Annotated in this window: 48 protein-coding genes and 1 tRNA gene (2 of these 49 running past the window's edge); 11 read left to right on the top strand and 38 right to left on the bottom strand. The window is 70.0% G+C overall.

The features are described 5' to 3' along the window. On the bottom strand, positions 1 to 304 hold the beginning of the coding sequence (locus tag OG718_RS33485) for an immune inhibitor A domain-containing protein (protein ID WP_143632639.1). The gene continues 2,063 nt to the left of window position 1, outside the view; the window shows 304 of its 2,367 coding nt (coding positions 1-304); the start codon lies at positions 302 to 304; the stop codon falls past the left edge of the window. A gap of 472 nt (positions 305 to 776) precedes the next feature. On the opposite strand from OG718_RS33485, the gene OG718_RS33480 reads away from it, so the two are divergent. Continuing rightward, positions 777 to 1,073, top strand: coding sequence for a hypothetical protein (locus tag OG718_RS33480; protein WP_328845918.1), 297 nt, complete (start codon positions 777 to 779; stop codon positions 1,071 to 1,073). Positions 1,074 to 1,175: 102 nt separating this feature from the next. On the opposite strand, the gene OG718_RS33475 is transcribed toward OG718_RS33480, so the two are convergent. Together OG718_RS33475 and OG718_RS33470 are read right to left on the bottom strand one after the other, a co-directional pair. Beyond that, entirely contained in the window at positions 1,176 to 1,886 is a 711-nt protein-coding gene (locus tag OG718_RS33475; RefSeq protein ID WP_143632643.1) for an RDD family protein, read from the bottom strand. A gap of 61 nt (positions 1,887 to 1,947) precedes the next feature. Beyond that, a complete protein-coding gene (locus OG718_RS33470; protein WP_328845917.1) occupies positions 1,948 to 3,564 on the bottom strand; it encodes an RDD family protein in 1,617 nt (538 codons plus the stop codon). A gap of 322 nt (positions 3,565 to 3,886) precedes the next feature. Between OG718_RS33470 and OG718_RS33465 the strand changes: the two genes are divergently transcribed. Continuing rightward, complete coding sequence (locus tag OG718_RS33465) at positions 3,887 to 4,360, top strand: SsgA family sporulation/cell division regulator (RefSeq protein WP_143632646.1); 474 nt, start codon at positions 3,887 to 3,889, stop codon at positions 4,358 to 4,360. Positions 4,361 to 4,392: 32 nt separating this feature from the next. On the opposite strand, the gene OG718_RS33460 is transcribed toward OG718_RS33465, so the two are convergent. After that, positions 4,393 to 5,808: an FAD-binding oxidoreductase gene (locus OG718_RS33460; protein ID WP_143632993.1), complete on the bottom strand. Its 1,416-nt coding sequence runs from the start codon at positions 5,806 to 5,808 to the stop codon at positions 4,393 to 4,395. A 115-nt stretch (positions 5,809 to 5,923) separates the two neighbouring features. On the opposite strand from OG718_RS33460, the gene OG718_RS33455 reads away from it, so the two are divergent. Continuing rightward, positions 5,924 to 7,360, top strand: coding sequence for a tetratricopeptide repeat protein (locus OG718_RS33455; protein WP_328845916.1), 1,437 nt, complete (start codon positions 5,924 to 5,926; stop codon positions 7,358 to 7,360). 39 nt (positions 7,361 to 7,399) lie between these two features. Here the strand turns inward: OG718_RS33455 and hppD are convergent, their stop codons facing one another. Then, positions 7,400 to 8,545 carry a 4-hydroxyphenylpyruvate dioxygenase gene (hppD, locus tag OG718_RS33450; protein ID WP_143632648.1) on the bottom strand — a complete coding sequence of 382 codons (1,146 nt, stop codon included), beginning with the start codon at positions 8,543 to 8,545 and terminating at the stop codon, positions 7,400 to 7,402. A 122-nt stretch (positions 8,546 to 8,667) separates the two neighbouring features. Here hppD and OG718_RS33445 point away from each other — a divergent pair, with 122 nt between their 5' ends. From OG718_RS33445 to OG718_RS33425, 5 genes are read left to right on the top strand one after another with little or no spacing between them, the layout of a single operon-like run. Then, positions 8,668 to 9,141 carry an Lrp/AsnC family transcriptional regulator gene (locus OG718_RS33445; protein WP_143632997.1) on the top strand — a complete coding sequence of 158 codons (474 nt, stop codon included), beginning with the start codon at positions 8,668 to 8,670 and terminating at the stop codon, positions 9,139 to 9,141. A gap of 39 nt (positions 9,142 to 9,180) precedes the next feature. Further along, the gene (locus OG718_RS33440; protein WP_143632650.1) at positions 9,181 to 9,828 is read left to right on the top strand and encodes an ABC transporter permease; all 648 of its coding nucleotides are present in this window, start codon (positions 9,181 to 9,183) and stop codon (positions 9,826 to 9,828) included. A gap of 28 nt (positions 9,829 to 9,856) precedes the next feature. After that, on the top strand, positions 9,857 to 11,128 hold the full coding sequence (locus OG718_RS33435; RefSeq protein WP_143632999.1) for a betaine/proline/choline family ABC transporter ATP-binding protein: 1,272 nt from the start codon (positions 9,857 to 9,859) through the stop codon (positions 11,126 to 11,128). Next, the gene (locus OG718_RS33430; protein WP_328845915.1) at positions 11,125 to 11,976 is read left to right on the top strand and encodes an ABC transporter permease; all 852 of its coding nucleotides are present in this window, start codon (positions 11,125 to 11,127) and stop codon (positions 11,974 to 11,976) included. The genes OG718_RS33435 and OG718_RS33430 overlap by 4 nt, the downstream gene beginning before the upstream one ends. After that, positions 11,973 to 12,941: a glycine betaine ABC transporter substrate-binding protein gene (locus OG718_RS33425; protein ID WP_328845914.1), complete on the top strand. Its 969-nt coding sequence runs from the start codon at positions 11,973 to 11,975 to the stop codon at positions 12,939 to 12,941. The genes OG718_RS33430 and OG718_RS33425 overlap by 4 nt, the downstream gene beginning before the upstream one ends. Positions 12,942 to 13,006: 65 nt before the next feature. Here the strand turns inward: OG718_RS33425 and OG718_RS33420 are convergent, their stop codons facing one another. From OG718_RS33420 to OG718_RS33405, 4 genes are all read right to left on the bottom strand, one after another. Further along, entirely contained in the window at positions 13,007 to 13,798 is a 792-nt protein-coding gene (locus tag OG718_RS33420; RefSeq protein ID WP_328845913.1) for a YlbL family protein, read from the bottom strand. 390 nt (positions 13,799 to 14,188) lie between these two features. After that, positions 14,189 to 14,830: an IclR family transcriptional regulator gene (locus OG718_RS33415; protein ID WP_143632657.1), complete on the bottom strand. Its 642-nt coding sequence runs from the start codon at positions 14,828 to 14,830 to the stop codon at positions 14,189 to 14,191. A gap of 407 nt (positions 14,831 to 15,237) precedes the next feature. Next, the gene (locus OG718_RS33410) at positions 15,238 to 17,037 is read right to left on the bottom strand and encodes a DEAD/DEAH box helicase (protein ID WP_143632659.1); all 1,800 of its coding nucleotides are present in this window, start codon (positions 17,035 to 17,037) and stop codon (positions 15,238 to 15,240) included. A gap of 244 nt (positions 17,038 to 17,281) precedes the next feature. Further along, positions 17,282 to 18,787, bottom strand: a complete 1,506-nt coding sequence (locus tag OG718_RS33405) for an MFS transporter (protein ID WP_328845912.1) — start codon at positions 18,785 to 18,787, stop codon at positions 17,282 to 17,284. Between the two features lie 254 nt (positions 18,788 to 19,041). Here OG718_RS33405 and OG718_RS33400 point away from each other — a divergent pair. Continuing rightward, positions 19,042 to 19,113: transfer RNA gene (locus OG718_RS33400), tRNA-Cys, on the top strand. 131 nt (positions 19,114 to 19,244) lie between these two features. On the opposite strand, the gene OG718_RS33395 is transcribed toward OG718_RS33400, so the two are convergent. The 11 genes from OG718_RS33395 to OG718_RS33345 all read right to left on the bottom strand — a co-directional run bounded on the left by OG718_RS33395 (position 19,245) and on the right by OG718_RS33345 (position 31,969). Then, complete coding sequence (locus OG718_RS33395) at positions 19,245 to 20,417, bottom strand: SUKH-4 family immunity protein (protein WP_328847879.1); 1,173 nt, start codon at positions 20,415 to 20,417, stop codon at positions 19,245 to 19,247. Between the two features lie 249 nt (positions 20,418 to 20,666). Continuing rightward, positions 20,667 to 20,789, bottom strand: coding sequence for a hypothetical protein (locus tag OG718_RS33390; RefSeq protein ID WP_328845911.1), 123 nt, complete (start codon positions 20,787 to 20,789; stop codon positions 20,667 to 20,669). Further along, positions 20,786 to 23,095: a xanthine dehydrogenase family protein molybdopterin-binding subunit gene (locus tag OG718_RS33385; protein WP_328845910.1), complete on the bottom strand. Its 2,310-nt coding sequence runs from the start codon at positions 23,093 to 23,095 to the stop codon at positions 20,786 to 20,788. Before OG718_RS33385 ends, OG718_RS33390 begins: the two co-directional genes overlap by 4 nt. Next, the gene (locus OG718_RS33380) at positions 23,092 to 24,648 is read right to left on the bottom strand and encodes a 2Fe-2S iron-sulfur cluster-binding protein (protein WP_143632665.1); all 1,557 of its coding nucleotides are present in this window, start codon (positions 24,646 to 24,648) and stop codon (positions 23,092 to 23,094) included. The genes OG718_RS33385 and OG718_RS33380 overlap by 4 nt, the downstream gene beginning before the upstream one ends. After that, on the bottom strand, positions 24,645 to 25,538 hold the full coding sequence (locus OG718_RS33375; RefSeq protein ID WP_143632667.1) for an FAD binding domain-containing protein: 894 nt from the start codon (positions 25,536 to 25,538) through the stop codon (positions 24,645 to 24,647). The genes OG718_RS33380 and OG718_RS33375 overlap by 4 nt, the downstream gene beginning before the upstream one ends. A 277-nt stretch (positions 25,539 to 25,815) precedes the next feature. Then, positions 25,816 to 27,471, bottom strand: a complete 1,656-nt coding sequence (locus tag OG718_RS33370; RefSeq protein ID WP_328845909.1) for a beta-N-acetylhexosaminidase — start codon at positions 27,469 to 27,471, stop codon at positions 25,816 to 25,818. 3 nt (positions 27,472 to 27,474) lie between these two features. Further along, positions 27,475 to 28,341: a carbohydrate ABC transporter permease gene (locus OG718_RS33365; RefSeq protein WP_143632671.1), complete on the bottom strand. Its 867-nt coding sequence runs from the start codon at positions 28,339 to 28,341 to the stop codon at positions 27,475 to 27,477. Between the two features lie 14 nt (positions 28,342 to 28,355). Then, the gene (locus OG718_RS33360) at positions 28,356 to 29,453 is read right to left on the bottom strand and encodes a carbohydrate ABC transporter permease (protein WP_260694857.1); all 1,098 of its coding nucleotides are present in this window, start codon (positions 29,451 to 29,453) and stop codon (positions 28,356 to 28,358) included. A gap of 5 nt (positions 29,454 to 29,458) precedes the next feature. Continuing rightward, complete coding sequence (locus OG718_RS33355; RefSeq protein WP_143633003.1) at positions 29,459 to 30,745, bottom strand: extracellular solute-binding protein; 1,287 nt, start codon at positions 30,743 to 30,745, stop codon at positions 29,459 to 29,461. Positions 30,746 to 31,067: 322 nt separating this feature from the next. Further along, positions 31,068 to 31,367, bottom strand: coding sequence for a DUF3039 domain-containing protein (locus tag OG718_RS33350; protein ID WP_143632673.1), 300 nt, complete (start codon positions 31,365 to 31,367; stop codon positions 31,068 to 31,070). A gap of 29 nt (positions 31,368 to 31,396) precedes the next feature. Then, a complete protein-coding gene (locus OG718_RS33345) occupies positions 31,397 to 31,969 on the bottom strand; it encodes a YqgE/AlgH family protein (protein ID WP_143632675.1) in 573 nt (190 codons plus the stop codon). A 251-nt stretch (positions 31,970 to 32,220) separates the two neighbouring features. On the opposite strand from OG718_RS33345, the gene murA reads away from it, so the two are divergent. Continuing rightward, the gene (gene murA / locus OG718_RS33340) at positions 32,221 to 33,567 is read left to right on the top strand and encodes a UDP-N-acetylglucosamine 1-carboxyvinyltransferase (RefSeq protein ID WP_143632677.1); all 1,347 of its coding nucleotides are present in this window, start codon (positions 32,221 to 32,223) and stop codon (positions 33,565 to 33,567) included. 153 nt (positions 33,568 to 33,720) lie between these two features. Here the strand turns inward: murA and OG718_RS33335 are convergent, their stop codons facing one another. From OG718_RS33335 to OG718_RS33310, 6 genes are all read right to left on the bottom strand, one after another. Further along, the gene (locus OG718_RS33335) at positions 33,721 to 34,002 is read right to left on the bottom strand and encodes an HU family DNA-binding protein (protein ID WP_007382399.1); all 282 of its coding nucleotides are present in this window, start codon (positions 34,000 to 34,002) and stop codon (positions 33,721 to 33,723) included. Between the two features lie 499 nt (positions 34,003 to 34,501). After that, positions 34,502 to 35,917 carry an NAD-dependent malic enzyme gene (locus OG718_RS33330; RefSeq protein ID WP_143632679.1) on the bottom strand — a complete coding sequence of 472 codons (1,416 nt, stop codon included), beginning with the start codon at positions 35,915 to 35,917 and terminating at the stop codon, positions 34,502 to 34,504. Between the two features lie 394 nt (positions 35,918 to 36,311). After that, positions 36,312 to 38,756, bottom strand: a complete 2,445-nt coding sequence (locus OG718_RS33325; protein WP_143632681.1) for a HelD family protein — start codon at positions 38,754 to 38,756, stop codon at positions 36,312 to 36,314. Between the two features lie 82 nt (positions 38,757 to 38,838). Further along, the gene (locus OG718_RS33320; RefSeq protein ID WP_143632683.1) at positions 38,839 to 39,609 is read right to left on the bottom strand and encodes a zf-HC2 domain-containing protein; all 771 of its coding nucleotides are present in this window, start codon (positions 39,607 to 39,609) and stop codon (positions 38,839 to 38,841) included. Between the two features lie 38 nt (positions 39,610 to 39,647). Next, positions 39,648 to 40,169, bottom strand: coding sequence for a sigma-70 family RNA polymerase sigma factor (locus tag OG718_RS33315; protein WP_010039908.1), 522 nt, complete (start codon positions 40,167 to 40,169; stop codon positions 39,648 to 39,650). 196 nt (positions 40,170 to 40,365) lie between these two features. Beyond that, positions 40,366 to 40,965 carry a CGNR zinc finger domain-containing protein gene (locus tag OG718_RS33310; RefSeq protein WP_143632685.1) on the bottom strand — a complete coding sequence of 200 codons (600 nt, stop codon included), beginning with the start codon at positions 40,963 to 40,965 and terminating at the stop codon, positions 40,366 to 40,368. 244 nt (positions 40,966 to 41,209) lie between these two features. Here OG718_RS33310 and OG718_RS33305 point away from each other — a divergent pair, with 244 nt between their 5' ends. Continuing rightward, positions 41,210 to 41,791, top strand: a complete 582-nt coding sequence (locus tag OG718_RS33305) for an anthrone oxygenase family protein (RefSeq protein WP_143632686.1) — start codon at positions 41,210 to 41,212, stop codon at positions 41,789 to 41,791. Here the strand turns inward: OG718_RS33305 and OG718_RS33300 are convergent. From OG718_RS33300 to OG718_RS33245, 12 genes are all read right to left on the bottom strand, one after another. Continuing rightward, entirely contained in the window at positions 41,740 to 42,966 is a 1,227-nt protein-coding gene (locus tag OG718_RS33300; RefSeq protein WP_143632688.1) for a uroporphyrinogen-III synthase, read from the bottom strand. The genes OG718_RS33305 and OG718_RS33300 overlap by 52 nt on opposite strands. A gap of 218 nt (positions 42,967 to 43,184) precedes the next feature. Beyond that, the gene (locus tag OG718_RS33295; RefSeq protein WP_306939656.1) at positions 43,185 to 44,567 is read right to left on the bottom strand and encodes a nitrate/nitrite transporter; all 1,383 of its coding nucleotides are present in this window, start codon (positions 44,565 to 44,567) and stop codon (positions 43,185 to 43,187) included. Positions 44,568 to 45,292: 725 nt separating this feature from the next. Further along, on the bottom strand, positions 45,293 to 45,985 hold the full coding sequence (locus OG718_RS33290) for a hypothetical protein (RefSeq protein WP_328845908.1): 693 nt from the start codon (positions 45,983 to 45,985) through the stop codon (positions 45,293 to 45,295). Positions 45,986 to 46,021: 36 nt separating this feature from the next. Further along, positions 46,022 to 46,633, bottom strand: a complete 612-nt coding sequence (locus OG718_RS33285) for a hypothetical protein (RefSeq protein WP_328845907.1) — start codon at positions 46,631 to 46,633, stop codon at positions 46,022 to 46,024. A 91-nt stretch (positions 46,634 to 46,724) separates the two neighbouring features. After that, positions 46,725 to 48,071: a hypothetical protein gene (locus OG718_RS33280; protein WP_328845906.1), complete on the bottom strand. Its 1,347-nt coding sequence runs from the start codon at positions 48,069 to 48,071 to the stop codon at positions 46,725 to 46,727. After that, entirely contained in the window at positions 48,068 to 48,385 is a 318-nt protein-coding gene (locus OG718_RS33275; protein ID WP_306939644.1) for a hypothetical protein, read from the bottom strand. Before OG718_RS33275 ends, OG718_RS33280 begins: the two co-directional genes overlap by 4 nt. A 387-nt stretch (positions 48,386 to 48,772) precedes the next feature. Continuing rightward, the gene (locus OG718_RS33270) at positions 48,773 to 49,120 is read right to left on the bottom strand and encodes a hypothetical protein (RefSeq protein ID WP_143632700.1); all 348 of its coding nucleotides are present in this window, start codon (positions 49,118 to 49,120) and stop codon (positions 48,773 to 48,775) included. 18 nt (positions 49,121 to 49,138) lie between these two features. After that, entirely contained in the window at positions 49,139 to 53,752 is a 4,614-nt protein-coding gene (locus tag OG718_RS33265) for a DUF6531 domain-containing protein (protein WP_328845905.1), read from the bottom strand. Positions 53,753 to 53,911: 159 nt separating this feature from the next. Next, entirely contained in the window at positions 53,912 to 54,961 is a 1,050-nt protein-coding gene (locus OG718_RS33260) for a hypothetical protein (RefSeq protein WP_143632703.1), read from the bottom strand. Beyond that, a complete protein-coding gene (locus OG718_RS33255; RefSeq protein ID WP_143632705.1) occupies positions 54,949 to 55,608 on the bottom strand; it encodes a hypothetical protein in 660 nt (219 codons plus the stop codon). Before OG718_RS33255 ends, OG718_RS33260 begins: the two co-directional genes overlap by 13 nt. A gap of 281 nt (positions 55,609 to 55,889) precedes the next feature. Then, positions 55,890 to 57,248: an acyltransferase family protein gene (locus OG718_RS33250; protein WP_328845904.1), complete on the bottom strand. Its 1,359-nt coding sequence runs from the start codon at positions 57,246 to 57,248 to the stop codon at positions 55,890 to 55,892. Positions 57,249 to 57,388: 140 nt separating this feature from the next. Continuing rightward, positions 57,389 to 57,671, bottom strand: partial view of a glycosyltransferase gene (locus OG718_RS33245; RefSeq protein WP_143632707.1) — the 3' end only. It continues 1,913 nt past the right edge of the window; the window shows 283 of its 2,196 coding nt (coding positions 1,914-2,196); its start codon lies beyond the right edge, outside the window; it ends in the stop codon at positions 57,389 to 57,391.

Genomic DNA, 57,671 nt, shown 5'->3' with positions numbered 1-57,671 from the left:
CGACCTGCGAGCCGCCGCGGTTCCTGACGGTGGCGTCGCCGGATATGACCTGCTTGAGCGCCTCTTCGCGCTGGGCCTCCTGACGTTCGGTCAGCGGGCCCTTCAGGTCGTGCTCGCGATCGGTGTGGTTCTCGGCGCGTGCCGGGTCCTGCCGGTTCGCGGCCGGATCCTGACGGCCCGCCGCCGCGGCCGGCTGATCGCCGGCAGCGGCCTGCGCCACCGCGAAGGTCGAGAACGTGGCAGCGGCCGCTGCGAGCGACACACCCACCGCGGCTGCTCTGAACGTCCATGGTCTGCTGGTCACTTGATGCAGTCCTCCCCCGCGCCCGGGCGCGCGGAATGGAGGGGTGTCCAGGTCATGGAGTCCGCGCGCGCTCTATGCGCGTCACAAGTGACGACATTCGATCGGAGTTGCAGGAGAAAAGACAGATCTTGACTTGAACAGGTCAAGTGAGCTATGCACCGGCGGTCGTGCGCCGCGCAAGGACATCCGTCCGCTCACGGAAGAACGGTGTACGAATCAACAGGCGCGTTCGAACGTCCACTTGATGGACGTCATGACTCCGTGCGCCCCCTGTGCACCGGCACCGTGGGTTAGGTCACGCTTACTGCTCGTTCCGCTCGGGCAGACAGCCGATTAGAGTCGGTTGGCGGCTCGCCGGATTTCCGGTGGTTTGCCAACCGGACACCGTTGTCGAACCCCAGATTCTTATCCGCACCCTCCCCCATCGCGAGAGGCACGGGGGGAGACCCCCACCCCGAGGATCGGAATAGCCATGCCTCGTCCGACCGCCGCACAGCTCGCCTACGGTTCCTGCACCGTGATCTTCTCCACTCTCGCCATGCTGCTGCTGTCACAGACGAGTTCGGGCCTGGGAGTCGTGGTGATCGCACTCTCCGCCCTCGTGCTCGGCCTCCTCGTGGCCATGACGGTTCCCGTACCGAAGCCCGCCCTGCCGACGGCGTCCGTTGCCCGGCCCGCGTCCGTCACCCTCTCGGAACACCGGGTTCCGGTGCGGCGCGAGACCGTCGCGGCCGCCAGGGCGTCCGAGCCGGTCCGCGAGCGCGCCTGAGCCCGCCCCCAACCGCAACGCGAACCGGCGGGCCCGTTGACCACGGACCCGCCGGTCGTTTGCGCCGCCTGGGGACTCGGCCCATGCCGACTCCCGTGGAACTCAGCCCGTGCTGACCACCACCGTCTTGGCCGCCTTGTCGTGCAGGCCCTGCTTGTAGGGCTTGTCGAAGAAGCTCCAACCACCCGCGATCGCGGTCCAGATGCACGCGCAGCAGAACGCGAACGGCAGCCACAGGACCAGCGCACGGACCAGCGAGGTCTGCACGGAGGGCGTGGAGCCGTTGTCGAGGTTCGCCACCCGCAGGTGCAGCCACTTCTTGCCGAGGGTCTGCCCCGCCCTCGCGGTCATGACGGTGTCGTAGCCGACGTAGAGCACCGCGGCGATCAGCGACTGGCCGAACGACCTGCCGTAGTCGATCCTGTCCGTGTCCACGTCGTACTCGTTGACGTTGAAGGCCCACGTCACCAGCCACACCACGATGACGACGAGGATCATGTCGATGATCCGCGCGAGCGTGCGCTTGCCGCTGTCGGCGAGCGGAGGCATCCCGGCCAGCGGGTCGTTGCCGTACGGGCCGCCGCCGTAGGGGTCACCACCACCGCTGCCGTACGGGTCACCGCCGCCGTAGGGCGGTGGCGGCGGAGTGGCGCCGTACGGGGAACCGGTGCCCGGCGGGGGCTCGTTGCCGTACGAGGGGTCGAACGGCGGGCCCTCGCCGGGTGGCGGCGGCTGCTGTCCGGACGAGCCCTCGTCCGGCGGCTTCTTCTTGAACGGATCGTCATCCGGCGGGGGCGGCGGCTCGGTCGTCATATCCCGAGTCGACCGCGAACCCCCCGACTGCGCAATGGGGGGCGGCCGTCCGGGGGACCGGTCAGCCCGCGACGAACGTGTGGGCCGCCTTGTCGTGCCAGCACTGGCGCCACGGGCGGTCGAACGCGCCCCACAGGACACCCAGGACACCGATGGCGAGAAGGCCGGGAACGCTGTAGACGAGCCAGCGGCGCAGCGCCAGACCGAACGACGGCGGGTCGCCGCCCTCGATGTCCCGCACCTGGAGGCCGCACAGCTTCTTGCCGAGGGTGCGGCCCCACTTGGCGGTGGGCAACGCCTCGTAGAGGACACCGAAGAGGAGCAGTACGGCGAGGATGATGCCGAGGTAGACCGCGGTGGTGCCGTCAAGGAGCCAGACCGTGACGGTCTCGCCCGACAGCTTGGCCGCGTCGATCTTCTCGTTGACGTGGTCGAGGGCCCTGGTGCCCAGCGGAACGGCGGCCGCGCCGGTGACGGCGGCCAGCACGATCGTGTCCACGAGTCTGGCCGCCAGGCGCTTGCCGAGCCCCGCCGGGCGGGCGTTCGCCTGCGAGCGGGCCGCCGCCTGGAACGGGTCCTCCCGCACCGGCTTCCACGGCACGACGGGCTGGTCGCCCTCCGGCCCGGCCAGGCGGTGCACCTGCTGGGCCCAGGAGGGCTGCCCGCCACCGGCACCCGCGGCCATGGGGGCGCCGGAGCCGGACTGCGGAGGGGTATCGGGGGTGGACCGCTGAGGGGTCGACTGCTGAGGGGTGGCGGGGGCGGCCGGGGAGGCGGCTGCGGGGCCCTGGGGGGCGGCTGTTTGGGCCTGAGCCGCGGCTGCCTGGGCCGCCGGGGACTGGGCGGCGGAGGGCTGGGCCCCGCGCTGCTGTCCCCCGCGCGGTGACACGGCCCTGAAGGCCATTGTGCCCTCGGAGGCGAGGGGTTCACGGGAGCCGGGGACACCGCCCGAACGATCGCCGCCCGAGACATGCGCGCGCCCGGCGCCCATGGCTCCCGCCGTGCCCGCTCCCCCGGCCGGCCCGTCGGCCCTGTCCGTGCCCCCGGCGCCCCCGGGTCCTGCGGAGCCCGCCGCGTTGCCGGCTCCGGTCGGCCGCACCGGTCCGGTGGGCCTGCGGAACACCACCGTGCCGCCGGAGCCCGGCGGCTTGAGGGCCCCTGAGCCTCCGTCGGACCCGGCATCGGAATCGGCCCGGGACTCGGACTCGGACGAGTGGAACGTGGCCATACCGTCCGTGTGGTCCGACCTGCCGTCGGGCTGGGACGGCAGGGAGGAGCCGGCGGACTCGGCCGGCTCCTCGGTGGGCACCCGCGGATCGGGCTTGCCCCAGCGGATCCGGCGGTCCGGATCGCCGCCGAAGCCGGTCTGTCGTGAGCGGTCGGCGCCCCACGCGGTCGCGGGTTCGGGCCGGCTGCCGTGCTGGGCGTCGGCGGGCGACGGGCTCGCGGCCGGCGGGTCCTCGTCGAAGAAGTGCGGGCCCGTCTCCTCCGTGGAGGCGGGCACGGACCGTTCGTCCGCGGGCGACGAGATCGGCTCGCCTCCGGACGGCGCCGGCCGGCTGGTGCCCGGCACCCACGCGGCACCGTTCCAGTACCGGACATATCCGGGAATGGAGGGGTCCGGGTAATACCCTTCGCGGGGCCTGTCGTCGCCGGGGGCCGGGGTTGGGGCGCTCATGTCCGTCGTCCCGTATCTGCTCGGGGGTCGTGTTGAGCGTCCACATCTATCAGACGGGCGCAAGCACCACTGCCGCTCCTGGCGTACCTACCCCCTTCGAGCAAGGTTCCGCCACGTTTTCCGGCCGCTTCCGGTCGGGTGCCGACCGTCTGCCGGCCGTGTGCTGACCGTCTCTGTCGGCCGTGTGCTGCTTGTGTCTGCCGGTCGTGTGCCGGTGCCTTCGGAAAAAGTTCCGCGAACCCGCGTAATGCTGCGCGGCCCGCGCCCTCTCCACTCGTACGGGCCCGCCCACAGGGCCACTGGACGAGAGGAAACGCACGACATGAACACCGTGGTGGAGCGCGAGCTCGAACTGAAACTGGTCCTGTCCCCCGAGCGAAGCATCCCGGTCCCGGCCCGGCTGAGCTACCGCACCGACGATCCGTACGCCGTCCACATGGCCTTCCACATCGGCTCGGACCACCCCGTGAACTGGACGTTCGCGCGCGAGCTGCTCGTAGAGGGGGTGTTCCGGCCGTGCGGGCACGGGGATGTGCGGGTGTGGCCGACGAAGGTCGCCGGACGGAGCGTCGTCCTGATGGCGCTGAGTTCACCCGACGGGGACGCCCTCCTCGAAGCGCCCGCCGCGCAGGTGTCGGCCTGGCTGGAGCGCACCCTGCGGGCGGTGCCGCCGGGTACCGAGGCCGAACAGCTCGGTATCGACGACGGCCTCGCCGAGCTGCTCGCGCCCACCCCGGCCGACGATCTCTGGCTGCGCGACCCCTGGCCCTCGGACGAGTCCAAGGACGGGGAGTGAGACGGAGGGGCGCGAGAAGCGGAGGAGGTGGCTCAGAAGAGCTTGCCGGGGTTGAGGATGCCGAGCGGGTCGAACGCCGTCTTGATCGCCCGCTGCATCTCCACGCCCACCGGGCCGATCTCGCGCGCCAGCCACTCCTTCTTGAGGACACCCACACCGTGCTCGCCGGTGATCGTGCCGCCGAGCTCCAGGCCGAGGGCCATGATCTCGTCGAAGGACTCGCGGGCGCGGCGGGACTCGTCGGGGTCGCCCGCGTCGAAGCAGACGGTCGGGTGGGTGTTGCCGTCTCCGGCGTGTGCGACGACGCCGATGGTCAGCTGGTACTTCTCGGCGATCCGGTCGACCCCTTCGAGCATCTCGGCGAGCTTCGAGCGCGGTACGCACACGTCGTCGATCATCGTCGTGCCCTTGACCGCTTCGAGGCCGGTGAGGGACAACCGGCGGGCCTGGAGCAGCAGTTCGGACTCGGCCGCGTCGTCCGCCGGTACGACCTGTGTGGCGCCGGCCGCCTCGCAGAGCGCGCCCACGGCCGTCAGGTCGGCGGCCGGGTCGAGGGTGTCGAAGGCGGCGAGGAGCAGGGCCTCGGTGGACTCCGGCAGGCCCATGTTCGCCATGTCGTTGACGGCCTTCACCGTCGTACGGTCCATCAGTTCGAGGAGGGACGGCACATGGCCGCCCTCCATGATCCGGCAGACCGCGTCGCAGGCTGCCGCGGCGGAGGCGAACTCGGCGGCCAGCACCAGCTGTTGGGGCGGCTGCGGCTTCAGGGCGAGGGTGGCCCGTACGACGATGCCGAGCGAGCCCTCCGAGCCGACGAGGAGGCGGGTCAGGTCGTATCCGGCGACGCCCTTCGCCGTACGGCGGCCGGTGGACATCAGGCGGCCGTCGGCGAGAACCACGTCCAGGCCGAGGACGTACTCGGCCGTCACCCCGTACTTCACACAGCACAGGCCGCCGGACGCCGTGCCGATGTTGCCGCCGATCGTGCACATCTCCCAGCTGGAGGGGTCCGGCGGGTAGTAGAGGCCGTGTTCGTTGACGGCGCGGGAGAGCGTGGCGTTGATGACGCCCGGCTCCACCACCGCGATCCGGTCGACCGGGCTGATCTCCAGGATCCGGTCCATCTTGACGAGGGACAGCACGATGCAGCCCTCGGAGGCGTTGGCGGCGCCCGACAGGCCCGTACGGGCGCCCTGCGGGACGACCGGGACGCGCAGTTCGGTCGCGACGCGCATGACGTGCTGGACCTGCTCGACGGTGCGCGGCAGCACCACGACGGCGGGGGTGCCGGCCTCGCAGAAGCTGGCCATGTCGTTGGCGTACGAGCTGGTGACGTCCGGGTCGGTGAGGACCGCCTCGTCCGGCAGGCCCACGAGGAGACGTTCGGCGAGGCTGCCCGGTGCCACGGTGTCTTCATCGGGACGGGCTTCGATACGGCTCATGATCACAGCGTCGCACTCGGGGCCATCGGTGTGAACCCCGCCCGCGAGGGGCTTTCCGCGCCGGGGTGGTGGCCGGGTGTGCTCTTCGTATTGGCGCACAGTGAGCGGCATGGAGAGCGGCATGGGAAAAGAGCTGGCCTCGGGTTCGGCGGACGGTCCGGCGGGTGGCCCGGCGGGCCGTCCCTCGGGTGGTCCGGGTTCGGCCAAGGGGTGGGCGCTCGTCGGTGCCGTGGCGGGGTGTGCCGTGCTGGGCGGTGTGCTGATGGTGGCGCCCCCCGAGCGGGACGGGCCGCCGCCCGCACCCGGTCCGGTGGCTCGGGCCGAGACCGCCGTCGGGGCCGGGGCGCCCGCCTCACTGCCCGATCTGGTCGCCCTGATCGGGGACCGCGAGGCGCATCTGCGGGCCCATCCGGGTGATGTGCGGTCGTGGGCGGTGCTCGGCGCGGCGTATGCGGAGCGGGGCGAGCGGACCGGCGAGGCGCGGTTCTACCCGAAGGCCGAGAAGGCGCTGCGTACGTCGTTGCGGGCGAAGCCGAAGAAGAACGTGGAGGCGCTCGACGGTCTCGCCGCGCTCGCCAACGCCCGGCACGACTTCCGGGCGGCGCGGAAGTGGGGCGAGGCCTCGGTGGCCGCCTCGCCGAAGCGGTGGACGGCCTATCCGGCGTTGATCGACGCGTACCGGGGGCTCGGGGAGTTCAAGGCCGCGGACAAGGCGCTGGCCAGGCTCGTCCGGCTGCCGAAGGGAGCCGCGGCGCCGAGGGCACGGGTGCTGACGCGGGCCGCTCTCGTGTACCGGGACCAGGGGCTCCGCGAGGACGCCGCCGCCGCGCTCTGGGACGCGGTGGCGCTCGCCTCCGCTCCGGCCGAGCGGGCGGACTGTCTCGTCGGGGCCGGGGAGCTGGCCTGGGAGCGCGGGGAGCCCGCCGAGTCGCTGCGCGCCTTCGAGGCCGCGGTGCGGGCCGATCCCGACGGGCACGCCGCGCTCGCGGGGCAGGGCAGGGCGCTGGCCGCCCTTGGCCGGACCTCGGAGGCCGTACGCGCGTACCGGGCCGCGTCGGAGAAGCGGGCGCTGCCCCGGTACGCGTGGGAGCTGGGCGAGTTGTACGAGTCCCTGGGGCTGGGCGACGAGGCGCGGGCCCAGTACGACGTGGTGCGGGAGCGGGTGCGCGAGGGCGCCGCCGGTGGGGTGAACACCGATCTCGTGGCGGGTCTCTTCGAGGCGGACCACGGTGACCCGAAGGCCGCTGTGCGGCTGCTGCGGGACGAGTGGGAGCGGCATCCCTCCGCGGCGGTCGCGGATGCGCTGGGGTGGGCGCTGCATCGCGCGGGGCAGCACGAGGACGCGCTCGTCTTCGCCACGAAGGCCACCGACAAGGAGCACGTGGGTGCGGTCCGCAGCGCGCCCTACGCGTACCACCGGGGCATGATCGAGCGGCAGTCGAAGCTGGAGGGACCCGCGCGCCGCCATCTTGAGGAGGCGCTGCGGATCAGTCCGTACTTCTCGCCGCTGGGCGTTCCGGCGGCGAAGGAGGCGCTGGGGGCACTGGGCCCGGTGTGACAGCGCCCAGTGCCCCAACGGCCTTGCAGGCTGCGGTGCTTACAGGTTGCCGCGCTTCTCCTGCTCCCGTTCGATCGCCTGGAAGAGGGCCTTGAAGTTGCCCTTGCCGAAGCCCATCGAACCGTGGCGTTCGATGATCTCGAAGAAGACCGTCGGGCGGTCCTGGACCGGCTTGGTGAAGATCTGCAGCAGGTAGCCGTCCTCGTCGCGGTCGGCCAGGATCTTCAGTTCGCGCAGGGTGTCGACGGGTACGCGGGTGTCGCCGACCCACTCGCCGAGGGTGTCGTAGTAGGAGTCCGGGGTGTCGAGGAACCGCACGCCGGCCGCGCGCATGGTCCGTACGGTCTCCACGATGTCGTTCGTGTTGAGGGCGATGTGCTGGACGCCGGCGCCGCCGTAGAACTCCAGGTACTCGTCGATCTGGGACTTCTTCTTGGCGATGGCGGGCTCGTTGATCGGGAACTTGACCTTGAGCGTGCCGTCGGCGACGACCTTCGACATCAGGGCGCTGTACTCGGTCGCGATGTCGTCGCCCACGAACTCCTTCATGTTCGTGAAGCCCATGACCTTGTTGTAGAAGGCGACCCACTCGTTCATGCGGCCGAGTTCGACGTTGCCGACGCAGTGGTCGATGGCCTGGAAGGTGCGGTGGGCGGGCGGCTGGACGATCGGGTCCGCGGCCGTGAACCCGGGGAGGTAGGGGCCGTCGTAGCCCGTGCGCTCGACCAGGGTGTGGCGGGTCTTGCCGTACGTGGCGATGGCGGCGAGTACGACGGTGCCGTGCTCGTCCTTCAGCTCGTAGGGCTCGGTGACCGGGCGGGCGCCGTGCTCGACGGCGTAGGCGTACGCGGCGCGGGCGTCCGGGACCTCGATGGCGAGGTCGACCACGCCGTCACCGTGCTCCGCCACGTGCTCGGCCAGGAAGTGGCCCCAGGGGGTGGCGGCCTTGATGACGGAGGTGAGGACGAAGCGGGCTGAGCCGTTCTCCAGGACGTAGCTCGCGGTCTCGCGGCTGCCGTTCTCCGGTCCGGAGTAGGCGACCAGCTTCATGCCGAAGGCGGTGGAGTAGTAGTGCGCCGCCTGCTTGGCGTTGCCCACGGCGAAGACGACCGCGTCCATTCCCTTGACCGGGAAGGGGTCTGCCTGCCGCGCGGTGTCCGGGGTGGTGTGGGTGGTCTGAGTCATGGCCGCAGGCTCTCTCCGTTCTGCAAGGTGCGCAATAGTTTGCGAATCCACTGGGCAATATGTTCAGTGAAAAGCCTGCATGTCCGGGCTTTGTGTACAGGATGACCACCGCGGAGGCGTTCATGGCGATCGATCATCTGGACGGGCGGCTGCTGGTGCTGCTCGCGCGGGAGCCGCGCATCGGTGTGCTGGAGATGTCCCGGCGGCTCGGGGTCGCGCGCGGGACCGTGCAGGCGCGGCTCGACCGGCTTCAGTCCAATGGAGTCATCCGGGGGTTCGGGCCGCAGGTCGATCCCGCGGCCCTCGGATATCCCGTCACCGCCTTCGCGACGCTGCAGATCCGGCAGGGGCAAGGGGCGGACGTACGGGCGCACTTGACGACCGTGCCCGAGGTGCTGGAGCTGCACACGACGACGGGCGGCGGGGACATGCTGTGCCGGCTCGTGGCGCGGTCCAACGCCGATCTTCAGCGGGTGATCGACCGGGTTGTCGGTTTTGATGGCATCGTCCGGGCCTCCACGGCGATCGTCATGGAGAACCCCGTGCCGCTGCGGATCATCCCGCTGGTGGAGCAGGCCGCGGAGGACGACGACTGAGGCGACAGTGACGGCTGAGGCGACAGGGGTGAAAAGCGGGTGAGCTTCTGGGAGTACCTGGGCAGTCGCCATCAACAGCTTCTCGCCGACGCCTACCAGCACGCCAGCGCCGTCTTCCAGTGCATGGTCGTCGCCACGGTGATCGGTGTGGTGGTCGGTGTCGTCACCTATCGGAGCGAGTGGGCCGGGAATCTGGCCACGACCACGACGGCGACCCTGCTGACCATTCCCTCGCTCGCCATGATCGGTCTGCTCATCCCGATCGTGGGGCTGGGGGTTCCGCCCACGGTGATCGCGCTGACCCTGTACGGGCTGCTGCCGATCGTGCGCAACTCGATCGTGGGGCTGCGCGGAGTCGATCCCTCGCTCGTCGACGCGGCCACCGGCATCGGGATGTCGCGGCTCGCCCGGCTCCTGCGGGTCGAACTGCCGCTCGCCTGGCCGCCGATCCTGACCGGGATCCGGGTCTCCACACAGATGCTGATGGGGATCGCCGCCATCGCCGCCTATGCCTCGGGGCCGGGTCTCGGCAATGAGATCTTCCGCGGTATCGCCTCCCTGGGCAGCAAGAACGCGCTCAACCAGGTGCTCGCGGGCACGCTCGGGATCATCGTCCTGGCCCTGCTGTTCGACGCCGCGTACGTCCTCATCGGGCGGCTGACCATTCCCAGGGGGATCCGTGCCTGAGCCGACCACCAGCGCCGCCGCTGCTGCGGTGCCCGCCGCGACCACCGGCGCGAACGCCACCACCGGCGCCACAATCGAGCTCGAGAACCTCACCAAGCAGTACCCGGGGAGCTCCGACCCCGCCGTCGACAGCGTCAACATGGAGATCAACGCCGGTGAGCTCGTCGTCTTCGTGGGGCCTTCGGGGTGCGGGAAGTCCACCACCCTGAAGATGATCAACCGGCTGATCGAGCCCACGGGCGGGCGCATCAGGATCGGTGGCGAGGACGTCACCCACATGGATCCCGTGAAGCTGCGCCGCAAGATCGGGTACGCGATCCAGGCCTCCGGGCTCTTCCCGCACATGACGGTCGCCCAGAACATCGCCCTCGTACCGAGGATGGTGGGGTGGCCGAAGGCACGGATCAGCGCCCGGGTCGAGGAGATGCTGGACCTGGTCGGTCTCGACCCGGGCGAGTTCCACGGGCGCTATCCGCGGCAGCTGTCCGGCGGGCAGCAGCAACGGGTGGGCGTGGCACGGGCGTTGGCCGCCGATCCGCCCGTGCTGTTGATGGACGAGCCCTTCGGGGCCGTGGACCCCATCACCCGCGACCACCTCCAGGACGAGCTGATCCGGCTGCAGCACGAGCTGCACAAGACCATCGTCTTCGTCACCCACGACTTCGACGAGGCGATCAAGCTGGGCGACCGGATCGCCGTGCTGCGGGAGCGGTCGCACATCGCCCAGTTCGACACCCCGGAGGCGATCCTCACCAACCCCGCCGACGACTTCGTGTCCGGGTTCGTGGGCGCGGGGGCCGCGTTGAAGCGGCTCAACCTGTCTCGCGTACGGGACGTGGAGATCACCGGCTATCCGACGGTGACCGTCGACGATCCGCTCCAGGAGATCTTCAACAAGCTCCGGTCGAGCGGCACGAACGAGATCCTGCTGCTCGACCGGCGCGGGCGGCCCTACAAGTGGCTGCGGCGCGGGGACCTGATGCGGGCCAAGGGCTCGCTGGCCCGGGCGGGCACGCTGGTGCACGACACGGTGACCCGGGACGCGACGCTGCGGGACGCGCTGGAGGCCGTGCTCATCGACAATGCGGGGCGGGTCGTGGTGACGGGGCGGCGCGGGGAGTACACGGGCGTCGTGGACATGGAGACGCTGATGAACTCCGTGCACGAACTGCTGGAGGCCGACCGGCTCGACGCGATGGAGCACCAGCACGAACTGGAGGAGACGCGCGCCGAGCAGACCCACCACGAGCAGGAAGGCGTCATCGGTACCGCCGGTGCCGGCGGGGAGGCGAAGGCGTGAGGGCCCCGGAGACCGACCACGACACCGAGGCGGACCCCAACGGCGAGGGCGCCGGGCCGGACTCCGGGTTCGAGGAGACGAAGGCTCCCCCGCCCGGCAAGTCCCGTGCCTCCCGGGTGACCTGGCAGAAGCTGACCCTGCTGCCGGCCGTGCTCACCGTCGTGCTGCTCACCACCTGGCTCTGGTTCCGGCAGGCGGACCTGGACCCGCTCTCGGAGAACGCGCTGTCGGGCGGCCAGGTGTGGAAGGCACTGCGGCAGAGCATCGAACTGACCGTGATCTCCACGTTCTTCGTGCTGATCATCGCGATTCCGCTGGGCATCCTGCTGACGCGCAGGGCATTCCGGCAGGCGACCCCGGTCGCCATGTCCGTCGCCAACATGGGGCAGGCGACCCCTGCCATCGGCCTGCTGGCGCTGCTCGTGATCTGGCTGGGCATCGGGCAGAAGGCGGCCCTGATCGGCATCATCGCGTACGCCGTCCTGCCGGTCCTGTCGAACACGATCGCCGGGCTCAAGGCGAACGATCCGACGCTGCTGGAGGCCGCCCGGGGTATCGGAATGTCGCCCGCGGGAGTGCTGGCCCGCGTCGAACTGCCCCTCGCCGTACCGCTGATCCTCGCCGGTGTCCGAACCGCGCTCGTCCTGAACGTGGGCACGTCGACCCTCGCCACCTTCGGCGGGGGCGGCGGTCTCGGCGTACTGATCACTACCGGGATCACCAACCAGCGGATGCCGGTGCTGGTGCTCGGCTCGATCCTGACCGTGGCCCTCGCGCTGCTGGTGGACTGGCTGGCCTCGCTGGCCGAACTGCTGCTCAGCCCGCGCGGGTTGGAGGCGGGGACATGAGACGGCGTACGGGGCTGGTGGCCGCCGGGGCGATGCTGGCGGCCTCGGCCGGGTGCGGACTGACCAGCGGCTCGCCCATGGTCGACGACGTGGAGCCCGGCTCGATCGGGCAGGGACAGCCGCTCAAGGGCACCGACCTCACCGTGACGTCCAAGGAGTTCACCGAGCAGCTGATCCTCGGCGCGATCATGGGCATCGCCTTCCAGGCGGCCGGCGCGGACGTACTGGACCGCACGGGCATCCAGGGCTCCATCGGCGCCCGCGAGGCCGTCAAGAGCGGGGACGCGGACGGCATGTACGAGTACACGGGCACCGCCTGGATCACGTACCAGGGCAACAGCGGGCCCATCACCGATCCGCGCAAGCAGTGGGAGGCCGTGCGCGAGGCCGACCTGAAGAACGGGCTGACCTGGCTGCCGCCGTCGGCGCTGAACAACACCTACGCCCTCGCCATGAACCAGGCCAACTTCAAGAAGTACGGCACGAAGACCCTCTCCGACGTGGCAGCGCTGTCGAAGTCCGATCCGAAGGCGGTCACGCTCTGCGTGGAGAGCGAGTTCGCCAACCGGGCCGACGGGCTGCCGGGCATGGAGAAGGCGTACGGCATCAAGCTGCCCGCCGGGAACATCACGCAGATGGACACGGGGATCATCTACACCCAGGCGGCGAAGGGGAGTTGCACGTACGGGGAGGTCTTCACCACCGACGGGCGCATCAAGTCGATGAACCTGGTCGTGATGGCGGACGACAAGAAGTTCTTCCCCAACTACAACGTGGCTCCGGAGATCAACTCCAAGGCGCTGAAGAAGTATCCGGCGATCGCGGAGGTGCTCGACCCGATCACCAAGCGCCTGGACAACGACGTGGCACAGGAGTTGAACGCGCGGGTGGACGTGGACGGGGAGGACCCGCACTCGGTCGCGCTGGACTGGATGAAGGACGAGGGGTTCGTGAAGGAGGGCTGAGCGGAGGCTGGACGCTGCCTCAGGGGGCGGTCCGGTTCCGCTAGCAGCTCGGTACCGAGTTTCCGCTAGCAGCTCGGTACCGAGCCCTGGTCCTTCTCCAGGGCCACCAGGGCACTGACCGCGCCCTTCAGAGTGGTCACCGGGATGAGGCGGAGCCCCTTCGGGAGGTCCGTCTTCGCGTCCGAGCACTCCGCCTTCGGGACCAGGAAGACCGTGGCGCCGTCGCGGCGGGCGGCCTGCGTCTTGAGGGCGACGCCGCCGACCGGGCCGACCTTCCCGTCGGCGTCGATCGTCCCCGTGCCCGCGATGACCCGGCCGCCCGTGAGGTCGCCGCCGCTGCCGTCGCCGTCCAGCTTGTCGACGATGCCGAGGGAGAAGAGGAGCCCGGCGCTGGGGCCGCCGACATCGGCGAGCCTCAGGGTGACCTTGATGTCGCCGGAGTTCTCACCGAGGTGGTTCAGGGCGGCCTCGGTGGCGGTGTCCTGGGACTTCTTCATCTCCTCGGCGTTGTGCTCCTCGATCTCCTTCACACTGTCGCCGCTCGGGTACACGGAGTCGCGCGGCATGATCGCCTGGTCCGTACGGAACCAGCCGTCGAGCACGTCACCCAGGCTCACGTCCTGGTCGGGGCCCGTCGCCTCGATGGTCGTCATCCGCAGCTCGCCGCGCGTCTTGTGGGTGTCCGCGCCGGTGATCGTGATGACCGGGTCGCCCTTGTTCTCGCCGAGGACGTTCGCCGTCATCCCGGGCTGGGCCACCGAGAAGGGCAACGGCGCGAACACCGCCGTGGCGAGCAGGGCCACGACGGGAAGGGCGCAGACGGCGACGGCCCGGGGGCGCGTGAGGCGAGAGAGCACGGGATCAATCTAACGCGAGGGCGAATTCCGGCCGGGGCCCACCCACGGGATCACCACAGGGGCTGGACTGCGGGGAGCCGCGCGCCGTCAGGGGCGCCGGGGCCGCGCGCCGTCAGGGGCGCCGGGGCCGCGCGCCGTCAGGGCGCCGGGGCCGCGCGCCGTCAGGGCGCCGGGGCCGCGCGCCGTCAGGGCGCCGGGGCCGCGCGCTTTTCAGGGACGCGGGGAGCCGCGCGGTTTCAGGGGCGCGGGGAACTGCGCATCTTCAGGGGCGCGGGGAACTGCGCGACCAGCCCCCACCACCCCGCGGACGACGTACAACCTCCCCCACGGCACCCCCAGCCCCCAGCCCTCAGCCATCAGTCCGCACCTTCCGAGCCCTCCGGACCAAGATCACCGCAAGGCCTCAGCCACTTCCTTGGCCGCGTCAACGACACGCGGCCCCACCCGCTCAGGCACAGCATCGGCAAGCATGACCACCCCCACGCTCCCCTCCACCCCGGTCACCCCGAGCAGCGGCGCGGCCGCCCCACTGGCGCCCGCCTCCAGCTCCCCGTGAGTGAGGGTGTAGCCCGGCTCCTCCGCGGAAGCGGCCCGCGCGGAGAGGATCGCCTTGCCGGCGGCCCCCCGGTCGAGCGGATGACGGAACCCGGCGCGATAGGCAACGTGGTAGTCGGTCCACGTCGGCTCGACCACGGCGACGGCGAGCGCCTCCGCACCGTCGACCAGCGTGAGATGGGCGGTCGCCCCTATGTCCTCGGCGAGCGAGCGCAACGCGGGCAGCGCGGCCTCGCGGACCAGCGGATGCACCTGCCGCCCGAGCCGCAGCACACCGAGCCCGACGCGGGCACGGCCGCCCAGGTCACGGCGTACGAGGGCGTGCTGTTCCAGCGTGGCGAGCAAGCGGTACACAACGGTCCGGTTGACTCCGAGTTTGTTGGACAGCTCGGTGACGGTCAGACCGTGGTCGGTGTCGGCGAGCAGTTTGAGGACACGGAGTCCCCGGTCGAGCGTCTGGGAGGTTTCCGCGGTCACGACGCCCACTCCTTAGTGGTGAGAGTCGACGGCCCCCTACGCGGCGGATACGTCACCGGTCCCATCGGCGACGCGCGTCAGAGGCCGCCGGTCGGCAGCGTCCCGGGATCTCCCGGGCGGGCACCGGCTGCGCTCCGCGGCGGCGCTGCCACGGGGCGTGTGCGTAGCGGGACAGTAGCGAGCTGGTTCGCTCAGCGGAAGTCTCCGTCCAGAATCCGGGCGTTCGCAGGTACGGACCGGGTTCGGTTACCCGGAGTTAGGTTCACTTTCGACCTGATATATCCGGCGCACACCACTCGGCGTGCACGACCCTTGCACAGAGCGCGCACACGCGTGAGCGCCGGTGTCATGACGACACCGGCGCTCACGTGGACGTACCGGGGCGGGTGGGGCGGGCGGGAGCGTGGTCACCGCATACGGGTGGCCCACTCCTGCACCTTGGCGATCCGCTGACGCAGCTGCCCGGCCGTCGCCTCCGCGCTCGGCGGCCCGCCGCACACCCGGCGCAGCTCGGTGTGGATCACACCGTGCGGCTTGCCGCTCTGGTGGACGTACGCGCCGACCATCGTGTTGAGCTGCTTCCTGAGCTCCAGCATCTCCTTGTGGGAGACCACGGGCCGCCGCTCGGCGGGGAGTTCGAGAAGATCTGCCTCGTCGTCCGGCTTCTTGCGGCTGTGCGCGATCTGCCGGGCCTGCCGCTTCTGGAGCAGCAGCTGGACCTGGTCGGGTTCGAGGAGCCCCGGAATACCGAGGTAGTCCTGCTCCTCGGCGCTGCCCGGGTGGGCCTGCATACCGAACTCGGCGCCGTCGTAGAGCACCCGGTCGAAGGTGGCCTCGGACTCGAGGGCCTCGAAGGAGAACTGCTCCTGCTCCCCGGTGTCCTCGTCTTCCTCCCGGTTCGCCTCCTCCATCTCCTTCTCGGATTCGGCGTACGGGTCCTCCTCGCCCTCCTTCTTGGGCTTGTCGAGGGCGTGGTCGCGCTCGACCTCCATCTCGTTGGCGAAGGTGAGGAGGTCGGGGACCGTCGGCAGGAAGACGGAGGCGGTCTCGCCGCGCCGCCTGGACCGTACGAAACGGCCGACGGCCTGGGCGAAGAAGAGCGGCGTGGAGATGGTGGTCGCGTACACGCCCACCGCCAGCCGGGGCACGTCGACGCCCTCGGACACCATGCGGACGGCGACCATCCAGCGGTCGTCGCTGTGGCTGAACTCGTCGATGCGGTTGGACGCGCCCGTGTCGTCGGAGAGGACGAGGGTGGCCTTGCTGCCGGTGATGTCACGGATGAGCTTGGCGTAGGCGCGGGCGGATTCCTGGTCGGAGGCGATGACGAGGGCGCCGGCGTCCGGGATGCCCTTCCTGACCTCCGTGAGCCGCTGGTCGGCGGCGCGCAGCACGCTCGGCATCCACTCGCCGCGCGGGTCGAGGGCGGTGCGCCAGGCCTGCGAGACGGCGTCCTTGGTCATCGGCTCGCCGAGCCGGGCGGCGATCTCGTCCCCCGCCTTCGTACGCCACCGCATGTTGCCGCTGTAGGAGAGGAAGATGACGGGCCGCACGACGCCGTCGCCCAGCGCGCTGCCGTATCCGTAGGTGTAGTCGGCGGCGGACCGCCGGATCCCGTCGTTCCCCTCCTCGTACGTGACGAAGGGGATGGGGTTGGTGTCGGACCGGAAGGGCGTACCGGTGAGCGCGAGCCGGCGGGTGGCGGGCTCGAAGGCCTCGAGGCAGGCCTCACCCCAGGACTTGCTGTCACCGGCGTGGTGGATCTCGTCGAGGATCACCAGGGTCTTGCGCTGCTCGACGCGGTTGCGGTGCAGCATGTGCCGCACGCCGACACCGGCGTACGTGACCGCGACGCCCTGGTACTCCTTGCTGAGCGGCCCCGCGCTGTACTCGGGATCCAGCTTGATCCCTATCCGTGCGGCCGCCTCCGCCCACTGCTTCTTCAGATGCTCGGTCGGCGCGACCACGGTCACCTGCTGCACCACATGGTGGTGCAGCAGCCACGAGGCGAGCGTCAGCGCGAAGGTCGTCTTGCCGGCCCCGGGTGTGGCGACGGCGAGAAAGTCACGCGGCTGCTCCTGGATGTACTTCTCCATCGCACCTTGCTGCCAGGCACGCAGCTTGCTGGCGGTGCCCCAAGGGGCGCGCCCGGGAAACGCGGGTGACAGGTGGTGCGAGGAGATGGCACTGGCGGCGGTGGTAGTCACGGTCTCCGTGGGGTGGTTGGGCGGCTCGGCTTATGGCTGGCATCGGCTGCGTATGACAACCGGGCCACCCTACCGGCGCCCCGACCGCGTCAACGCGCGGACGACGCGGGGTCACCCTTGGATGGGACTCACGTCACAGAGAACAGCGTCGGGTGGATCCGGCTTGTTCTCGTCGGCGGGGGGCGAGACTCGCCGGGTCCGGCAACTCCGCGGCGCCCCGGCCGATTGCGCGACGCCCCCGCGATCAGCGGGAGTCGATCCGCAGCCGCGTGGTCACCCAGGCCCCCACCAATGCGACCCCGGCCATCGGCAGGAACACCGCCGCGAAGGCGGCCGGATGGCCGCCGGAGGCGTTTGTGGCGGCATGGGTGACCGTGCCGCCACCCAGGGCCGCGAAGGCCGCGCCGCCCGCGGCGAGGAGGAGGACGTTCGAGAGGCCGTCGGATATCTGGAGGGCGGCGGAATTGCTGCCGGCCTCCTCGGGGGCGGAGAGGTGGAGCAGCAGGACGCTGGTGGAGGAGATCACCAGGCCCATGCCGAAGCAGCCGAAGGCCCAGGCCACCGCCACCGTCCACACCGGCACCCCGTCGATCAGCACGCTCGGCGCTGCGGCGATGGCGGCCGCGGTCAGGACCATGCCCAGCATCATCAGCCGGTCCCGGTACGGTTCCACGCGCGCCCTGGACTGCACGAAGGAACCCAGCGCCCAGGTGCCCCCGCCCGCCGCCAGTGAGAATCCGGCCAGCGTCGGCGACAGCCCCCGCTCGGTGACCAGCATCAGCGGCACGAAGGACTCGGCCGCGATGAAGGACCCGGCGGCGATCCCGCGCAGCAGCACGACGGACGGCAGCCCGCGCGCCGCCAGGTAGGTCCCTCTGGGCAGCAGCCCGAGCACCGCCGGGATCAGCAGGGCGACCCCCGCCACGGCCGGGACCACCGACAGCCACCTCAGGTCCTGCGCCCCGTACTGCAGCAGCCCGGCGCCCAGCGAGATGCCCAGCGCCAGCCGGATGCGCCGCCGGTCGAAGCGCGCGGCCACGGTGCCCCCGGCCGGGCCGGACGCCCGCCGCCGTATCTGCGGCAGCGCGAACGCCAGCGGCAGGACGACGAGGACCGGTATCCCGACGAACACCCAGCGCCAGCCGAGGTGTTCGGTCACCGCGCCGGAGGCGAGCGGCCCGACCACGGACGGGATCACCCAGCTCGCCGCGAACGCCGCCATGATCGACGGCCGCAACCGCTCCGGATAGGCCCGCCCCACGACCACGTACAGCGCGACGATCACCAGGCCGCCGCCGAGCCCCTGCACGGCCCGCCCGAGGATGAACAGCCACATCACCCCGGCCGTCCCCGACAGCAGCAGCCCCGCCGCGAACGCCCCGATCCCCGCCGTCAGCGACCCCAGCGGGCCCGTACGGTCCGACCACTGCCCGGCCAGCACCATTCCGAACAGGCTCGTCGTGAAGTACCCGGAGAACGCGAACGCGTACAGCGAGACCCCGCCCAGCTCCCGCGCCGCCACCGGCATGGCCGTTCCCACCGCGGTCGCCTCGAAGGCGATCAGCAGCACGACGGACACGATCCCGATACTGAGCGCCCGGTGAGCCCGCCCGAGGACGCCCTCGCCCTCGCCGGCTTCGGTCGCCGGGATGTGTACGGCCGGTGCCGCGGGGACGGCCGTGCCGGGCGGGACAGCCAGGTCGGCCGGTGTCTCAGCGACGCCCGTGTCGCTCGGTTCCAGGGTGGTCATGCCCGCCAGCGTAAGGGGCACCACTGACATTGACCCCTGTCGAGAGACGGGACCTGCCCCGGGACCTTGGTCGTACGACCACCCTCGCCCGCCCCTCCCTCAGCCCCCTCCCCGCCCCCTTTCATGAACGCCGTGTGGCAGTCCCGTTGCAGCCCCGCCCGGTCCCTTGAGCCCCCTGCCGACAGCGCCGTACGGTCGACACAACGAGTCCGGAACACCGGGTGACCGAACGCCGGAACACCGGACTCAAGCTTGGCCGTGTGCCCGAGTGGCTTAGGGACTCGCCTGCAAAGCGAGGCACGTGGGTTCAATTCCCGCCACGGCCTCTGTTCGGTGTCGGGGTCGGCCGCTGTCAGGCGGTCGGCCCCGACGCGTGTGCGGCGGCCGTACTCAATCGGCCCGGGCTCCCGTACGCCGCCGGCTCAGGCGGGGCCGTGCCTCCGTGCACGGAAGGGGCTCACAGCACCCCGCCCGCCTCGTCCTGGAACAGTTCCGTCCAGTAGTGCCAGTCCGCCTGGGAGGCGGAGCCCGTGGGGTCGACCATCGACAGGGTCTGCGTCATCGTCGTGGCGAGCTGGTCGTAGGCCTCCGTGGTCAGTTCGTGGGACAGGGTCCCGTCGATGGCCTTCTCGCGGTGGAGCAGCCAGAGGGTGAAGGCCAGTGTGGAGACGTCCGTGTTGAGGGCGTACAGGGTGGCCTCGGGCTCGCTCCAGTTGAGGACCGCGCCCGTCGAGCCGTCCACGACCAGGCTGTTGTCCTCGATGAGGTGACCGAGGCGTATCAAGTGGTCCGATCCGTCGGGGAGTTCGGCGGCGGTGTACTCGCCCGGGCGCTCGTCCTCGTAGTACTCGGAGAGGGTCGGCAGCGGCACGTCCGTGTCCAGCTGGAAGAGGAAGCCGTCCTCCGGCAGGCCCGTGTCGCGCAGGAAGCGGCGGGTCGGCTCGTGCGCCAGGGCCGCCGGGAAGTCGACGTCCTCGAAGCGCACGACCCGGCCCTGGCCGAACTCCTGGTCCAGCAGCCGGTCGGGCAGGTCCAGGGTCAGCGTCTCGTCGGCGGGCGGGCCCGCGACGAGGGCCAGCGGGCGGATCAGCGCCGCCATCCGCCAGAACGGCGGGACCTCGCCGCCGGTGCCCTCCTCGAACACCGCGAGCAGCTGGCGTGACATCGCGGCCACGGCCTTCGGCCCGAACCGGCCCTCGTAGGAGGCGAACCGGCCGCGTCTGGCCGCCATCTCCTCCGTCGCCGCCACGAACTCCGTCAGCGCCTGGAGCGAGGGTGCGAGCGGGCGACGGTCCATCAGGTCGGGGCGGTCGTGGAAGAAGTACGTGGTGGAGACCTCGCCCGTCGCTCCGTCGAGCAGGACCGACTCCGTCTCGGCGTCGGCGGGGCCACGCAGCGCGCCTATCACCAGCTGGTCCCGCAGGTCCTCCGCGAGCAGGTCCGGGTCCCCGGTCGAGTCCGCCACCGTGCGGGGGCCGTCCGCGCGCAGCGCCTCGAAGGTCAACAGGCCGCCGTCGCCCGGCAGTCCGGGGCCCGCCAGCCAGCGCCGCGTCGCCGCGTGCGTGACGTACCGGTCCAGTTCGTCCTCGGTCAGGGTGATCGTCTTGATGCCGGCGTCCGTCGTGCCCATCGTTCCCCCGCGCATGGTTGTTCACAGTCCCCCGGCAGGACCGGACCGGGCGGCACGCTCGGGAGAACCACGGAAACCCATGAATGGAGCCCGTGGGCAGAGCCACGGAAAACCCATGAAACACCCGTGGAAGATGCCCCGCCGCCCAGCGGTCCTCCCCACTGCCCAGAACATTACGCGGCACCACTGACAACGCCCCGGCACCGCCGTGACCAGCGGATTCCCGGCAGCGCTCGGCCGGATCCGGCCTCAGCCGAAGTACACGCCGCCCGCGACGACCACCACCGCCGCCAGCACGAACAGCAGCACCCACAGCATCAGCTTCCCGACGCCGGGGCCCGGTTCGTAGCGCGGCGGATCGGGAGGGGTCACTGCGTCGCCGTCACCACGGCGGCCTGTGGCCTTATCGGCAGCCGGTTCACCGGGCGCCCCGTGGCCGCCCGTACCGCGGAGGCGACCGCGGCCGGGGACGTGACCACCGGCACCGCGCTGACGGCCTTCGCGCCGAACGGCGCGACCACGTCACGCTCCTCGACGAGCTTGACGATGCGGATGTCGGGGGTGTCGAGGGCGGTCGGCAGCGAGTACCCCGTGAGGTCGGGGTGGCGCACCAGCCCGCGCGCGGTGCGCAGGTTCTCGGTGAGGGCGACGCCGATGCCCTGGGTGACACCGGCCTCGATCCGGGAGGCGAGCTGCGCAGGGTTCAGCACTCGCCCGACGTCCTGGGCGAGCGCCATCTCCACGACCCGCACCGAGCCCAGCTCGATGTCGACGTCGACGACCGCGCGGACCGCGCAGAAGGCGAGCCCCACGAAGGCGTCGCCCTGGCCGGTGCCGTCGAGCGGTTCGGTGGGGTGCGGGCGGCACTGCGCGGTGGCCCACAGCTCCTTGCCGTCCATGGCCTCTGTGACGGTGGTCGACAGCACACCGTCGTACGAGGTGATCTTGCCGTCGGTGATCTGGAGGAGCTCGGTGGACATCCCGAACTTGTGGGCCAGGGGCTGCAGCAGCTGCGTACGGACCATCTTGGCGGCCCGTTCGACCGCGCCGCCGGACACCCAGGTGTGACGGCCGCGGCAGCTGGGCCCCGCGGGGGGCTGATCGGTGTCCACGGAGGCGACGTGCACCTCTTCGATGCCGAGCGTCTCCTGGACGATCTGCCGGGCCAGCGTGGTGAAGCCCTGGCCGGTCTCCACGGCCGCGCAGAGCACGGTGGCGATGCCGTCGTGGACCTTCACGGTGGCGGTCGAGACCTCGTCCGCGCCCTCGGCGCCGAGCATGTGGACCATGCCCAGGGCGTAGCCGACGCCACGCCGTACGGCACCGGGTTCGCCGGCGCCCTCGGGTCCGCCGGGCAGCAGCCACTCCTCCTCGGGCGTGTCCTTCGGGAGGGCGGGCAGCGGGAAGTCCTGCACGGCCTGCAGCAGTTCGGCGACCGGGGCGGGGCATGTCACGGTCTGGCCGGTGGGGAGCACGTCCCCCGTGGCCATCGCGTTCTGCAAGCGCAGTTCGGCCGGGTCGACGCCCAGTTTCTTCGCGAGCTTGTCCATCTGGGCCTCGTAGGCGGCGCACACCTGCATGGCGCCCTCGCCGCGTACGTGCCCGGAGGGCGGGTTGTTGGTGCGGACGGCCCAGCCCTCGATGAAGGCGTTCGGAACGACGTAGGGGCCGCAGGCGAAGGAGACGGCGGCGGCGAGGGCCTCGGACGACGTGTCGGCGTACGCGCCCGCGTCGAGCAGGATCTGCGCCTCGACCTTGACCAGCTTGCCCTCGGCGTCGGCGTGGTGCCGGTAGCGCAGGAGCGTCGGGTGCCGGTGGGCGTGCCCCAGGAAGGACTCTTCGCGCGTCGCGGTGAGTTTGACCGGACATCCGGTCTTCATGGCAAGCAGTCCGAGGGCGAGCTGGAAGCTCTGGTCCTCGCGGTCGGCGGTGGCGCCGGGCACTCCGGTGACCACGACCTTCACGCGCTCGGGTTCCAGGCCGTAGCAGGCGGCGGCCGTGTCGCGGTCGGCGTGCGGGTCGGTGGACGCCACGTAGAGCTCGACCCCGCCGTCGGGGCGGGGCACGGCGAGGCCGGCCTCCGCGCCGATCGGGGCCGGGTCCTGGCGGCCGATGCGGTACAGGCCCTCGACGACGATCTCGCCGGCCGCGTCCGGGTCGCCGTGGCGCAGCGGGATGTGGCGGATCAGGTTGCCGTCGGGGTGCAGGGGTTCGGCCTCGAACGCCTGCTCCGGGTCGGTCACCGGGTCGAGTGCCTCGTACTCGACGATGATGGCGGCCGCGGCCATGCGGGCGGTGTCGGGGTGGTCGGCGGCGACGGCCGCGATGGGCTCCCCGTGGTGGCGTACGACCTCGGAGGCGAACACCGGGCGGTCGGCTCTGCCGCGGCCGTGCAGCGCGCTGCCGGGCACGTCCTCGTGAGTGATGACGGCCCGTACACCGGGCATCTCGCGCGCGTGGGTGGTGTCGATGGACAGGATGCGCGCGTGCGGGTGCGGCGATCTGAGGACGGCCGCCCACAGGAGGCCCTCGGCCCACAGGTCGGCCGCGTACGGGAAGGTGCCCTCGGTCTTGGCGCGGGCCTCCGCGGTCGGCAGGGACACGCCGAGGCCGTGGGGCAGCGGCTCCGGGGCAGTGCCGGGCTCCGCGGTGGTCGCGGTGGCGGTGTCGTTGCTCACGCCTGGCCTCCGTCCTGGCCGTACGGCTGCTCGTGCGGCTGTGGGGACTCGAACGCGGACGGGTTGACGCCGCCGGCGCCGGGGCCCGCCTGGTGCGGGATTCGGGCGTCTGCGGAGTCCGCGGCGCTGTCCGCGGCCGCGTGGGCCTCTCGCTCGGTGACGACCTCGCGTACGGCGTTCAGGACGCCGCGGTAGCCGGAGCAGCGGCACAGGTTGCCGCACAGGGCCTGGCGCGTCTCCAGCTCGGTCGGCGCCGGGTTGCCCTCCAGGAGGTCGTGCACGGTCATCGCCATGCCCGGGACGCAGAATCCGCACTGCACGGCGCCGCACTTGGCGAGCGCCCGCTGGACGTCGGAGGGCTGCCCGTCGGCGGCGAGGCCCTCGACGGTGCGCACCTCGCTCCCGGCGGCGGTCACGGCGGGCACCAGGCAGGACGCCACGAGCCGGCCGTCCACCTGCACGTTGCAGGCCCCGCACTCGCCCTGCGAGCAGCCGTCCTTGGCGCCGGCGAGGCCGAGCCGCTCACGCAGTACGTAGAGCAGCGATTCGCCGATCCAGGCGTCCGTCACGGGCCGTTCGACGCCGTTCACCCGCAGGACGTACGAGGCCAGGGGGTGGTCGTTGTGCGCGGGCGTACCCGGAGTGTCGTCGGCCTCGGGCCCCTCGGCGGCGTCGGCAGGAGACTCGGCGGGCTCCTCCGGAGAGTGCGCCCCGGGCTCGGAGGCCGGTTCGTCGGCCCGTTCCGGGGGGCCGTGACCGGCCGGTGCCTCACCCGGCTCCTCGCGCATAGTGCCTTCGCGCATCGATTCTTCGCGGTCCACGGAGACGGCGATCTCATCGGCGTGCTCTCCGGAGACGTCGATGATCTCGGCGGCCTCGATCTCCGCGGCGGTGGGCCCGGCGGTGCCGTGCTCGGCGTGGGCCACGGCCTCCTCGGCGGGCGACTGCTGTTCGGGACCCGGCTGCTGGGCCCAGGGCTCGTTGGCCCAGGGCGCCGCCGCTCCGCCCGGCAGGGTGGCCGGAGGGGTCCCGCCCCACTGCTCGACCAGGGCCGACGTCGTGAACTCGCCGGACTCGTCGGGCAGATCACCGTCGGCGACGGGAATGGACCACTGTCCGGTCACGTCCTGGCCGGGCGCGCCCGGGTCTCCCTGACCGCCCTGGCCGCCCTGTGCGGGCTCGTCGAAGGTCCACTGGCCTGTGGCCCCCGGGTTGTACGCGAAGGCGTCCTGGGCGCCCTGCCGGTGCTCCTCGGGCAGGGCGTTGGGGTCGGGCCACTGCACGGACTGCGGCTGCCCGCCCTCGGGCTGCGGGGCCCAGGAGCCGGGCGCGGCCGGGTCGGTCCCGTCGTCCGCGGCGGGCGTGGGCGTTATCGGCGGCGGTACGTAGCCGTGGCCGGGCGCGGCGAGCGGCGAGTCCGCCAGGAGGGCGTCGATGCCCCCTTCGGGGAGCTTCACGAAGGCGGTGGCGCCGTCGTCGTAGTCGCCCTGGGGCAGCGGATCCCAGCGGCTGCCCGACCGGGGCCCGCTCTCTCCGTGCTGGTCGTCGGTCACGAAAGTGCCCTCCCCAGTGCTCGTCGGGCCAGCGCGGCGACGGTGCGCCGCAGGTGCAGTACGGCGGGTGGCAGTTGCTGGGCGGAGCCGTCCTCGGCGGGCGCGGGGTCCGGGATGCAGGCCGCGGCGACGTACTCCCCGAAGGCGTTCAGCGCCTCGGGCACGATCGCGCGGTTGTTGTCCCAGTCGATCAGCGAGGCGACCCACTGCTCGGCGTCCAGGGGGCGCAGCGGCATCGGCGCTATGGCGCCCACGGCGCACCGCACTCCGCGCCGGGCGGGGTCGAGGACGAGCGCGACGGACGCGATCGCGCGCCCGGGCCCGGTCCGTCCGGTGGCCTTCAGGAAGACCTGCGGGGCGTGCAGGAGCGGCACGCGCACGTACCCGATGAGTTCGCCGCCGCGGAGCATCTCCATGCCCGCGAGCAGGTGGGAGACGGGGATCTCACGGCGGGCGCCGCCCGGGCCCGCGATGATGAGCGTCGCCTCCAGTGCGGCGAGCACGGGAAGCGCGTCGCCCGTGGGGGACGCCGAGGCGATGTTGCCGCCGAGGGTGCCCGCGTTGCGGATCTGCGGCGGTCCCGCGGCCCTCGCGGCGGCCGCGAGGGCGGGGATGAGGGCGGCGAAGTCGGGGCGTCCCATGCGGGCGTGCGTGAGGCCCGCGCCGAGGAGCGCGTGGCCGTCCTGGTACTGCCAGCCGCGGATCTCGCTGATCCGGCCGAGGCCGACGAGCGCGGCGGGCCGCAGCTGCCCGGAGTTGACGGAGGCCATGAGGTCGGTGCCGCCGGCCACGGGAACGGCCGCGGGCATGGCTGCGAGAGCCGCCACGGCCTCGTCCAGCGAGGCGGGCAGCGTCACGGCCTGCGCCGCCTGCGGTGCGTGCGTGGTCAAACCGGCTGCCCCTTCCCGCTGCCCCACCTGGTCCCACCTGTGTTGCCGTACGGTACGTGCTGACAGGGCGGACGTGGCAACTCTGGCACATCTTCCCCGCCCCTCGGCGCGGGGGTCCGCTAGGAGGCATTCCTACCGCCACCAGCGGATGGTCCGTTTTCGCACCACATCGCCCGTCAGCGCGAATTGGCATCCTTCGATGGCCCTTGGGGGCCTTTCTCCTTGAGGGTCACCGTCCCAGGGCAACCGCTTCGGACGACACCCCTTGGGAGGCACCTCACACGTTCGGGGGCGCTCCCTCGATCGGGCGTCCGAGCACTCCTGGACGCTGCTGCCACGGCAACGGCCCGGTGGGCGGCCGGTAGGAGACTCCGAGGGCGTCAAGTCGCCCGTAGTGGGCGGTCATCCGCCGCTCGAAGTCGGCGAAGTCGCGCTCCGCGGGGTCCGGCAGGGCGCTCCAGGCGACCTCGGCGAAGGCCGCGAGCCGGGGGAACGCCTGGTAGTCCACGCGTGTGCGGTCCTCCATCACCTCGGTCCACAGGTTGGCCTGGGTGCCCAGGACGTGCCGCGCCTGATCGGAGGTCAACTCCGGTGGAACGGGCTCGAAGCGGTAGACGTCCTCAAGGGTGCGTACGAAGCCGATCGGCACCGGCTCGTCGGGGCCGGCGTGCTGACGGTGGTCCAAGTAGACCTGCTGCTCGGGGCACATGACGACGTCGTGGCCCGCCCGCGCCGCCGTGATGCCGCCGCGGTAGCCGCGCCACGAGGACACGGCGGCGCCCGGGGCGAGGCCGCCCTCCAGGATCTCGTCCCAGCCGATCAGCCTGCGCCCGCGCGCGGTCAGCCAGTTGTCGAAGTGCCGGATGAACCACGACTGGAGTTCGTCCACGTCCGCGAGCCCGAGGTCCACGATCCGCGCCTTCGCGGTCGGTGACGCCTCCCACTGGTCCTTGGCGCACTCGTCGCCGCCGACGTGGATGAACTCCGAGAAGCCGACCGCGTCCGCGGGGAACAGGTCGAGGACTTCCTCGAAGACGCCCTCGTAGAAGCGAAGGACGTTGTCAGTGGGGGCGAGTACGTTTTTGGAGACGCCCCAGGTGTCCCAGACGGAGAGGGAGGTCGTGTCGATGACGTCGGTGTTGCCGAGTTCCGGATATGCGGCGATGGCGGCCTGCGAGTGCCCCGGGATGTCGATTTCGGGGACGACGGCGATATGCCGCTCGGTGGCGTACGCGACGATCTCGCGGATGTCGTCCTGGGTGTAGAAGCCCCCGTGCGGCTTGTCCTCCCAGAGGGGCGAGGCGCGATGGCCGAATTTGGTGCGCGCCCGCCACGATCCGGTCTCCGTGAGCTTCGGGTACCGCTTGATCTCGATACGCCAGCCCTGGTCGTCGGTGAGGTGGAAGTGGAAGACGTTCAGCTTGTGTGCCGCCATCAGGTCGAGATAGCGCAGGACACCGTCCTTGGGCATGAAGTGCCGTGAGACGTCGAGCATGAGGCCGCGCCAGGCGAATCGCGGGGCGTCCTGGATCTCGGTTTCCGGCAAGGCCCAGCCGGTGCGCCTCAGAGGGGCGCGCCGGAAGGCGTCGGGGCCCAGCAGCTGCCGTAGCGTCTGGGCGCCCCAGAACACCCCGGCCGGGCCGCCCCCGGTGACGAGGGCCCGCCGGTCACGGACCGTGATCCGGTAGCCCTCGGGCGGCAGTTGCGGGTCGAGGCGCAGTTCGACGGAGTTCTCCGCCGCGTGCCCGGACGGCCCGGGTTCGCCTTCACGCAGGGGAAGCCCCGTGGCGGCAACGAGCACCGCGCGCAGCCAGCGTGCCGTGCCGTCGGTCCCCGGCCCCGCCACGAGGGTCGTCTCCTCGTCGAGGGGGAAAACGCCCTCGCCCCAGGCAGACGTGGAACGCGGCCCGGGAATCAGTTCCGTGGTGGTCATGTCTCAGTCCTTCACCGCGCCGCCCAGTCCGGAGACCAGCCGCCGCTGTACGAGTACGAAGAAGATCAGTACCGGAATGGTCATCACCGTGGACGCGGCCATCACACCGCCCCAGTCGGGGTCGTCGGGCTTGTAGAAGACAAGGAGGGCCATCGGCAGCGTGGACTGCGAAGTGTCGCTGATGATGAAGGACTTGGCGAAGAGGAAGTCGTTCCACGCGGAGATGAACGAGAACACGCTGGTGGCGACGAGCCCGGGAAAGACCAGCGGGAAAAGGATCTGCCACAGGAACCGCGTCCTGCTCGCCCCGTCGATGTACGCGGCCTCCTCCAGCGCCTCCGGGACGGCCTTCACAAAGCCGCGCAGCATCCAGATCGCGAAGGGCAGCGAGAAGGCGATGTGCGGCAGGATCAGCGCGCCCAGCGTGTTGAGCTGCCCGAAGTCCCGCATCTGGAAGAAGAGGGGGATCGTCAGGGCCTCGACGGGCACCATCTGCGCGATCAGGAACATGATCAGCAGAGTGGTGCGGAACCGGAAGCGGAATCGTGTCACGGCGGTCGCCGCGAGAAACGCGATGAGCGCCGAGACGGCCACCACCGTGACCGCCACGACGAGGCTGTTGAGGAAGTACCGGCCGAATTCCTGCTGCCCGAAGACCCGTCGGAAGGAATCGAGCGTCGGGTCCAGCGTCCAGGGCCGCGGCTCGGTCGACTCGATCTCCCCGGCGGGCTTGAAGGCGCTGAGCGCCATCCAGTAGAGGGGGAATGCGACGACCGCCGCGATCAGCAGTGCGGACGCCTCGGCGGCCAGCCGCCACGGCCGCTGTACGGAACGGCGTGCGAAATCACGTACAAAGCCTTGGGTTTTCACGGGACTTGCGGAACTCACAGCTCCTCCCCCTGCCTTCTGATCAGCCTCAGATATACGAGCGTGACGGCGAGCAGAATCAGCAGCATCACCACTCCGATCGCCGAGCCGAGGCTGTACTGGGAGGACGCGAAGGCCTTCTGATAGGCGTACACGTTCAGCACGAGGTTCTGGCCGGCGATACCGCCGCCGCCCGTCATGACGTAGATCTGCGTGAAGACCTTGAAGTCCCAGATGACCGACTGGATGGTGACGACCACGAGGATCGGCCGGAGCATCGGGGCGAGCACCGAGCGCCAGATCCGCCACTGGGAGGCGCCGTCCAGGGACGCGGCCTCCAGGACCTCGGCCGGTACGGCGCGAATGCCGGCGTACACCGTGACCATCACGAACGGGAAGGAGCACCAGACCACTTCGAGCAGGACGAGGGCGAAGGCGCTGTACCGGCCGTACGTCCACGAGTGGTCGCCGAGCCCGAGGATCCGGTTGACCGGACCGAAGTCGGGGTCGAAGAGGAGCAGCCACACCGTCGACCCGGTCACCGCGGGTGTCGCCCAGGCGCCGAGCGCGGCCAGCATCAGCGCGAGCCGCGGCACGGCACGGACACGTGTCAGGAGGACGGCGAGCGCGCAGCCCACCGCGAGCGTCGACACCACGCACGCGCCGGCGAACAGCACGGTGGCCAGCAGGACCTGCCAGAACTGCGGGTCCCCGAAGAGCGTCGCGTAGTTCCCGAACCCCTGGAAGGTGGCGGGCTCCCCGCCGCTGACCTGTGCCTGCGTGTACTCCAGGAACGAGATCAGCCCGAGCTGGTAGACGGGGTAGACGAGCAGCCCGCCGATGACGACGAGCGCGGGGGCGAGGTAGAGCCAGGGCGTCCATCCGCCCCGCGCGAGCGGGGACTTGCGGCCCCCGCCGCCACGGCGGCCCGGGCGGGCCGCCGTGCGGACGGGTGCGGGCGACGCACCCTTGGCCGGACCGGACCCCGCGCCCCGCCGGGGCGCGGGCGGGGCTGCCGCCCCAGGCCCCGCCCCGTCCGGCCCGCCCTCGCGCGAGGGCTGCTGCGCGGACGGGCCCGGCGGCGGCGCGGCCCCCGGCAGCGGACGGTTCGTCATCCGGCTCACCCCGCGGAGCTGAACGCGGCGTTCATCTTCTTCGCCGCGTCCTTCGAGGCCGCGTCCACGCTCTTACGCCCGCTGACGACCTCCTGGAACATCGTCGGCAGGACGAGGGACGCGTCGATCTCGGACCAGGCGGGCGAGGCCGGGACGAACTTGGCGCCCGCGCCGAGGGTCTTCACGAAGGGCGCGACGAACGGCTCGCGCTTCGCGACGTCCTGGCGTACGTCCGTGAACGTCGGCAGGAAGCCCATCGCGTCGAAGAGTTCGTCCTGCGACTTCTTCGAGGCGAGCTGCTCCATCAGGTCGACGGCGAGCGTGCGGTGCGAAGTGCTCTTCAGTACGCCGAGGTTGTTGCCGCCCGCGAACGCGGGAGCGATCTCACCGGACTTCACACCGGGCAGCGGCACGACCGCGTACTTGCCCTTGACCTTCCCGGCCTCGATCGCCGCGTGACTGAAGTCGCCGCCGATCGCCATCCCCGCCTTGCCGGAGGCGAAGGCCGTCACCGTGTCGTTACCGCCCATGCCCGCGCACTTGGCGGCCGGACAGTTGTCGTCGCCGAACAGCGAGGTGTACGCCTTGATGCCCTTCTGGGCGGCCGCGCCGTCGATGGTCGAGGCGTACGAGCCGCCCTTGCCCTCGGCGATCTCGCCGCCGTTGGACCAGATGAACGGCATCGCGCCGTACGTGTAGGCGCCGCCGACCGCGAGCCCGTACAGGTCCGGCTTCGCCTGCCGGATCGCCTTGGCGGTGCTGATCAACTCGGCCTGGGTCTTGGGTACTTCGAGGCCGAGCTCCTCGAACACGTCCGTGCGGTAGTAGAGGGCGCGGACGCCGACGAAGTACGGGGCGCCGTAGATCTTGCCGTCGACCGTGACGGACTGCTTGGCGGTCGGGTCGGTGTCCTTGGACTCGCTCCAGTCCGTGAACTCCTTGGTGACGTCGGCGAGTCCGCCGTCCTTGACGTAGCCGGCCGTGTCGGTGTTCCCGTACTCGATGAGGTCGGGCGCGCTCTTGGGGTCGTTGAAGGCGGCCTTGATCTTCTCGGCGCGGGTCTCGACGGGGATGTACTGGACGTCGACCTTCGTGCCCTTGTGGGCCTTCTCGAAGGCGGCGACGACACCGTCGACCACCTTCTCCTTCGGTGCGGTGTCGACCTCCTGGAAGAGCCACACCCGCAGGGTGCCGCTCTTCTCGTCCTTGCCCCCGGAGTTGTCGGAGGACTCGGGGGCGCAGGCGGTGGCCGTGAGCCCGGCGACGACAAGCGCGGCTATCGGGGCGGCCATTCGGGCAGAGAGATTCGGGAGCTTCACGGGGCGTCCTCCGGGGGAGCGCGTTGCAGCACGTGCAATGGTGGTTTTGCGCTGCACAACACGTCGGAGGCTATGGACTACATGAACACGGCCACAAGAGGTCTCAACCACTCTGTGACCACTCGAAGCACTCCGTGCAACGAGTGGGTCGTACACGGGCAGTGAAAAGGCCCCGGAAGCGCCCAAAGAACGCATCAGGGGCCCAACGCCTCACAGACGGGTACCGCTCGGCACGGCACCACCGCGCCCGGCACCCCGCACCGGGCGGGAGCTCACCGGACGTGCGCGGGAGGCGTTACTTCTTGTCGCCGCCGCCCTTGCCCTCGTCGCCGCCGGCGCCCATGGACTCGTAGATCTCCTTGCACATGGGGCACACGGGGTACTTCTTCGGGTCACGGCCGGGGACCCACACCTTGCCGCAGAGCGCCACGACGGGCGTGCCGTCCAGCGCGCTCGCCATGATCTTGTCCTTCTGGACGTAGTGGGCGAAGCGCTCGTGGTCCCCGTCGCCGTGCGACGTCTGCGGCGTCGGCTCTACGAGGGTCCCCGTCCCAGTGCCTCGCTGGGGCTGGGTCTCAGGCTCAAGAGTGCTCATAGACGCAAGAGTACTGAAGCCTGGAGGCATCAGTTGAGCGAAGGGTCGTCCGGGTACGTGGCCACCATCGCCAGCTCGTTGCGCTGGCGGCGCAGCACCTCGCGCCACAGCCGTTCCGGGGAGGGCGAGGAGACGTCTCCGGGCTCCGACTCGACGACGTACCAGGCGCCCTCGACGAGCTCGTCCTCCAGTTGTCCGGGGCCCCAGCCCGCGTATCCCGCGAAGATCCGGAGCGAGCCGAGGGCCGAGGCGAGCAGTTCGGGCGGGGCCTCCAGGTCCACGAGGCCGATCGCCCCGTGCACCCGCCGCCAGCCGAGCGGAGCGCGCTCCCCCGACGCGCCCCCGGGGATCACCGCCACGCCGAGCGCGGAGTCGAGCGAGACCGGGCCGCCCTGGAAGACCACGCCGGGCTCGCCCGCGAGGTCCGCCCAGCCCGAGAGGATGTCGCTCACATCCACCGGTGTGGGGCGGTTGAGGACGACACCGAGGGAGCCCTCCTCGTCGTGGTCGAGGAGCAGCACCACCGCTCGGTCGAAGTTCGGGTCCGCCAGGGCGGGCGTGGCCACGAGCAGCCGCCCTGTGAGCGAGGACACCTCGGTCATGCGAGACATGATCCCGCATCTTCCCCGTGCGGGGGGAGGCAATACCCGTACCCGGGTGAATGCAGCTCAGGGCGTACAGATGCAGGTGGAGCGCACGCCCCCGCCGGTGACCCCGTGTGCCCGTTTAGGAGCGGTTCGTGTTGTGGCAAAGCTATGACGTCCCTGGGGCGCCCTTGGGCTTACTGAAGGGGGGTAGGCGGCCATTACGCTTGCTTCTTCGCCCCTGCCCAACCAACCGGAACGCGAGATACATGACCGTCAACGGCTCAGACGACGTACTCCTTGTCCACGGCGGAACCCCGCTGGAGGGCGAGATCCGTGTCCGCGGTGCGAAGAACCTCGTACCGAAGGCCATGGTCGCCGCGCTGCTCGGTAGTGCTCCGAGCCGACTGCGCAACGTCCCCGACATCCGTGACGTGCGGGTCGTACGCGGACTGCTGCAGCTGCACGGTGTGACGGTCCGTCCGGGCGAGGAGCCGGGCGAGCTCGTCATGGACCCGTCGCACGTGGAGAGCGCGAACGTCGCGGACATCGACGCGCACGCGGGATCGTCGCGTATCCCGATCCTCCTCTGCGGTCCGCTCCTGCACCGCCTCGGGCACGCGTTCATCCCGGGTCTGGGCGGCTGCGACATCGGCGGCCGGCCGATCGACTTCCACTTCGAGGTGCTGCGGCAGTTCGGCGCGACGATCGAGAAGCGCGCGGACGGCCAGTACCTGGAGGCTCCGCAGCGGCTGCGCGGCACGAAGATCGAGCTGCCGTACCCGTCAGTCGGCGCGACCGAGCAGGTGCTCCTGACGGCCGTCCTCGCGGAGGGCGTCACGGAGCTCGCGAACGCGGCGGTCGAGCCGGAGATCGAGGACCTGATCTGCGTTCTGCAGAAAATGGGCGCGATCATCGCGATGGACACCGACCGCACCATCCGCGTCACCGGCGTCGACAAGCTCGGCGGCTACACCCACGCGGCCCTGCCGGACCGCCTGGAGGCCGCCTCGTGGGCTTCCGCGGCCCTGGCGACCGAAGGCAACATCTACGTCCGCGGCGCCCAGCAGCGCTCGATGATGACGTTCCTGAACACCTACCGGAAGGTGGGCGGTGCCTTCGAGATCGACGACGAGGGCATCCGCTTCTGGCACCCCGGCGGCCAGCTGAAGTCCATCGCGCTGGAGACGGACGTCCACCCGGGCTTCCAGACGGACTGGCAGCAGCCGCTCGTCGTCGCCCTCACACAGGCGACCGGCCTCTCCATCGTCCACGAGACGGTGTACGAGTCCCGCCTCGGCTTCACCTCCGCGCTCAACCAGATGGGCGCACACATCCAGCTCTACCGCGAGTGCCTCGGCGGCTCCCACTGCCGCTTCGGCCAGCGCAACTTCCTCCATTCGGCGGTCGTGTCGGGCCCCACGAAGCTCCAGGGCGCCGATCTGGTCATCCCCGACCTCCGCGGCGGCTTCTCGTACCTCATCGCGGCGCTGGCGGCCCAGGGCACGTCCCGCGTCCACGGCATCGACCTGATCAACCGCGGCTACGAGAACTTCATGGAGAAGCTCGTGGAACTGGGCGCGAAGGTGGAGCTGCCCGGTAAGGCGCTGGGCTAGATCCAGCCCGGCCGGCGTTCGAGGCCGTCGGCAAGCGCAACAGCGATGGGGCGGCACCCGGATTCCGGGTGCCGCCCCATCGCACTTCCTACTACCTACTGCCTACCTGCTACTACCTGCCGAACACCGTCCCGCGAGGTGTAGACGGCAAGGTCACTTGCCCTTGGCGGCTTCCTTGAGCTTGCTGCCGGCGGAGACCTTGACGCTGTAGCCGGCGGGGATCTGGATCGGGTCGCCGGTCTGCGGGTTCCGCGCGGTGCGAGCGGCACGGTGGGTGCGCTCGAAGGTCAGGAAGCCGGGGATGGTGACCTTCTCGTCGCCCTTGGCGACGATCTCACCGACGGTCTCGGCAAAGGCGGCCAGAACGGCGTCGGCGTCCTTGCGGGTCACCTCGGCACGGTCGGCCAGCGCGGCCACCAGCTCACTGCGGTTCATGTTGTTACTCCCGTGTTCTTCTTGCCGTTGAGGCGTGCCACGCGGCGGAGCCGCATATTGGGCACGTCGAAGCCGATGCTGCCAGGTTCCTCGGCGGTCCCCGGACCCGGGTCCGTGGCCGGACCCTCGCGCCCGAAGACGCATCCTGCCCCCACCTGCGGCGGGAAAGCCAATCCGGCACCCCTGGGAGTCACACGAAAAGCGCCACGGCCTCGAATTGGTGACGCTCCGTCGGTTCCCGGCAGCGGACCGCAGGGCCTGAAAGGCCTGGTGGGCCCTCAGGGACTTAGCCATGGCCGCCACCCTAGAGGCGGCCCGAGGCCCCACGTCCGGCGACGCGCCGGTACGGGGGCCGGGTGGCAACCGTCACAGTCGCCATCGGACGGGGAATTTCCCCGCCCCCGCCTCCCCTACCCATTCCCGTCCGTTTCAGGGGCTCCGCCCCCGAACCCCCGCTGCTCAGTCGCCGGAGGGGCCGAAATTCCGGCGGGACGGCCGCTCAGGCCGTCGCGCCCGCGGCCTTCGCCGCGGTACGGACCGCGCCCGCGACCGCGCCCGCGACCTTGTCGTTGAAGACGCTGGGGATGATGTAGTTCGGGTTGAGCTCGTCCTCGGTCACCACGTCCGCCAGAGCCGTTGCGGCCGCAAGCATCATCTCCGTGTTGACCGTGCGGGACTGCGCGTCCAGCAGACCACGGAAGACACCCGGGAAGACCAGCACGTTGTTGATCTGGTTCGGGAAGTCTGAGCGGCCGGTGGCCACGACGGCCGCGGTCTGACGGGCGATCGCCGGGTCGACCTCGGGGTCGGGGTTCGCGAGCGCGAACACGATGGCACCCTCGGCCATGGCGGCCACGTCGGTGCCGTCCAGCACGTTCGGGGCCGAGACGCCGATGAAGACGTCCGAGCCGCGCACGGCCTCCTTGAGCGTCCCCGTGACACCTTCGGGGTTGGTGTTGTCGGCGATCCACCGCAGCGGCGAGTCGGCGGCGGCCTTCACCAGGTCCTCACGGCCCGCGTGCACGACACCGTGGATGTCGGCCACGACGGCGTGCTTGACGCCGGCGGCCAGCAGCAGCTTCAGGATGGCCGTACCGGCCGCGCCCGCACCGGACATGACCACACGGATGTCGCCGATCGCCTTGCCGGCCACGCGCAGCGCGTTCGTGAGGGCCGCGAGCACGACGATCGCCGTGCCGTGCTGGTCGTCGTGGAAGACGGGGATGTCGAGGGCCTCACGGAGGCGGGCCTCGATCTCGAAGCAGCGCGGGGCCGAGATGTCCTCGAGGTTGATCCCGGCGAAGCCCGGGGCGATCGCCTTGACGATCGCGACGATCTCGTCGGTGTCCTGGGTGTCCAGGCACAGCGGCCAGGCGTCGATGTCGGCGAAGCGCTTGAAGAGGGCCGCCTTGCCCTCCATGACCGGCATGGCGGCCATCGGGCCGATGTTGCCCAGGCCCAGGACCGCCGAGCCGTCCGTCACGACCGCGACGGTGTTGCGCTTGATGGTCAGACGGCGGGCGTCCTCGGGGTTCTCGGCGATCGCCATGCAGACACGGGCCACGCCCGGGGTGTAGATCATCGAGAGGTCGTCACGGTTGCGGATCGGGTGCTTGGACTGCATCTCGATCTTGCCGCCGAGGTGCATCAGGAACGTACGGTCGGACACCTTGCCGAGCGTCACGTCCTCGATGCCGCGCAGCTGCTCGACGATCTCGTCGGCATGGGCGGTCGACGTCGCCGCGATGGTGACGTCGATCCGGAGCTTCTCGTGGCCGGAGGCCGTCACGTCGAGGCCGGTCACCGAGCCTCCGTGGGACTCCACGGCGGTGGTGATCTGGGAGACCGCGGTTCCGCTCGCGGGCACCTCCAACCGGACCGTAATCGAGTAGGAGACGCTGGGCGCCGTTGCCATGGCCGACTTCCTCTGCTTTCACCGGGTACTGCGAGCGCTACTGGTTCGCGGGTTTGCCGTCCGATCGTCGCACCTACCGCGGAGTACGTGGTAGCCGCCCTGGATTGCGAACGTTTTGTTCTCAAACAAAGAGAGGCCCCTGTCACTGGGTGACAGGGGCCTCTCTTCCCGCTCACGTCACGTCGAGCGGAACACGTTCAATGACACCGACCCGCCATGCTCGCCTCGCGGCAAGTGGTCGCTCGTAGCGACGAAGGTTGGGCCCGGGGGCTTGGATCGGGCCGGTGCCACACCAACCGTAACAAACGATCCCCGTAAGGCAATTCCCGTACCGGAGGTTCACAGAGAATGATCTGCGGGCCCGGTCCGGTCCCGCTCGCGGGCCGGGTCCCGGTCAGTCCCGCAGCAGGTCCGGCACCCCGTTCGCGTCCGGTTCGTCGCGGTCGGCCGAGACGACGGTGAGCTGCTGGGTGGCCCGGGTCAGTGCCACGTACAGCACGCGCAGCCCGGCCGGCGACTCGTCGGCGATCTCCGCCGGGGAGACCACCACCGTGGCGTCGTACTCCAGGCCCTTCGCCTCCAGGCTGCCGAGCGCCACCACGCGGTCGCCGAGCCCGGCGAGCCAGCGCGCGGCCTCGGCGCGGCGGTTCATGGCGACGACGACACCGACCGTGCCGTCGACCTGGTCGAGCAGCCGCGCGGCCTCCTCCCGCACGGTCTTCGCCTGCGAATCCCGTACGACTGCGTACCGCGGCCGTACGCCCGTGGAGCGCACCGCGGACGGGGAGGTGGAGCCGGGCATGGCCAGGGCCAGGACCTTGGCGGCGAGCTCGGCGATCTCGGCCGGGTTGCGGTAGTTCACGGTGAGCGTGAAGCGGCGGCGCGGGCGCGTGCCGAGAGCCTCGTCGCGCGCCTCGGCGGCCTCGTCGGGGTCCGACCAGGACGACTGGGCGGGGTCGCCGACGACGGTCCACGTGGCGTGCCGGCCGCGGCGGCCGATCATGCGCCACTGCATGGGCGTGAGGTCCTGCGCCTCGTCGACGATGACGTGCGCGTACTCGGTGCGCTCCTGGGCCAGCCGCTCGGCCCGCTCGCGCTGTGTCTCCTCGCGTACGGGCATGAGCTCCTCCAGGCCCGTCAGCTGGTCGAGCGGGTCGAGGTCGCGCTTCCTGCGAGGGCGGGCCGGGGTGCCGAGGATCGCCTGGAGTTCGTCGAGCATGGCCACGTCGTGCACGGAGAGCCCGTCCCGCTTGAGGGAACGGGCGACCCGCCGGACCTCACCGGGGTTGAGGATCCGCCGCGCCCAGCGACCGAGCCGTTTCTCGTCGGCCATCGCCTCCAGAACGGCACTCGGTGCCAGCTCGGGCCACCAGGCGTCGACGAACGCGATGAAGCTGTCCTCGGAGCTGACGTCCTCGTCGAACGAGGAGCGCAGCTCGGCAGCCAGCTCGGGGTCCGTGTGCCGGGTCCCGGCGCCGGACCGCGACCAGAGGGCGTCGAGCAGCAGCTTGCGGGCGCGCGGGCGCAGCAGGTTCACGGGGGCCGTCCCGGAGAGCGCGTTCTGGCGGATCCGGTCCAGCTCGGGCGCCTCCAGTTCCAGCCGGCGCCCGAAGGCGACGACGCGGAGGCGGGTGGTGGATGTGGCGGAGGGAGCCTGGGATTCGTCGTCGGAGTCGGCGAAGCCGCCGAAGCCGTCGTCCGGGTCTCCGAACGCGAGCTGGCCGTTCTGGCCGTTGCGGCTCGCCTGCCCGTTCCGCCTGCCGCGCGCGGGCGCCTGGCCGGGTCCGCCCGGCCCCTCAAGTGCCCCCCGCGCCGCCTTCCGCAGCACCTTGAGCATTCTGTACGAGCCCTTGGCCCGGGCCACCGCCGGCGAGTCGTACAGCGTGGCCTCGGCGCCGTCGACCAGGGAGCCGACCGCGCGGATGGCGACCTGGCCCTCCTCGCCCAGGGACGGCAGGACGCCCTCCGTGTACGCGACCAGCAGGGGCGTGGGCGAGACGATCAGGATGCCGCCCGCGTACCGCCTGCGGTCCTGGTAGAGCAGGTAGGCGGCCCGGTGCAGGGCGACCGCCGTCTTGCCGGTGCCCGGCCCGCCCTCCACGTACGTGACGGAGGCGGCGGGTGCCCGGATGACCAGGTCCTGCTCGGCCTGGATGGAGGCGACGATGTCCCGCATGGTGTGGCTGCGGGCCTGGCCGAGCGCGGCCATCAGGGCGCCGTCGCCGATCACCGGCAGTTCGCGGCCGGAGAGGGAAGCTTTCAGCTCCGGGCGCATCAGGTCGTCCTCGACCCCGAGGACCCTGCGGCCCTTGGAGCGGATGACCCGGCGGCGTACGACCCGGCCGGGGTCGACCGGTGTGGAGCGGTAGAACGGCGCGGCCGCCGGGGCCCGCCAGTCGATGACCAGCGGCGTGTAGTCCGAGTCCAGGACGCCGATACGGCCGATGTGGAGGGTCTCCGCGATCTCGGCGGTGCTGTCGGGCCGTACGGCGCCCTCGGCGGGTTCGACCGCCGTGTACGCGCCGTCCGGGCCCTTCTTGCCGTCCTTGCCGAGGAGGAGGTCGATCCTTCCGAAGAGGAAGTCCTCGAACTCGTTGTTGAGGCGGTTGAGATGGATCCCCGCCCGGAACACCTGCGCGTCACGCTCCGCGAGTGCCCCGGGTGTACCGACCTGGCCACGCTGGGCGGCGTCGTTCATCAGGAACTCCGCCTCGTGGATCTTTTCCTCAAGGCGCTGGTACACCCGGTCAAGGTGTTCCTGTTCGACGCCGATCTCGCGGTCGCGCACGGAGTCGCCCACCGGATCGAACGCCGTTTCCTGCTGAACCTGAGCGGCCACCGGGCCCCCTTCTGACGTGCATGGCAGCCGTCAACCGTACGCGAAGGGGAGCCCGTCAGGCTACGTTTCCGCTCTTGATCGCCTACACGTCGACCTCGACCAGCTTCTTGCCGGAGAAGGTCATGACCTCGAAGTGGTCGATGTCCTCGGGGTTCATGGCGACGCCACCGTGTACGTAGAGCGGGTTCTTGGCCTGCTCGGTCGTGGCGTTCTTGATCCCGTAGCCCCACTTCGGGACCGCCCAGGTGGTCGCCGTCTCCCGCTCGCCGTTCTTGCCGACGGCGATGAGGGAGCACTTCTCCGGCCCCTTGACGTTCTTCAGCTCCAGGACCGAATGGGTGCCCCAGGCCTTGCCCTCCATGCCCACCACGGCGCTGACCTCGGTGCTCGGGTCCGTGGCCTTGACCTTGTCGGTCATGTGCGTGAACGCGTCCTTGGCCGGACTGGCGGACTGCAGGGGCTTGGCCTCCTGAGCCGTGTCGCCGCCGGTGGCCGCGATCGCGACGATGGGGCCGCCGATGATCAGCGAGGCCGCGAGGCCGAAGAAGGCACGGCGGCTTCTCTTGGCGCGGACACGACGCTCCACGACTTCGCCGACCAGCCGGTCCGCGAGCTGTGGGCTCGGGCGGGCGGAGAGCGTCTCGCCGATGGCCGGCGTGCCCTGGGCCGCAGGCAGATCCGCCAGGGCGGCGAGCATCGGCTCCATGCCGGCGAGTTCGTCGAGCTGCTGGCCGCACCACTCGCAGGTCGCGAGGTGCGCCTCGAAGGCGGTGGCTTCGGCGTCGTCGAGGATGCCGAGCGCGTACGCCCCAACCGTCTCGTGCACATCGCCCTGCCCTTGCGAACTTTGCATGGGTCCAGGACTACCCGTTCCGTATCCCCCGTATGTGCTCATGCCGTCACCCCCCGCTCCTCCAGTGCGAGCTTCATCGAACGCAGGGCATAGAACACCCGTGAGCGCACCGTGCCGCTGGGTATCCCCAGGGTTTCGGCGGCCTCGTTTACGGTACGCCCCTTGAAGTACGTCTCGACCAGTACCTCCCGGTGGGCGGGGGTCAGGTCGTCGAGCGCGTCAGAGAGTGTCATCAGCCACAACGCCTTGTCGATCTCGTCCTCCGCGGGAATGACCTCCAGCGGCGACGGGTCCACCTCCTGCGGCCGGGCCTGCCGGCTGCGGTGCCCGTCGATGACGATGCGCCGAGCGACCGTCACCAGCCAGGGGCGTACCGAACCGGTAGCTCGGTTGAGCTGCCCGGCGTTCTTCCAGGCACGGATGAGCGTCTCCTGCACGACGTCCTCCGCACGCTGCCGGTCCCCGGCGACCAGCCGCAGCACATAGGCGAGCAGAGGCCCGGCGTGTTCGCGGTAGAGCGCACGCATCAGCTCCTCGTCCGGCTCCGAGGGCTGGGACATACGATGTCGGGCCCTCGGCAATCGTTCATCGGCCACGGCGGAATCCTTGCGCACGCCTACCTCCGGTGTCCGGGGGATCCCCCAGTCGGTCGCTCATCCCGGGATACGGGCGCAGGCGCGGCTGTGTTCAAAGTGACGGGCATTCTTTGTGAGGAGAGTGTGGGGAAGTTGGGGGGCTCTCCTTCACGGGTGAACTCTAAGCCCGCGCGAGGGCTGCTCTGCGCCGGTGCCTGGCAACGCGTTCGCGGTTTCCGCACACCTCACTGGAGCACCACCTGCGACGACGCCCTCTGGACGTATCCAGGTACACGATGGGGCAGTTGTCTCCCTCACACTGCCGAATGCTCGCGCGGGCGGCCGGATCCGTCAGCAGCTCCACTGTGTCACGAGCGATGGCCGCGAGCAGCGCGGCAGGGGCCGGCGGGCCGTCCAGGGCTCGCACGAGCGAGCCACCGGCGTCCCACACCGCGTGCGCCACGGGCGGTGCGGTGCGGGCGAGTTCGTTCACGCGGGCCAGCGCGATGACGAACGGCCGGGAGTCCCGGGAGGGCTCCGCGCGTACCAACTGGCCTATATGACTGCGTAGTTCGCGAAACCCGACGAGCCAGGAGGAATCGACGGGCGCGAGCGGCGTGCCCGCCGGGACGAGTCCGGATCCGGCGATCCAGGCCCGCAAGGGCTCCGCCGCGTCGAGCCGTTCCTCGGGGTGTGTGGTCGCCAGGAGATCGAGACAGATCCGTCCGGAGTCGAACCGCAGCTCGTACGAGGCCGTGGCTGTGGCCGTGCCCAGTGCCATGTGCCTGTCACCGCCTTGGGGTTGCCGCCATGCGGGGCCGGTGAGTGGTCGTGAGTGGGGGTACGGGAGGGGGCCGTGCATGGCCCGTACTCCCTACAGTGCCCTCCCCCGCGCGCGGCGGGAAGCCCCGCGCCGGGCCGTACCCTCCCCGCGCCGTCCGGCCCTCCCCCGGCTGGACGTCCGCTTATGCGGGCGCGCGTCCGAAGCATGTCGCCGGCCGGGGCCCGCCGGTTGACTGAGAGACATGGCAACCACCACGGAGAGCAACAAGGGGCGGCGTTCGACCGCCGGGGGTGTACTGGTCGCGGCCACGGTCGTCACGGGTCTGGTCGCCGGGCTGTTCTACGCGTACGCGAACAACGTGATGCCGGCGCTGGCCCGCAGCGACGACCGCACCTACATCGAGGTCATCCAGAACATCAACGACGTCATCCAGAACCCGGTGTTCCTGCTGAGCTTCAACGGCGCACTGCTGGTGACGGCCTTCTCTGCCTGGCAGTTGCGCGGCTCGCCACGTGTCCGGGTGTGGGTGTTCGCGGCACTCGCCGTGTACGCGCTGGCGTTCCTGGTCACCGTCGTCTTCAACATCCCGCTGAACAACGAGATCGTGGACGCCGGGAATCCGGCCACGACGGCCGATCCGGCCGCCGTGCGCGAGAGGTTCGAGGACCCGTGGGTGGCCTGGAACGTCGTACGGGCCGTGCTGCACGTCCTCGCGTTCGGCCTGCTGGCGCAGGCGCTGGTGCTGTACGGGCGCCACGGCCGGAGCGGGCGTCAGTCGTCGCCGTACTTGGAGTCGGCGGCCGGGTCGAGCGCCAGCCGGTAGCCGCGCTTGACGACGGTCTGGATGAGCTTGGGCGCCCCCAGTGCCGTACGCAGCCGGGCCATCGCGGTCTCCACCGCGTGCTCGTCCTTGCCGGCGCCGGGCAGGGCCCGCAGCAGGTCGGCGCGGGCCACCACCCAGCCGGGCCGCCGGGACAGCGCGCGCAGCAGGGACATCCCGGCCGGCGGTACGGGCCGCAGCAGGTCGTCCACCAGCACGGCGTGTCCCCGGATCTCCACCCGATGGCCGGCGATCGGCAACGTTCGCGCCCGGGACGGCAGTTCCTGACACAGCACCTGTACGAGGGGGCCGAGCCGGAAGCGCTCCGGCTGGACCGTGTCGATGCCCCTGGCCTGCAGCGGCAGCGCGGTGACCGGGCCGACGCAGGCGGGCAGCACGTCGTGGTTGAGGGCGGCGAGCAGCTCGGGCAGCAGCCCGCGGTCCTCGGCGCGGCCCAGCAGCGAGGCGGCGGCCGGGGCGCTGGTGAAGGTCAGCGCGTCCACACCGCGGCTGACCGTGGCGTCGAGCAGCCGGTCGACCGGGGCGATGTCCTCCGGCGGCATCCACCGGTACACGGGCACGCCGACGACGTCCCCGCCCGCGGCCCGCAGCGACTCGACGAACCCGGGCAGCGGCTCACCGTGCAGCTGGACAGCGATCCGGCGCCCCTCGACACCCTCCTCCAGCAGCCGGTCGAGCACCTCGGCCATGGATTCGGAGGACGGGGACCACTCCTCGGTCAGCCCCTGGGCCCGTATCGCACCCTTCACCTTCGGTCCGCGGGCGAGCAGCTCGACTCCCCGCAGCACGGCGAGCAGATCCTCCCCCAGCCCCCACCCGTCGGCGGCCTCGACCCACCCGCGGAACCCGATCGCGGTGGTCGCGACCACGATGTCCGGGGCCTCGTGGAGCAGTTGCTTGGTCGCCGCGAGCAGCTCGCTGTCGTCGGAGAGGGGCACGATTCGCAGGGCCGGCGCGTGCATGACGGCGGCCCCGCGCCGCTGGAGCAGGGCTCCGAGTTCATCGGCACGGCGGGCGGCGGTCACACCGACGGTGAACCCGGCGAGGGGGCCGTGATCCGGCCGGTCGGCTCGCGGCTCGGGTCGCTCGGGGCGCTGCTCAGGTCGTTGCTCGGGTCGTTGCTCAGGGAGTTGCTCCGGTCGCTGCTCTTCGTACATGGCTCTCGTCCCGCTCGAGTGGTGTTCGTCCTGCGTCACCCGCTGGGTTGGGGCGTCCCGCTTGGAGCCTCCGTGGTGGGGCGCCCGGGCACGAGGGCCGGGGCGTCCTGCTCCTGGGGCGTCCTCTGCACGCCCCATTTGCCCGCATCATGGCGGATGACCGAGCCTGTCAATCATGCGTGACAGGCTCGGTTCCGCTTGATGTCATCCGTGTTACGTCACACTTCCGCGTAGCTGAGCTGCGGCTTCGCCTCGGAAGTGGTCACCGCCGGGGACTCGGCGGCCGCCGGGCGGCGAAGGTATACGGCCCAGGTGACCCCGAAGCAGACCGCGTAGAAGGCGAGGAAGGCGACGAAGGCCCCCGTGCCCGACCCCACGCTCAGGAACGACTGCCGGAAGGCCAGGTTGATACCGAGCCCGCCGAGCGCGCCCACGGCCCCGATGAGCCCCATCGAGGCACCGGACAGCCGCCGCCCGTAGGACGCGGCCTCCTCCCCGGTGAGTCCCATGGCGGTGGCCTTGGCGTGGAAGATGCCGGGGATCATCTTGAACGTGGAGCCGTTGCCGAGCCCGGTCAGCACGAACAGCACGATGAACGCCGTGGTGAACAGGGGCAGGGACTTCTCCATGGAGGCGACCACGATGACGCCGGTGGCCGCGCCCATGGCGACGAAGTTCCACAGGGTGATGCGCGCCCCGCCGTACTTGTCGGCGAGCCAGCCGCCCACGGGCCGGATCAGCGAGCCGAGCAGCGGCCCGATGAAGGTGACGTAGGCCGACTCCAGCGGCGTACGCCCGAACTGCGTCTGGAGTACGAGCCCGAAGGCGAAGCTGTACCCGATGAACGACCCGAACGTCCCGATGTAGAGGAAGGACATGATCCAGGTGTGCGGGTCCTTCACCGCCTCCTTGGCGGCACCGGTGTCGTTCTTCACGGACGTGATGTTGTCCATGTAGAAGGCCCCGAGAACGGCGGCGACGACGATCAGCGGAATGTAAATACCGAGGAGCACCCGCGGGCCGCCGCTGGCCCCGATGACGGCGAGCGCGACGAGCTGCACGACGGGCACCCCGATGTTGCCGCCACCGGCGTTGAGCCCCAGCGCCCACCCCTTCTTCCGCAACGGGAAGAAGGAGTTGATGTTGGTCATGGAGGAGGCGAAGTTCCCGCCTCCCACACCGGCGAGCATGGCACACACGAGGAAGGTCCCGAAGGACGTCCCCGGCTCCATCACGATGAACGCCGCGATCGTCGGAATGAGCAGCATGCTCGCCGAGACGATGGTCCAGTTCCGGCCACCGAAGCGCGCGACCGCGAAGGTGTACGGCACCCGCACGACGGCGCCGACCAGCGTGGCCATGGAGATGATGAAGAACTTGTCGGCCGGGGTGAGCCCGTACTCGGGCCCCATGAAGAGCACCATCACCGACCACAGGGTCCAGATCGAGAACCCGATGTGCTCGGAAAGAACGGAGAAGAACAGGTTGCGCCGGGCGACCTTCTCCCCCGTCTCCTTCCAGAACGTCTCGTCCTCCGGGTCCCACTGCTCGATCCAGCGGCCCCCCTTGCGCGGTGCGATGCTGCTGCTCGGGGCTGTCATCTCACGCCTCCACAATTTCTCCGGCTGGTCCACCCGAAGGTAGGGATGGCGCGTTTCCGGCCTGTGGCGACGAGTGACCGCCCGGGAACGTTGCTCTCACCCTGGCGCGGGGGACGCGGTGAGGGTTTTTTCTGGGGGCGGGGGGTTTCTACTGGTGAGGGGGGTGCCTACGGGGTTTGGTGGGGGTTCGCGGGCGGGGCCCCGGGCGGGCCGACCTGGAGGTACGACTGCGGCTGGGGTGCAGCGTACGGGCCGGGGGTGTAGGGGGCCTGCGGTGGGCTGGGGCTGGGGGGTGTAGGGAACTCCCGCGCCGGGCTAAGGAACATATGGACCTCCGACTCCGGACTGAGGAGCGTACGTGGCCCCGGCACTGGGCTGAGCAGCGTAGGAACTCCCGATCAACACGCTGTGTGGCCGTCTGGTGCAGCCGACCGCCTATCGGCTGAGCCGGTTCGTGGCGGACCCCGCGTCCGAGTCTGACCGCAGGCACTCTGATCATTGATCTTGTGACAGGGGAACACGGTCAAGGCACCAGCGGTCCTGTCGTCGCCGCGAAGGCTCATACCTCACCTGGCCAGGCGGCTCCTGCCCGGCGCCTCTGAGCCCCAAAGCCCCCCGCCCCGCCGGAGACAACGAAGAGGCCCAGAAAGAGGCCCACCGCGCCGAGACAAGTCAGGAAACCGTCTCGCTTGCCACCGCCCTCTGCACGACCGGATCCCCCTCATTCAACGCACCTCGCTCGGTCCCGATTCCAGCGGATTGTCGAAACTGACCGTTTCCGCCAGTTGCTGAAGGATTGCGCGGTACTCCTCTCGGCGGGCCACGGCCGTCGTACTCAGTGTGAGGACGACCAGACGCTTGCAGTCCGGGTGCGGCAAGTAGGCGTGAATCTGGAGGAGTGTCTGCGGGGGAAGACCGCTGTCGGCTGATGGCGTGCGGACGGTCTCACTGAACGTGGCAGGACCACAGGGCAGTTCTAGGCACTCGATGTGCGTGTGACCCTCGGCAGAAGCCACGGCGCGGGCTGCGGTTGCCGCGCGTGACGCCACCGCCGTGTCACGCCAGGAGAGAGTCAGGAAAGAGAACAACGGCTGCCCCTTGCCGCCACTGCCCGAGTCGTCGATGTCATCGCGATGCAGACCGATGGAGCAGTGGACGGCACCGATCTCACTCAGCGTGGCCAGCATTTGCTGCCCTTCCGCAACCTGAGCGACGAACCACTGACGGGTCGCCTCATCGGGCGCCGCTTCGAGGAACGGGGCGAAGGCCCTACGCAGTTCGTCGGCGGCCGGGGAGTCAGGTGCGGCGAGCAGGAAGTCGAGAGGGAGCGGAGTGAAGGCGGCGGGTTCGGCGAACCAGATGTCGGCCTGAGGATCCTTGGCGGAGTCGGCGACGGTGAAGCGGGGGTTGGCGGTCATGAAGTCCTGTCCGGTACGCGTGGCTCAGCGTCAGCACTACTGCTGAGGCGACGGGTCGGGCACGTGAGCTCCGGCGCGGCGGGCACGTTCGAGGGCATGGGGGCCGGCGTTCCAGTCGGCCGGAGTGATCCCCCGACGGCCGGTAGCCGTCCGCTGGTATAGGAGGTGCAGTCGCTTGGGGGTTTCGCCTCCGCGGCCGGCGGCCGCGACAACGGCGATGAAGCGAGGATCTCCGGCAAACCAAAGGGGCTCGATCTGGGCCTTCAGCTCTGGCTTGGTGCGAGAGGTACCGAATCGTCTCATCCACCAGAAGGTGCGCATGTTTGCCAGGAAGAGCAGAGGAATCTGTTCCTCTGGCTTCTCCGGATTGGGGATCTCGAACCACATCTCATCCTCTTGCGCTTGGGGGTGCTTGTTCCGGCCGCGGGGGACGTCGGTGAGGAACTGCCAGGGGTACTGCTGGAGGACGCGCTGGATATAGGCGGAGGGACGGAAAGAGGCGAGCTGGAGTACGGCACGGTAGGTCGCGTAGCCCAGCAAAGGCACGAAGAATGGGGTGAGACCTGGAGATAGGAACGAGACCAGCACACCCAACGAGCCGACGCACACAGCGATCCAGCCCACCAGTCGCACGACAGTCATGATCATGTGCTGGACCCAAGCCCGCCTGGTCGGCGGATGGCCCCAAGCAGTTGAGTAGTCGGTCGGATGCATGAGGTGAGCTCTCTCTGTTCGGGGCTCAGAAAACGTGACGGGCGATATCGACGAGACCTCCGACGTCGAGGCCAAGCCGCGTTCCGTCGATACCTGCCACAGAACCGTCCTTGATCCCGTCGTCGTCGGTGTCCACAGCGGTCATGACGAGGCCGAAGCCCGCAGTGGCCACACCGACCGAGGCTGAAGTGACCTCGACCGTTCTCGTGACCTGGTCCGCCCGGGCACCCCGAATCGTAAAGCCGAGCAGCGCGTTGTCCAGGTTGGAGATGGACTTCGCGTGCTCCACGGTGGTGCTTCCGAATCGAGCCACCCGTTGACCGAGTGTTAGCGCCTCCCCTGCCTCACCAGTCGCCCGCACGGCAGCTGTGGCTCCTTTGCCCACAGCTCCGATACCGGGCACCATGCCAAGGGCGTCGCCCCCCACGGTGACGAGATTGCTCCAGAAGTCCGAGTCGAACTCGCCCTTGGTGAAACCGTCCTTCAGCGACGCCCATACTTCAGGTTTTCCGGCGATCCGCAGAGTCAACGCCGTAGCACTCAACGCCGCCGCAGCCAGCAGCAGCACCGCAGCCACCGTCCCGCCCGACAGAACGAACAGCGCCACCAACCCGACTACTGCGGCCACTCCACTGAGGATGTCCGGGAGGTTCTCGCCCAGCCAGTCCACCGCCGAGTCGAACCACCCCGGCTCATGCGGCGCCAGCTTCTTCGTCGCGTCCCCGATCTTGCCCGCTCGGTACTGAGCCTGCTTCTCATGCTCCTCAGCGAGCTTCCGAGCCCTGCCCAGGATCTTCTCGAGGTCGGCTTCCGCCTCGTCGACGGCTGTGTTCGCGCGGGTCAACGCCTTCTGGGCATCGTCGTGCCCAGTGCCCTTCTTCTTGTCCAGGGCCGGGTCGTCGCCCGCTGTCGTCGCCTTGCCCTTGGCGGTGTCGACCGCAGCGCGCGCGTCCTTCGCCTCCTCGTCCAGGCGCTTGGCCCGGCGCTGGAAGTCGTCGAGTTCGCCCTCCCAGAGGCTCAGTTGCTTGGCCGCCTTGCGAAGAGAACGTGCGGCGTTCTTCAGGTTCAGCGGCAGCGGGCCCTCGTCGAGCTGCTCCCGGAACGCGACGGCCGCGTCGCCCTTCCAGTAGCTGCCGTCCATCAGCTTGGTGACCAGGTCACGTGTGTCTTCGAGGACCTTCGCGCAGCCGGCGAGCTTCTTGTGCAGGCCGCTCACGGTCTCGGTGCTGCCTGGTACGGGGTTGAAGCCCAGGTTGGGGTAATCGGGGTTCGCGATCCGCGGGGAGGACTTCAATCCCTGTGGAAGGGGACCGTTCCTCGCAGCCTCGGATTGAGAGAAGGGCGACGGCTCGATGCCCGGCGTTTGGGTCACTTCTGGCCGCCTCCGCTACCGTCCCCGGCCTGCTTCAGCGCCTCCTCCAGCGCCTTGTCGACCTCGCGGTAGCTGTCCCGGCTCTTGCCGATGATCTCGGCGAGGTCCTCGGTCTGCTTGCCGATCTCCTCCGAGCCGTACTTCCATTCCTCCTGGAATTCCTCGCACGCGGAGTCGAGATCATCCGTGCCCAGTCCAGTGATGGTCGCCGCGGACAACGCCTTCCTCACGCCCTTGAGCGAATCGGTCGACCTGTTCAGCAGCTTCATGAACCGCCCGAGCTCATCGCCGTCAACAGCCAGCCGCTCCGCCACGCGCCTCTGCTCCCCGATCGCCGCCTGCCATTTCTGCAGGGGAGGGACGCTAGCTGCTTCTCGCGCTACCCCGGCCGGCCATGATCGCCGCCGTAGGCGTCAGTTGACAGCCCGGAGTCTCCCGCACGAACACGTTCCTCTCCCTGGTGACTGCCTGAATGCCGACAAGGAGCCTCGCCCAGGTTCACCCAAAAGGTGGGTCCTCGCAGACATCCCAGCTGGGGTGCATCCAAGGAGGCGAGGAAGGCACTTGGAGCCCCTCCAGGGGGCTCACGGGTCCGCGCGCGTACTTCGAAGGTGCGAACACTCACAAGTTCAAGCGGCGGAATCCTGCCTGGTTCACCCAGCAGATGGATCTTGGACAGTTCACGTCACGGGGCGCCTGGGTCAAGAGAACTGCTGGGGCAACTCGCCCGTCTCCCACAGTCGGTCCAGGTGTCGGAAGTAGCCGCCGAAGTCCTTCGACATGGCGGTGCGCTCGTCCGTGGAAAGCTTCTCCAGCGGGTCCGTGAAATCGAAGGTTCCGAGGTCGGGGCCGGTCCAGCCCTTGAACCTGCGGCAGTTCGCGCACCACATGTAGCTGATCAGCGTGGGCCGCTGCCTGATGTGGCTGCGGTACACGTAGGTGCGGACCGATGTGTTGCCGCAGGCCGGACAGGTTCGCTCCGACTGGTCCTCATAGAACTTCGGCCCGGCCACCAACTCCTTGACCTGGTCCATGTCGAACTCGCGCATTCTTGCTTCCTTGTCCGTTCAGCCGCCCCGGGCACGAAATCGTTCGAGCATCTGCTGCCCGTAGATCTCCGCCATGTCCTCATCACCAGGAGTGGTGATGTACGCCCTGCCGTTGTGGGAGTCCTGCATCCCCCTCCGTGCCGCCTGCTGCTGGTGATGCATGGTCTCGTGAAAGACAGTACCGACGGCCTCGTCCATACTCCGCAGCCCCATGTCGGAGATCTCGATCACGGGACGTCCTCGGGGGCCGAGCAGGGGGAAGCCGTCCGCCGTGTGCGGACTGTTGCCGTAGGCCGGGCCGAGGGGTCCGTCGATCTGCGGCACGTGCACGATGTCGTAGTCCTCCACCGACATGCCCCGCCTGCCCAGCGCCATTCTCAGCTGGCGTACGGACACCGCCGGCCCACGCTGACCGCCAGGTACTCGCTGCGATGCGCCGCGATAGTGGTTGATGATCTCCGGGCCGCAGGGAGCCAGGCCCAAAGGGTCGCTCCAGACGAGCGGGTTGTCCGTATAGGCGTAGTTGTTGGGTGCCGGATCGAGCCCCAGCGGGTCCGGGCTCAGATAGCGCCCTGTCGACGAGTCGTAGTAGCGGTGCCTGTTGTAGTCGAGGCCGGACTCCGGATCGTTGTACTGGCCCGGGAATCTGAGGCGGCAGTCCGTGCCGTCGACCGGCGAAGAGTCCCCGGCGCCCCAGAGCGTGGCCCTGCGGCGCCAGGTCACCCGGCCATCGGTGTCGGCAAGTTCGGTCGGCGCACCGATCAGGTCGGTCACGATGGCGTTGAAGCGTTTGTCGATCTCGTCCTGGGACGCCTCGGCAGGCTCCCGCGTGTCGACCTGCGCCAAGGGCCGAGGAACGAGAGCCGGCGAGAACTCCCAGGTGGTCACCTGTCGCGAGCCGTCCGGCGATCCGTCCGGCGATCCGTGGTGCACCTGCTCGGCGAGCCCGTTCCCGTCCCAGCTGAACACCGTGCTGCTCAGCACGGCCCCGTCGTCGTCGATCAGCTGCTTCGCAACCCGGCGTCCGAGCGGGTCGTAGAGGTAGCGCCAGATCTCGCCATCCGGCGTGGTGACCGATACGAGCCGGTCGAGGGCGTCCCAGCGGTAGGCCCACTTCCGGCTTCCACCCGAGAGCAGTTTCTGCGACTTGCGAACGACGCGTCCCTGGTCGTCGTACGCATAGTGGATGCGCCCGGCGCGGCGAAGTCGCGTGCCGGTGAAGCTCCACGGCTCTTCCGGGCCCTCCGGCCCCTCCACACCTTCGCCTGCCGTGGACTTCATGTTCCCGGCGGCGTCGTACGCGTAGCGTTCCGTCCATTCCGCGGCCTCGACGCCGGTGACGCGTCCCGCGGGATCGGTCTCGAAACGGCGATGTCCCGCCGACCGGGTCGTGACGGCGGCCGGTACCCCGTTGGGGCGGTAGCTGTAGGTGCGCCTCTCCAGGACACTCCGGTCCGCGGCGCCGAGCAGGGTCTGCTCGGTCAGCTGGAAGGACTCGTCCCAGCTCTGGGAGAGCGTGGCCCCGCCACCGAGGGCGCGTTCGATCTCGCGACCGGCCGCGTCATAGGCGAAGTAGAGGGACTCGTCGTCCATGTGCATCGCGGAGGGCCGGTGCCCGGGGTCGTACTCCCAGCGGCTGGTCACTCCGGACGGCGTGGTCCGTACCGTACGCCGTCCCAGTCCGTCGTACGCGCTGGCCACCGTGCGGCCGTTGCAGGTCTCGGCGATCAACTGGCCCGCGAGGTCGTACTCGAAGTCCACCACCGCGTGTGCGTTGGCCGTCCGGATCATGCGCCCGGTCGGGCTGTAGGAGAAGGTGGCCGTTTCGTCGTTCGAGAGCCGTGTGACGACGTTGCCCGCCAGGTCGCGCTCGTAGCGGACCGTGTGCTCCGGCCCTCCGCTCTGCTCGACGAGTTGGAGTGCGGCGTCGTAGCGATAGGTGAGTCGGCGCCCGTTGAAGTCCTCCTCCGCAACGGTGTTTCCCACGGCGTCGTACTCGTACGACCACAACTGGCCCGCACCGTTCTCCACCCTCTGCAACCGCAGTTCGGTGTCATAGGTGAAGTGCAGCACCGAACCGTCCGCGGTGGTACGGGTCCTGGGGAGATCGAAGGGCGCGTAGGTGTAGCGCGTCGCGCTGCCTTCGGCGTCACGATGCTCGACGAGGTTTCCCTCGCCGTCGTAACGCCAGCGTTCGGTGCCACCGCCCGGTTTGGTGCGCCAGGCCAGCTTGCCTTCGAGGGTCCAGCCGAAGCGCGTCACACCGCCGACCGGATCCGTGCTCTCGACGACGCGTCCGAAGGCGTCCAGCAGGCACGACGACACGGCACCAGCCGTATCCGTGAACCGTATGGGCAGACCTGCGCCGTCACGATCGATGCGCTGTACGCCGCCCATGGCGTCGTCGGTCCTGACCAGGGCGCCGCGGTCGTCGTACTCGTACCTCGTCACGGCACCCAGGGGATCCGTCGTGGCCACGAGGTTGCCGCGTTCGTCATAGGTGTGCTCGGCCCGCGCTCCGCCGGGGTCGGTGGCGTGCACGGGCAACCCGGAGCTGTCGTAGGAGACGACGGCCTTCGCCCCGTCGGAGTAGACGACCTCGGTGTTGCGGCCAAGTTCGTCGTACCCGTACCGCGTGCGACGGCCCAACGGATCCGTGATGGACAGAAGCCTGTCGTACCGGTCCCAGGTGCGGGTGGTCACATGTCCCAGCGGATCCGTCTCGGTCAGGAGCTGGAAGGCGTCGCTGAACACGTAGGTCGTGGTGTGGCCAAGGGAGTTCCGCGCCGTCGTGGTGTGGGCCACGTCGTCGTACGTGTAGACGTAGTCCAGGATCCCGTCCCCACTGCCGGCCCGGACGCACCGGCCCTGCACGTCGTACGTGTAGCCGTACGAGGTGTTGTTCCGGTCCTCCCAGCGGTTGATGCGGCGCTGCTCGTCGTACGAGAAACACAGGGGAAGCCCTGAGGAGTCACGGATCTCGGAGAGGTTGCCGGCCTGGTCGTACCGGTAGTGCAGCAGCTCGGGCTCCTGCGGAGCGCTCAGGAGCCGGAGAGCGGTGACGCGGCCGGCGTCGACGGTGAGCCCGACGCGATAGCCGCCGTTGTGCGTGATCTCCAGAGGGCTGCCGTCGGCGTCGTAGGAGAACCGGATGGTGTTGCCGTGCCGGTCCGTGATCGCCGTGAGCGGCAGTTCGGCCGACGAGCGGCCCGGCAGGGGCTGAAAATGGAGCACTCGGGCTGTGTGGGGCTGACGTATGGTCATGTGCCCGTCGGGGCCTTCCGGCCACTCCAGCGGCCAGCGCGGTCCCTCGACCGGCAGCACGTCCAGTCCGGGTTCCGGGACGGGATAGACCAGCACCATGCCGTCGTCCGCGATGAAACGTACGCCGTCGTCGTCCAGCAGCAACCGCTGGTCGAGCGTGGAGGTCCACGAGGGACCGAACCAGCGGCCGGAGCGGACACTACTGCGATGATGCCGTTCGACGGCGAGCGGCAGGATTCCGGGTAGCAGGACATCGCTCGCGGACATGACCATCTCGCCGGTGGCCATGTCGATCGGGTCACCGCGTGTGAAGAGGGTCTTCATCTGCCGCGCGCCCGCCCGAGCCCCCCGACCCAGCCCCCTGGCCCCCAGGGCCAGCCCTTTGAGCCCGGTCTTCCCGAATGCCTTCAGTCCCTTGGCGAGTCCTCCGAGGGTGGTCAGACCCTTCATGCCGGGTATGCAGTCCAGCGCGGCAAAGGCCACATCCAACAGGGATGCCTGGCCCTTCATATATTTGTTGAGGGTGTCGGCCAGGACCACGAGGGCGGCGATGAGGACGATCGCGCCGAGGATCGGCCCGCCAATGATCAGGGCGATGACACCGAGGACCGCGACGACGACCTTGCAGACGGCGACGATGGTGTCCCAGTTGTCGACGAACCAGTCCCCGACCTCCTCGTACCATTTGCGGTTCTGAATGCCCGCGTCGGAGGCTTCGTCCAGCTTCCGCTTGGCGTCACCGGCCGCGTCCTCGCGCATCTTCCGCGCGTCCCCGGCCATCTTCTTCGCCGCGTCGAGGGCGTTCTGCGCGGTGGTGACGTCGGACTGGGCCGAGGTGTGGGCGTCCTTGGCACTCTGCGCGTCACGGGTGGCGGCGCGGACCTTGGACTCGTCCGGCTTGGGGACATCCTTGCCCGCCGACCCCGGGTCGTCCTTGTACTTGTCCGCTTCCTTGTTGGCGCGGGTGACCCACGAATCGGCCGAGGAGAGACGGGACTTGGCGGAGGAGAGGTCCGCCTGCGCCTCCCGCCCCTGGGCCAGCGCCTTGTCGGCGAGGGCCTGGGCGCGTTCGAGTTCGGGCCAGTACGCCGCAAGCGCGTCCCCGGCCAGGTCGTACGACTTCTTCAGCTTCTTCAAGTTCTTCGGGACACCGGAGAACTCATCCCGGAACACATCGGCCGTCTTGCCCACCATCGTCAGGACGGCGTCCTCGTCCGCCATCCCCTTCACCAGACGCAGAGCGTCCTGCACGTCATCCGCGAAGTCGTGCAAGCTCTTCGCCAACGACTTCACCCGGACCGGATCCCCCGGCGTCGGATCCTTCTCCAGATCCAGCACATGCCAGTCCGTCGGCCGATAACCCGCCACGCCGCAACCCCCGTCACGCCAGAACCACCAACATCCGTACGCACGAGCGAAGTTATCGCACCGTCGGGACGGGGCCGGGCAACTGTGGGCTCATCGGCCCGAGATCCGTCTCACGTTGCGAAACGGACCCCGGGACTGTGATTTCTCGACATGGATCGGTCAGCGGTTGACGGCCTGGATCTCCTGGACGATCACGTCCTGGTCGGCCCCGAACTCGCCGTCGGGCAAAGGCTGGTCACCGTTCACGCCGGTGCCGGTCCAGTGGATTTTCCAGGTGACCGTGGCCTGGAGTTTGTAGGAGTCGTCGCCCGAGGAGCGGAGGTACTTCACACCGCAGGGCGGGGTCTCATCCGCCTTGCCCTTCGCGAAGGCCTCGCCGATCTGGTCGCCGTTGAGTTCGCACACGCCGGAGGCCGGGTAGGTCGTCGCGTCGTCCGTGCCCGGTTCGATCTTCAGGGAGATCGGTTCGGCTGTGGTCGTCGCCTGGACGCCCAGAAGCGGGACGGATGCCGTCACCGAGACCGGCTTGAAATCCGCCGCGTCCAGCCACGCCCACGTCGGCAGGTTCACCTTCGTGGTGCCCTCCGGGGCGAGTTCGACCTTCGTCGAAGGCACGCGGATCTCGGCGTAGGCGAGCTGGGCCAGCATTTCGGGGGTGATCGCCTGCGGGATCTCGGGCGGCGGCGGGTCGCCCGTGTCCACCCAGAAGTAGTCCCTGGTGCAGTCGAGCGCACCGGGATCGCCTTCCCTGCCCTCCGTGACGTAGGAGGCCCAGAAATAGCCCTCGCCGGCCTTGTCCTTGTTGAAGTCCTTGTACGGGTCACCACCCTCGAACTTCTTACGCTGCTCCGCGTCCCACTCGTATCCCGTCGAGCCTGCTTCCCAGATCGGCTCCAGGTACTTCTTGAGCTGGTCCGGGGAGTACTTGGGGGCGTAGTAGCAGGCGGGTGGAGTCCAGTTGGACGCGGTGGTGGTGACCGGACCGGCAGACTGGCCGGAGCCGTTCTTTGAACGGTCGAAGACAACGGCCCCGGCTACTGCACCGACATTTCCTTCGTCATCGGCGTTTCCGGACGCGGTGGTGTCGGAGCCGCCGTTGGTACTGCCGCCGTGCCCATAGCCCGCGAATGCTTGCGTTGGGCACAACAGCAGGGCTGTAGCGGCCGCAACGGTGACTGTTGCGGATTTTCTGTGCTTCAGGACTGGCATGCTGCGCTCCCCCGCTGCGACGTCAGCTTCTCAGTGATCCAGATGCCCTGCTTGTTGACTCGAAGCCGACTGTTGTAGAGGACGTAGTTGTCCTTCGACTTCGAGGTCACATTTGTCTTGCCGGTCTTCAGGCTCTTGTTGTAAGCCTTGTTCTGATCCTCGCAGTAGACGAAGCCCGCCGTTCCATCGTCGTTGACCTTCACGTTGGAGTCGTAGTAGCGCTTTGCTCCGGTGATGCGGTCCTTGTACTTGACGAATTCCTGGATGAACTGCTCGCTGCCTGCCGCCGCCTCGCCTTCGGAGTAAAAGCGGAAAGCCTTGTGCAGCGGGTCCTGTTCAGCGATGGCCATGTCCACCGCCTTGATGAACTGCTCACTGTCTGCGAGGACCGCGTCCTTCTCCTTGTCGCCCGTCTTCGGCCAGTCGAAGGTGTACGTCAGATCCGAAGGCAACTCGATCTTCGGCCGACCCGCGCCCGCTGGAGCAGAAGCGCTAGGCGAAGCCGACTTGTCCGTTCCTGTGTCGGCGCCCGCGATCTTGTCGTTGTCCTTGTCCTTGGAACTGTCGTCGCTACCGCAGGCGGACAGCGACAGGGCCGCGGCGGCGGTCAGCGCGATCGCTGCGAGCAGGGTGGGGCGGCGGTTCACGGACGGCTCCCGGTGGGGCGAGGGGGTCATGAGCGCAGCCACGCTACCGAGGGGGCGAGACCGACACCAGAGCGAATTACGTCGACGCCCTGACGAAATAGTCACCAAAGCTGGCAATCCGGCACACTGGATCACCGAAAGAGCTACGACAAATGGCGGGCCAAGTCCCTGACTTGGCCCGCGCAAACGGCGTGACGCGAGCAACGCCGGGCGAGGCCAGGCGGCACTAGGGCAGCGCGACGCCCAGCCCCTGCCCAGCCTCTGCCTCGGCCGGCCTGCCCCTACCGCGCCCTGGCCCGATGCCCCCGCGAGCTCGGGACCGGCTTCTTCGATCCCGTCGGCCACAGCTGTGGTCGGCGTTTTGCCGCCAGGTCCTCCGCCCAGCCGAAGGAGATGACGCAGGCTCCGATGAGGACCCAGGTGAGGGCGAGGACCGGCCAGGGGCTTTCCAGGAGCCAGGGGACGTTCTGCCAGATCACGTCGTAGTTCCACAGGCGGTCCCACTGCGTCGCCGCGATGAGGATGCAGGTGTTGTGCCAGAGGTAGATCGTCACGGCACGGGAGTTGAGCAGGGTGATCGGCTTGTCCCAGCGGCGCAGCCTGCGTGGCCATTCGGACCAGGACGGGCTGAAGTGCAGCAGGAGCATCACCGTGCCGCAGGACCAGAGGGCCTGGGCCAGCGGGATGCTGTCCAGGTCGTGGCCCTCCGTGAAGTTGTGGTTCGTGGCGTACCAGAGGCCCAGCAGGGCGATGGCCGGGGCGACGGAAGGGACCACATAGCGCGGGAGGCGCTGGAGGATTCCCTCCTGGTGCGCCATGCCGAGGATCCAGCAGGCTCCGAACGTGCTGAAGTCCGTGAGCGCGGACGGGATCCGCTCGCCGGGGAGCGACAGCCACTCGAGCTGGAACGCCGCCGACAGGGCGATCGGCGCCGCGATCGTCGCGACCGGCAGCGCGCGCAGGGCGCGGAGCAGGAACGGCGACAGAAGTACGTACCAGAGGTACGCGCGGACGTACCAGAGCGGGCCCGCGAGTTCCGCGGCCCAGTCGTCGCCGATGAAGCCGTGGATTCCGGAGAGCCCCTCGGCGTACGGCGGATCGCTGATCGGGAGGATCCAGAAGGTGAGGTGGAGCAGCCACCAGCCCGGGTGGCCGTCCTCGTCCGGGCCCCAGCCCTGGAGGACCATGCCGGTGACGCCGATCGCGCCGAGCAGCCAGATCGGGGGAATGAGGCGACGGATGCGGCTGCGGATGACCTGCGGGGCCGGGCGCTTGAGCGAGCGGGCCATCAGGTTGCCGGCCAGCGCGAACATCACGCCCATGGACGGGAACACCAGCGGCAGCCAGGCCCAGCCCGTGAGGTGGTAGAGAACCACGCGGAAGAGGGCGAGTGCGCGGAGCAGGTCGAAGTAGCGGTCCCGGACGGGGCCGGACCGCTTGGCCGTCGTCGAGGCGACACCCGACCCGGAGTCCGATCCGGAGTCCGCCGTGGAGTCCGACGCGGACCCCGAAGCCGCGCCCGGTTCCGGCCCCCAGCCCGGACCCGAACCCGGTCCCGGCCTCGTCGCCGTCGGACCGCCGTCCGGGTAAGCCGGTGCGGTGGTGGGGCCGGGGATCGTCCCGTCGTACGAGTCGTGCATCGAGGTGTCCTGTCCGGCCCATGTGCCTGTGCCGGTACCGGTACCGATTCCTGTACCTGTACCCGTTCCTGTGCCTGCGTCCGCGCCCGTCCACGGCGTGCCGGGAGGCTCCGGCCACGGAGTCCCGGGTGGCGGCGTGCTCATCCGACCGGCCTCCGGTCCATCTCCGGCTGTTGCGCGGCGCCGCCGCCCGGGCCCGCGGCGCCGGGAAGCCCGACCGCGCCCGTACGCCGGAGCTTCTGCCAGCGCAGCCGGCCGCCGGTGAGGGCGGTGATCCAGGACTGGAGCAGCACGACGTACATGAGCTGGCGGTACAGGATCTGTTGGAGCGGGAGGGAGAGGAGGTGGGTCATGCGTTCCTTGTCGAGGCGGAACGCGTACGCCGCGCAGATCGCCTGGACCGCCAGGACGCCGAACCAGGCG

Source organism: Streptomyces sp. NBC_00258 (assembly GCF_036182465.1).
Lineage (GTDB): Bacteria > Actinomycetota > Actinomycetes > Streptomycetales > Streptomycetaceae > Streptomyces.
The sequence above is the reverse complement of the archived record's forward strand: the minus strand, read 5'-3'. Positions and strand labels throughout refer to the sequence as shown.

Excerpts from the sequence above, each read along its gene's own strand:
- OG718_RS33480 (WP_328845918.1), top strand. The coding sequence starts at position 777 with ATGCCTCGTCCGACCGCCGCACAGCTCGCCTACGGTTCCTGCACCGTG.
- OG718_RS33475 (WP_143632643.1), bottom strand. The coding sequence starts at position 1,886 with ATGACGACCGAGCCGCCGCCCCCGCCGGATGACGATCCGTTCAAGAAG.
- OG718_RS33470 (WP_328845917.1), bottom strand. The coding sequence starts at position 3,564 with ATGAGCGCCCCAACCCCGGCCCCCGGCGACGACAGGCCCCGCGAAGGG.
- OG718_RS33465 (WP_143632646.1), top strand. The coding sequence starts at position 3,887 with ATGAACACCGTGGTGGAGCGCGAGCTCGAACTGAAACTGGTCCTGTCC.
- OG718_RS33455 (WP_328845916.1), top strand. The coding sequence starts at position 5,924 with ATGGGAAAAGAGCTGGCCTCGGGTTCGGCGGACGGTCCGGCGGGTGGC.
- hppD (WP_143632648.1), bottom strand. The coding sequence starts at position 8,545 with ATGACTCAGACCACCCACACCACCCCGGACACCGCGCGGCAGGCAGAC.
- OG718_RS33445 (WP_143632997.1), top strand. The coding sequence starts at position 8,668 with ATGGCGATCGATCATCTGGACGGGCGGCTGCTGGTGCTGCTCGCGCGG.
- OG718_RS33425 (WP_328845914.1), top strand. The coding sequence starts at position 11,973 with ATGAGACGGCGTACGGGGCTGGTGGCCGCCGGGGCGATGCTGGCGGCC.
- OG718_RS33405 (WP_328845912.1), bottom strand. The coding sequence starts at position 18,787 with ATGACCACCCTGGAACCGAGCGACACGGGCGTCGCTGAGACACCGGCC.
- OG718_RS33395 (WP_328847879.1), bottom strand. The coding sequence starts at position 20,417 with ATGGGCACGACGGACGCCGGCATCAAGACGATCACCCTGACCGAGGAC.
- OG718_RS33370 (WP_328845909.1), bottom strand. The coding sequence starts at position 27,471 with ATGACCACCACGGAACTGATTCCCGGGCCGCGTTCCACGTCTGCCTGG.
- OG718_RS33360 (WP_260694857.1), bottom strand. The coding sequence starts at position 29,453 with ATGACGAACCGTCCGCTGCCGGGGGCCGCGCCGCCGCCGGGCCCGTCC.
- OG718_RS33355 (WP_143633003.1), bottom strand. The coding sequence starts at position 30,745 with ATGGCCGCCCCGATAGCCGCGCTTGTCGTCGCCGGGCTCACGGCCACC.
- OG718_RS33350 (WP_143632673.1), bottom strand. The coding sequence starts at position 31,367 with ATGAGCACTCTTGAGCCTGAGACCCAGCCCCAGCGAGGCACTGGGACG.
- OG718_RS33345 (WP_143632675.1), bottom strand. The coding sequence starts at position 31,969 with ATGACCGAGGTGTCCTCGCTCACAGGGCGGCTGCTCGTGGCCACGCCC.
- murA (WP_143632677.1), top strand. The coding sequence starts at position 32,221 with ATGACCGTCAACGGCTCAGACGACGTACTCCTTGTCCACGGCGGAACC.
- OG718_RS33335 (WP_007382399.1), bottom strand. The coding sequence starts at position 34,002 with ATGAACCGCAGTGAGCTGGTGGCCGCGCTGGCCGACCGTGCCGAGGTG.
- OG718_RS33330 (WP_143632679.1), bottom strand. The coding sequence starts at position 35,917 with ATGGCAACGGCGCCCAGCGTCTCCTACTCGATTACGGTCCGGTTGGAG.
- OG718_RS33320 (WP_143632683.1), bottom strand. The coding sequence starts at position 39,609 with ATGCAAAGTTCGCAAGGGCAGGGCGATGTGCACGAGACGGTTGGGGCG.
- OG718_RS33315 (WP_010039908.1), bottom strand. The coding sequence starts at position 40,169 with ATGTCCCAGCCCTCGGAGCCGGACGAGGAGCTGATGCGTGCGCTCTAC.
- OG718_RS33310 (WP_143632685.1), bottom strand. The coding sequence starts at position 40,965 with ATGGCACTGGGCACGGCCACAGCCACGGCCTCGTACGAGCTGCGGTTC.
- OG718_RS33305 (WP_143632686.1), top strand. The coding sequence starts at position 41,210 with ATGGCAACCACCACGGAGAGCAACAAGGGGCGGCGTTCGACCGCCGGG.
- OG718_RS33300 (WP_143632688.1), bottom strand. The coding sequence starts at position 42,966 with ATGTACGAAGAGCAGCGACCGGAGCAACTCCCTGAGCAACGACCCGAG.
- OG718_RS33295 (WP_306939656.1), bottom strand. The coding sequence starts at position 44,567 with ATGACAGCCCCGAGCAGCAGCATCGCACCGCGCAAGGGGGGCCGCTGG.
- OG718_RS33290 (WP_328845908.1), bottom strand. The coding sequence starts at position 45,985 with ATGACCGCCAACCCCCGCTTCACCGTCGCCGACTCCGCCAAGGATCCT.
- OG718_RS33285 (WP_328845907.1), bottom strand. The coding sequence starts at position 46,633 with ATGATCATGACTGTCGTGCGACTGGTGGGCTGGATCGCTGTGTGCGTC.
- OG718_RS33270 (WP_143632700.1), bottom strand. The coding sequence starts at position 49,120 with ATGCGCGAGTTCGACATGGACCAGGTCAAGGAGTTGGTGGCCGGGCCG.
- OG718_RS33260 (WP_143632703.1), bottom strand. The coding sequence starts at position 54,961 with ATGCCAGTCCTGAAGCACAGAAAATCCGCAACAGTCACCGTTGCGGCC.
- OG718_RS33250 (WP_328845904.1), bottom strand. The coding sequence starts at position 57,248 with ATGCACGACTCGTACGACGGGACGATCCCCGGCCCCACCACCGCACCG.